Annotated in this window: 46 protein-coding genes and 1 tRNA gene (1 of these 47 running past the window's edge); 14 read left to right on the forward strand and 33 right to left on the reverse strand. The window is 72.3% G+C overall.

Annotated features, from left to right (window positions below; translation table 11 throughout):
• A partial coding sequence (locus FRCN3DRAFT_RS49290; RefSeq protein ID WP_232793963.1) for a SigE family RNA polymerase sigma factor occupies nt 1-688 on the reverse strand: 688 nt, incomplete at its 3' end.
• A 338-nt stretch (nt 689-1,026) separates the two neighbouring features.
• Here FRCN3DRAFT_RS49290 and FRCN3DRAFT_RS0207645 point away from each other — a divergent pair.
• Nucleotides 1,027-3,078, forward strand: coding sequence for an ATP-binding cassette domain-containing protein (locus FRCN3DRAFT_RS0207645; protein ID WP_007516523.1), 2,052 nt, complete (start codon nt 1,027-1,029; stop codon nt 3,076-3,078).
• 91 nt (nt 3,079-3,169) lie between these two features.
• Here the strand turns inward: FRCN3DRAFT_RS0207645 and FRCN3DRAFT_RS57060 are convergent, their stop codons facing one another.
• Nucleotides 3,170-3,295, reverse strand: coding sequence for a hypothetical protein (locus tag FRCN3DRAFT_RS57060; RefSeq protein WP_269799814.1), 126 nt, complete (start codon nt 3,293-3,295; stop codon nt 3,170-3,172).
• A gap of 286 nt (nt 3,296-3,581) precedes the next feature.
• On the opposite strand from FRCN3DRAFT_RS57060, the gene FRCN3DRAFT_RS0207655 reads away from it, so the two are divergent.
• The gene (locus FRCN3DRAFT_RS0207655) at nt 3,582-4,571 is read left to right on the forward strand and encodes an NAD(P)H-quinone oxidoreductase (protein ID WP_035924476.1); all 990 of its coding nucleotides are present in this window, start codon (nt 3,582-3,584) and stop codon (nt 4,569-4,571) included.
• A 156-nt stretch (nt 4,572-4,727) separates the two neighbouring features.
• Complete coding sequence (locus FRCN3DRAFT_RS0207660; protein WP_007516526.1) at nt 4,728-5,288, forward strand: bacterial proteasome activator family protein; 561 nt, start codon at nt 4,728-4,730, stop codon at nt 5,286-5,288.
• A gap of 14 nt (nt 5,289-5,302) precedes the next feature.
• Here the strand turns inward: FRCN3DRAFT_RS0207660 and FRCN3DRAFT_RS0207665 are convergent, their stop codons facing one another.
• The 4 genes from FRCN3DRAFT_RS0207665 to FRCN3DRAFT_RS57065 all read right to left on the reverse strand — a co-directional run bounded on the left by FRCN3DRAFT_RS0207665 (nt 5,303) and on the right by FRCN3DRAFT_RS57065 (nt 10,042).
• The gene (locus FRCN3DRAFT_RS0207665; protein WP_007516527.1) at nt 5,303-6,733 is read right to left on the reverse strand and encodes a TldD/PmbA family protein; all 1,431 of its coding nucleotides are present in this window, start codon (nt 6,731-6,733) and stop codon (nt 5,303-5,305) included.
• A gap of 139 nt (nt 6,734-6,872) precedes the next feature.
• Nucleotides 6,873-8,438: a TldD/PmbA family protein gene (locus tag FRCN3DRAFT_RS0207670; RefSeq protein ID WP_007516528.1), complete on the reverse strand. Its 1,566-nt coding sequence runs from the start codon at nt 8,436-8,438 to the stop codon at nt 6,873-6,875.
• Between the two features lie 392 nt (nt 8,439-8,830).
• Nucleotides 8,831-9,601 carry a hypothetical protein gene (locus tag FRCN3DRAFT_RS0207675; RefSeq protein ID WP_007516529.1) on the reverse strand — a complete coding sequence of 257 codons (771 nt, stop codon included), beginning with the start codon at nt 9,599-9,601 and terminating at the stop codon, nt 8,831-8,833.
• A 306-nt stretch (nt 9,602-9,907) separates the two neighbouring features.
• Nucleotides 9,908-10,042 carry a hypothetical protein gene (locus FRCN3DRAFT_RS57065; RefSeq protein WP_269799815.1) on the reverse strand — a complete coding sequence of 45 codons (135 nt, stop codon included), beginning with the start codon at nt 10,040-10,042 and terminating at the stop codon, nt 9,908-9,910.
• 169 nt (nt 10,043-10,211) lie between these two features.
• Here FRCN3DRAFT_RS57065 and FRCN3DRAFT_RS52780 point away from each other — a divergent pair, with 169 nt between their 5' ends.
• The 3 genes from FRCN3DRAFT_RS52780 to FRCN3DRAFT_RS43225 all read left to right on the forward strand — a co-directional run bounded on the left by FRCN3DRAFT_RS52780 (nt 10,212) and on the right by FRCN3DRAFT_RS43225 (nt 12,368).
• Nucleotides 10,212-10,574, forward strand: coding sequence for a hypothetical protein (locus tag FRCN3DRAFT_RS52780; protein ID WP_007516530.1), 363 nt, complete (start codon nt 10,212-10,214; stop codon nt 10,572-10,574).
• Nucleotides 10,575-11,116: 542 nt separating this feature from the next.
• Nucleotides 11,117-11,326, forward strand: coding sequence for a hypothetical protein (locus FRCN3DRAFT_RS0207690; RefSeq protein WP_007516531.1), 210 nt, complete (start codon nt 11,117-11,119; stop codon nt 11,324-11,326).
• A 70-nt stretch (nt 11,327-11,396) separates the two neighbouring features.
• Entirely contained in the window at nt 11,397-12,368 is a 972-nt protein-coding gene (locus tag FRCN3DRAFT_RS43225; RefSeq protein ID WP_007516532.1) for a Scr1 family TA system antitoxin-like transcriptional regulator, read from the forward strand.
• Between the two features lie 376 nt (nt 12,369-12,744).
• On the opposite strand, the gene FRCN3DRAFT_RS0207700 is transcribed toward FRCN3DRAFT_RS43225, so the two are convergent.
• Nucleotides 12,745-13,050 (reverse strand): hypothetical protein, encoded by a 306-nt coding sequence (locus tag FRCN3DRAFT_RS0207700; RefSeq protein ID WP_007516533.1) that lies wholly within the window; start codon nt 13,048-13,050, stop codon nt 12,745-12,747.
• A 1,526-nt stretch (nt 13,051-14,576) separates the two neighbouring features.
• On the opposite strand from FRCN3DRAFT_RS0207700, the gene FRCN3DRAFT_RS0207715 reads away from it, so the two are divergent.
• The gene (locus tag FRCN3DRAFT_RS0207715; protein WP_007516536.1) at nt 14,577-15,482 is read left to right on the forward strand and encodes a helix-turn-helix domain-containing protein; all 906 of its coding nucleotides are present in this window, start codon (nt 14,577-14,579) and stop codon (nt 15,480-15,482) included.
• Between the two features lie 74 nt (nt 15,483-15,556).
• Here FRCN3DRAFT_RS0207715 and FRCN3DRAFT_RS0207720 read toward each other — a convergent pair whose 3' ends face one another.
• Complete coding sequence (locus tag FRCN3DRAFT_RS0207720) at nt 15,557-16,345, reverse strand: HAD family hydrolase (protein WP_027140357.1); 789 nt, start codon at nt 16,343-16,345, stop codon at nt 15,557-15,559.
• A gap of 405 nt (nt 16,346-16,750) precedes the next feature.
• On the opposite strand from FRCN3DRAFT_RS0207720, the gene FRCN3DRAFT_RS0207725 reads away from it, so the two are divergent.
• A complete protein-coding gene (locus FRCN3DRAFT_RS0207725; RefSeq protein ID WP_007516540.1) occupies nt 16,751-17,014 on the forward strand; it encodes a phosphoribosyl-ATP diphosphatase in 264 nt (87 codons plus the stop codon).
• Between the two features lie 163 nt (nt 17,015-17,177).
• Nucleotides 17,178-18,023, forward strand: a complete 846-nt coding sequence (gene hisG, locus FRCN3DRAFT_RS0207730; RefSeq protein ID WP_007516542.1) for an ATP phosphoribosyltransferase — start codon at nt 17,178-17,180, stop codon at nt 18,021-18,023.
• Between the two features lie 150 nt (nt 18,024-18,173).
• Here hisG and folE read toward each other — a convergent pair whose 3' ends face one another.
• The 5 genes from folE to dacB all read right to left on the reverse strand — a co-directional run bounded on the left by folE (nt 18,174) and on the right by dacB (nt 26,181).
• Nucleotides 18,174-18,890 (reverse strand): GTP cyclohydrolase I FolE, encoded by a 717-nt coding sequence (gene folE / locus FRCN3DRAFT_RS0207735; RefSeq protein ID WP_007516544.1) that lies wholly within the window; start codon nt 18,888-18,890, stop codon nt 18,174-18,176.
• On the reverse strand, nt 18,887-21,115 hold the full coding sequence (gene ftsH, locus FRCN3DRAFT_RS0207740) for an ATP-dependent zinc metalloprotease FtsH (protein WP_007516546.1): 2,229 nt from the start codon (nt 21,113-21,115) through the stop codon (nt 18,887-18,889). Before ftsH ends, folE begins: the two co-directional genes overlap by 4 nt.
• A gap of 289 nt (nt 21,116-21,404) precedes the next feature.
• The gene (gene hpt, locus FRCN3DRAFT_RS0207745; protein ID WP_007516548.1) at nt 21,405-23,222 is read right to left on the reverse strand and encodes a hypoxanthine phosphoribosyltransferase; all 1,818 of its coding nucleotides are present in this window, start codon (nt 23,220-23,222) and stop codon (nt 21,405-21,407) included.
• 175 nt (nt 23,223-23,397) lie between these two features.
• Nucleotides 23,398-24,540, reverse strand: coding sequence for a zinc-dependent metalloprotease (locus FRCN3DRAFT_RS0207750; protein ID WP_007516550.1), 1,143 nt, complete (start codon nt 24,538-24,540; stop codon nt 23,398-23,400).
• 129 nt (nt 24,541-24,669) lie between these two features.
• Nucleotides 24,670-26,181, reverse strand: a complete 1,512-nt coding sequence (dacB, locus tag FRCN3DRAFT_RS0207755) for a D-alanyl-D-alanine carboxypeptidase/D-alanyl-D-alanine endopeptidase (protein ID WP_007516552.1) — start codon at nt 26,179-26,181, stop codon at nt 24,670-24,672.
• Between the two features lie 628 nt (nt 26,182-26,809).
• On the opposite strand from dacB, the gene FRCN3DRAFT_RS0207760 reads away from it, so the two are divergent.
• Nucleotides 26,810-27,355, forward strand: a complete 546-nt coding sequence (locus FRCN3DRAFT_RS0207760; protein WP_027140358.1) for an inorganic diphosphatase — start codon at nt 26,810-26,812, stop codon at nt 27,353-27,355.
• A 144-nt stretch (nt 27,356-27,499) separates the two neighbouring features.
• Here FRCN3DRAFT_RS0207760 and FRCN3DRAFT_RS0207765 read toward each other — a convergent pair whose 3' ends face one another.
• The 4 genes from FRCN3DRAFT_RS0207765 to FRCN3DRAFT_RS0207775 all read right to left on the reverse strand — a co-directional run bounded on the left by FRCN3DRAFT_RS0207765 (nt 27,500) and on the right by FRCN3DRAFT_RS0207775 (nt 30,290).
• Entirely contained in the window at nt 27,500-28,765 is a 1,266-nt protein-coding gene (locus tag FRCN3DRAFT_RS0207765) for an FAD-dependent monooxygenase (protein WP_007516556.1), read from the reverse strand.
• Nucleotides 28,766-28,856: 91 nt separating this feature from the next.
• Entirely contained in the window at nt 28,857-29,030 is a 174-nt protein-coding gene (locus tag FRCN3DRAFT_RS43230) for a lasso RiPP family leader peptide-containing protein (RefSeq protein ID WP_007516558.1), read from the reverse strand.
• 322 nt (nt 29,031-29,352) lie between these two features.
• Nucleotides 29,353-29,520 (reverse strand): keywimysin-related RiPP, encoded by a 168-nt coding sequence (locus tag FRCN3DRAFT_RS54895; RefSeq protein WP_007516560.1) that lies wholly within the window; start codon nt 29,518-29,520, stop codon nt 29,353-29,355.
• A 698-nt stretch (nt 29,521-30,218) separates the two neighbouring features.
• A tRNA-Thr gene (locus FRCN3DRAFT_RS0207775) sits at nt 30,219-30,290 on the reverse strand.
• Nucleotides 30,291-30,779: 489 nt separating this feature from the next.
• Between FRCN3DRAFT_RS0207775 and FRCN3DRAFT_RS0207780 the strand changes: the two genes are divergently transcribed.
• Complete coding sequence (locus FRCN3DRAFT_RS0207780; protein ID WP_007516561.1) at nt 30,780-31,505, forward strand: response regulator transcription factor; 726 nt, start codon at nt 30,780-30,782, stop codon at nt 31,503-31,505.
• 192 nt (nt 31,506-31,697) lie between these two features.
• Here the strand turns inward: FRCN3DRAFT_RS0207780 and FRCN3DRAFT_RS0207785 are convergent, their stop codons facing one another.
• The 7 genes from FRCN3DRAFT_RS0207785 to FRCN3DRAFT_RS0207815 form a co-directional block, all read right to left on the reverse strand.
• Complete coding sequence (locus FRCN3DRAFT_RS0207785) at nt 31,698-32,855, reverse strand: PSP1 domain-containing protein (protein WP_007516563.1); 1,158 nt, start codon at nt 32,853-32,855, stop codon at nt 31,698-31,700.
• A gap of 233 nt (nt 32,856-33,088) precedes the next feature.
• The gene (locus FRCN3DRAFT_RS0207790) at nt 33,089-34,375 is read right to left on the reverse strand and encodes a DNA polymerase III subunit delta' (RefSeq protein WP_007516564.1); all 1,287 of its coding nucleotides are present in this window, start codon (nt 34,373-34,375) and stop codon (nt 33,089-33,091) included.
• Entirely contained in the window at nt 34,372-36,705 is a 2,334-nt protein-coding gene (locus FRCN3DRAFT_RS0207795) for a bifunctional MFS transporter/dTMP kinase (protein ID WP_007516565.1), read from the reverse strand. Before FRCN3DRAFT_RS0207795 ends, FRCN3DRAFT_RS0207790 begins: the two co-directional genes overlap by 4 nt.
• Nucleotides 36,705-39,848, reverse strand: a complete 3,144-nt coding sequence (topA, locus tag FRCN3DRAFT_RS43235) for a type I DNA topoisomerase (RefSeq protein ID WP_007516566.1) — start codon at nt 39,846-39,848, stop codon at nt 36,705-36,707. The genes FRCN3DRAFT_RS0207795 and topA overlap by 1 nt, the downstream gene beginning before the upstream one ends.
• A 571-nt stretch (nt 39,849-40,419) precedes the next feature.
• Entirely contained in the window at nt 40,420-42,828 is a 2,409-nt protein-coding gene (locus tag FRCN3DRAFT_RS0207805) for a sodium-translocating pyrophosphatase (protein WP_007516567.1), read from the reverse strand.
• 479 nt (nt 42,829-43,307) lie between these two features.
• Nucleotides 43,308-43,871: an ATP-binding protein gene (locus tag FRCN3DRAFT_RS0207810; protein WP_007516569.1), complete on the reverse strand. Its 564-nt coding sequence runs from the start codon at nt 43,869-43,871 to the stop codon at nt 43,308-43,310.
• 311 nt (nt 43,872-44,182) lie between these two features.
• Nucleotides 44,183-44,524: an anti-sigma factor antagonist gene (locus tag FRCN3DRAFT_RS0207815; RefSeq protein ID WP_007516571.1), complete on the reverse strand. Its 342-nt coding sequence runs from the start codon at nt 44,522-44,524 to the stop codon at nt 44,183-44,185.
• A gap of 516 nt (nt 44,525-45,040) precedes the next feature.
• Between FRCN3DRAFT_RS0207815 and FRCN3DRAFT_RS43240 the strand changes: the two genes are divergently transcribed.
• Complete coding sequence (locus tag FRCN3DRAFT_RS43240) at nt 45,041-47,476, forward strand: DEAD/DEAH box helicase (RefSeq protein WP_007516572.1); 2,436 nt, start codon at nt 45,041-45,043, stop codon at nt 47,474-47,476.
• Nucleotides 47,477-47,618: 142 nt separating this feature from the next.
• Here the strand turns inward: FRCN3DRAFT_RS43240 and FRCN3DRAFT_RS49295 are convergent, their stop codons facing one another.
• The 6 genes from FRCN3DRAFT_RS49295 to FRCN3DRAFT_RS0207855 form a co-directional block, all read right to left on the reverse strand.
• Complete coding sequence (locus FRCN3DRAFT_RS49295) at nt 47,619-48,029, reverse strand: Rv3654c family TadE-like protein (protein WP_007516573.1); 411 nt, start codon at nt 48,027-48,029, stop codon at nt 47,619-47,621.
• Complete coding sequence (locus tag FRCN3DRAFT_RS0207830) at nt 48,026-48,541, reverse strand: TadE family type IV pilus minor pilin (protein ID WP_007516575.1); 516 nt, start codon at nt 48,539-48,541, stop codon at nt 48,026-48,028. The genes FRCN3DRAFT_RS49295 and FRCN3DRAFT_RS0207830 overlap by 4 nt, the downstream gene beginning before the upstream one ends.
• 18 nt (nt 48,542-48,559) lie before the next feature.
• Nucleotides 48,560-48,844 carry a DUF4244 domain-containing protein gene (locus tag FRCN3DRAFT_RS0207835; RefSeq protein WP_007516576.1) on the reverse strand — a complete coding sequence of 95 codons (285 nt, stop codon included), beginning with the start codon at nt 48,842-48,844 and terminating at the stop codon, nt 48,560-48,562.
• A 77-nt stretch (nt 48,845-48,921) separates the two neighbouring features.
• A complete protein-coding gene (locus tag FRCN3DRAFT_RS43250; RefSeq protein WP_035924485.1) occupies nt 48,922-50,487 on the reverse strand; it encodes a type II secretion system F family protein in 1,566 nt (521 codons plus the stop codon).
• Nucleotides 50,484-51,740, reverse strand: coding sequence for a TadA family conjugal transfer-associated ATPase (locus tag FRCN3DRAFT_RS0207845; protein WP_007512418.1), 1,257 nt, complete (start codon nt 51,738-51,740; stop codon nt 50,484-50,486). The genes FRCN3DRAFT_RS43250 and FRCN3DRAFT_RS0207845 overlap by 4 nt, the downstream gene beginning before the upstream one ends.
• A gap of 352 nt (nt 51,741-52,092) precedes the next feature.
• Nucleotides 52,093-53,016 (reverse strand): Fic family protein, encoded by a 924-nt coding sequence (locus FRCN3DRAFT_RS0207855; RefSeq protein ID WP_007512415.1) that lies wholly within the window; start codon nt 53,014-53,016, stop codon nt 52,093-52,095.
• A 275-nt stretch (nt 53,017-53,291) separates the two neighbouring features.
• Between FRCN3DRAFT_RS0207855 and FRCN3DRAFT_RS43255 the strand changes: the two genes are divergently transcribed.
• Both FRCN3DRAFT_RS43255 and FRCN3DRAFT_RS0207865 read left to right on the forward strand, forming a co-directional pair.
• Complete coding sequence (locus FRCN3DRAFT_RS43255) at nt 53,292-53,771, forward strand: phage holin family protein (protein WP_007512414.1); 480 nt, start codon at nt 53,292-53,294, stop codon at nt 53,769-53,771.
• 244 nt (nt 53,772-54,015) lie between these two features.
• On the forward strand, nt 54,016-54,939 hold the full coding sequence (locus FRCN3DRAFT_RS0207865; RefSeq protein WP_007512412.1) for an alpha/beta fold hydrolase: 924 nt from the start codon (nt 54,016-54,018) through the stop codon (nt 54,937-54,939).
• Nucleotides 54,940-54,957: 18 nt separating this feature from the next.
• Here FRCN3DRAFT_RS0207865 and FRCN3DRAFT_RS0207870 read toward each other — a convergent pair whose 3' ends face one another.
• The 3 genes in view from FRCN3DRAFT_RS0207870 to FRCN3DRAFT_RS0207880 are tightly spaced (at most 27 nt apart) and all read right to left on the reverse strand, a layout consistent with a single transcriptional unit that may run on beyond the window.
• Entirely contained in the window at nt 54,958-56,139 is a 1,182-nt protein-coding gene (locus tag FRCN3DRAFT_RS0207870; protein ID WP_083401731.1) for a MarP family serine protease, read from the reverse strand.
• 27 nt (nt 56,140-56,166) lie between these two features.
• A complete protein-coding gene (locus FRCN3DRAFT_RS0207875; protein WP_007512409.1) occupies nt 56,167-56,574 on the reverse strand; it encodes a cupredoxin domain-containing protein in 408 nt (135 codons plus the stop codon).
• Between the two features lie 2 nt (nt 56,575-56,576).
• Nucleotides 56,577-56,702, reverse strand: the 3' portion of a protein-coding gene (locus tag FRCN3DRAFT_RS0207880; RefSeq protein ID WP_007512407.1) for an NUDIX hydrolase. 789 nt of this gene lie beyond the right edge of the window; only the last 126 of its 915 coding nucleotides appear in the window; its start codon lies beyond the right edge, outside the window — the gene reads right to left on this strand; its stop codon occupies nt 56,577-56,579.

A 56,702-nucleotide genomic window follows, 5' to 3' on the forward strand; every position in this document is an offset into this window, starting at 1 on the left:
GGCGCTGGGGACGTCCACCGCCGTCGCTCGGCGCGCCCGCGCCGGAGCCGCCGGCGGTCAGCAGTCGCTCCAGCTCGCCCACGGCCTTGGAGGTCTGGCTCTTCACCGTGCCGACCGAGATGCCCAACCAGTCGGCCGTCTCCGCCTCGGACAGGTCGAGCCCGTAGCGCAGGACCACGCACTGGCGCTTGCGGTGCGGCAGCTGGTCGAGCGCCCACCGCAGGAGCATTGCCTGCGGCACGTCCGGCTCACTGGTCGTCGAGGTCCCCGGCTGCCTGCCCACCCTGGCGAGCAGGTTGCGCTGCCGGACGTGACGGCGGATCTGGCTGGCGGCGAGGTTCGCGACGCTGCGCCGAACGTAGGCCAGCGGGTTCTCCGCCGCCTGGACCCGGTCCCAGTGCATCCAGGCGGAGGTAAGCGCGTCGGCGGTGATGTCCTCCGCGTCCTCCTTGTTGCCGGTGAGCAGGAGCGCGAGCCTGGCGAGGTCCCGGTGGTGATTCTCGAAAAAGGCCTCGAAGGCGGCCCGGGCCGTCCGCTGGCTCTCGGGAGTCCGGAGATGCTCTGGAGTCGGGAGATGCTCAGAAGCCCGGGGGTTTCCCGGGATTCGCGAGTCATCGGCTTCGTGAGGGTCTTCGGTGTCGCTGAGGTCCTCGGTGTCGCGGAGGCTCTCGGTGTCGTCGAGATACACGGCACGCTCCCCACGGCTTGTCGGGCTGGCCGCACGGTACCCCGTCTTGGTCATCGCGCAGAAGTCCGGCAGAGCCACCTATCGGTCACCGACCCGGAAATTCATCAGATATGGGCGAAAATCTGGGCTACTGGAGCTTTACATGGCGGCCACGATCTGCAGGTGCCATGGCGTCGGCGTCGCGCGCCGGGCGAGCCCGGCCATATGATCATCGTGGTGTCGACGTGGTTCCGTCGTCGCCCGGGGTGGTCCCCTCGTGGCCTGGCCCGGGAACGGAGCCGGGGTCGGCCGGCAATACCCTGAGCCGGGTTGGCAATCGCCAGTTACGGGAGGGTTGTGTGAGCAGGCCGGTGATTTTTGGTCGTCCCGCCTCGGGCCTGGCCGCGCCACCGATCGTCCCGCCGGTCGACAATCCCTCGGGTTCAGGGACTTCGAGCCCGTCGGACGGGCGTGGCCAGCGGTTGTCGAGTGCCGTCACCCGGTGGCATGCCCGAGCGGTCGCACGGCTCACCGGGGCGCCCGCGGCCGTCCGCGCCGAGCAGTTCTTCGCCGACCAGGGCCGGGCGATCGCCGCGCTGCTCCTGCTGTCGGTGACCGGTTCGCTCGCGGTAGCCGGTGGGCCTTTCATAGTGCGGCGGCTCGTCGACGATGCGCTGCCCACCGGAAAGGTCGGCGACCTTGTGCCGCCGGTATTGATGCTCTGTGGTCTCTTGGTGTTCGAGTCGGCGGTGCTAGCGGCCCGGATGAAGTTGATCGCGCGGCTCGGCGGCCTGCTGACGGTGCGGATCAGGCAGGCGGTGAACTCCCACCTGCAGCGACTGCCCTTCTCGTTCTTCCCCCGCGCCCAGCAGGGCGAGGTGATGACCGTGTTGTCCACCGACGTCGTCGACGCGCAGAACGCCGTCTCGGCCACCACCCAGGCGGTGGTCTGCCGCGCCGCGGACATCGTCGTCGGCCTGGTCGTCATCTTCACGCTGGACTGGCGGCTGAGCCTCGCGGTGATGGTGTTCGCCCCGGCCACCCTCACGATCATCAGGGGCGGCCGGCGTCGGCTCGGCGCGCTGTCCAACCGCCGGCGCGAGCTCGACGGCACCCTGATGGCCCGGGTCGCCGACAGCGCGTCGGTCTCCGGGGCGCTGCACGTGCGCCTCTTCGACCGCGCCGGCTACGAGGAGGAGCGCTTCGACGCGTCGGCGGCCGAGGTGCTCGCGGCGACCCGGGAGGAGGCCCGGCTGACCTCGCGCGTCCGCTTCCTGGTGAACCTCGGGCTGGTCGCCACGATGATGGTGGTCGTCACGCTCGGAGCGGTGCTCGTCTCCGGTGGCCAGACGTCCCTGGGCACGGTCGCGGCGCTCGGCGGCGCGCTGCTGGTCTCGTTCGGGCCGCTGTCGACCGCCGTCAGCCTGCGTTCCGAGCTCGCCGGCGCCGGCGCGTCCTTCACGCGGATCTTCGCCCTGCTGGACACCCCCGCCGAGGTCCCGCCGGCCAGCCCGTACCCGCGGGCCACGGCCCAGCCTCGCGGGTCGATGACGCCGCCGGCCTCCGTGCCGGGCGCGCGGCCGTCCGCCGGGGTCTCGCTCGCGCTCGGCGGCGGCGTCGAACTCGCGCTGGACGACGTCTGGTTCTCCTACGACCTCGCCGACGCCAGTGGCCGCGCCGACTCGCCGCGCGCCGCCGCGGGAGCTGGCCTCGGCGCCGAGGCAGGTGAGCCGGAATGGAGCCTGCGGGGGGTCAGCCTGCGGGTGGCCCCCGGCACGACGGCGGCCGTGGTCGGCGCGAGCGGGGCCGGCAAGACGACGATCACCTACCTGGCCGCCGGCCTGTACCGGCCCCAGCGCGGCGCGGTGCGCCTCAGCGGCGTGCCGCTGGCCGAGCTGGCTCCCAGCGAGCTGCACCGCGTCGTCGGCGTCGTCCCGCAGGATCCACACCTGTTCCACGACACGATCGCGGCGAACCTGCGCTACGGCCGGCTGGACGCGACCGACGGCGAGCTGCGGGCCGCGCTGGAGGCGGCCTGCCTGGGCGCCCTGCTCGAGCGGCTGCCCGAAGGGCTGGCGACCCGGGTGGGCGCGCGCGGTTACCGGCTTTCCGGCGGGGAGCGCCAGCGGCTGGCGATCGCCCGGGTACTGCTGCAGTCCCCGGAGGTGCTGGTCCTCGACGAGGCGACGTCCGCGCTCGACAGCGTCTCGGAGCTCGCGGTGCGCGAGGCCCTCGACGCCCTGTCGGTCGGGCGGACCACGCTCGTCATCGCGCACCGGCTCTCGACCGTGCGCGACGCCGACCGGATCTACGTCCTCGACCACGGCCAGGTCGTCGAGGACGGCACCCATGACGCCCTGCTAGCCGACGACGGCGCCTACGCGCGCCTCTACCGCCCCGCCTCCGCATAGCCGCCCGCGGCCCGGTCGACCCTGGCGGTCGGCCGCGTGGCGGGCGCTCGGGTGGCGGGTGGTCGGCGCTCGGTGGTGGGCGGTAGAGCGGTTAGACCGGTTCGGGCTCGGGTGTCTCCGGCGCGGGCTCGGTGTACGGCGACGGCTCGTGCGGGGCGGGCGGCAGGCCATCCGGATCGTCGGGCAGCAGCGGACCGGGATCGTCCGGGATCGGCATGTTGGGGTCCAAGGGCGGCGGCGGACCGTCCGGCCGGGGCCGGACCGTCCGCGGATGGGAGACCCACGGGGCGTTCGACCGGCCTGGCCAAACGAGAAACCGTGTCTCCGCCTGCGCGCACATGAGATCCGCCTTACCCGTCGCGTCGGTGCTGAAACATCCCGTCTCACCAGGAACGACTGTCCTCCAAGCCCTGTCCCCGTTCCGCGAGGCGGCGCGTCTGGCCCGGATGACCTCACTGCCGGGGCGCTCGCCCACCCGGCGGCCTTGCCTCTACGGTGGCCAGGTGTACGCGGTCACGATGACAAGCCCAGGCGGCCCCGAGGTCCTCGAGTGGCGCGAGGTGGACGACCCGGCCGGCCCCGGGCCGGGCGAGGTCGCCATCGACGTGGTCGCCACCGCCGTCAACCGGGCTGACCTGCTGCAACGCCAGGGCTTCTACGCGCCGCCGCCGGGTGCGTCCGACATCCTGGGCCTCGAGTGCTCCGGCCGGGTCGCGGCCCTCGGACCCGGCGTCGAGGGCTGGGCGGTGGGCGACGAGGTGTGCGCGCTGCTCTCCGGCGGCGGGTACTCGACTCGGGTCGTCGTGCCCGCGGGCCAGGTGCTGCCGGTGCCCGCCGGCGTCGACCTGGTCACGGCGGGCGGGCTGCCCGAGGTCACCTCGACCGTCTACTCGACGGTGTTCCAGCGGGCGGCGCTCGCCGACGGTGAGACGTTCCTGGTCCACGGCGGCGCCTCCGGGATCGGCACGTTCGCCATCCAGGCGGTGCGGGCGCTGCGTCCGAAGGCGTTCATCGCGACCACCGCCGGCACGCCGGACAAGCTCGCGCGCTGCCGCGAGCTCGGCGCCGACCTCGCGATCTCCTACCGGGACGACGACTTCGTCGCCCGGGTGAAGGACGCCACCGGTGGGCGCGGTGCCGACGTCATCCTCGACAACATGGGCGCGAAGTACCTCGCCCGCAACGTCGACGCGCTCGCGCCCGACGGCCGGCTGGTGGTGATCGGCCTGCAGGGCGGTGTCAAGGCCGAGCTGAACCTGTCGGCGCTGCTGGTCAAGCGTGCCTCGGTGCACGCGATGTCGTTGCGGCACCGGCCGGCGGAGCAGAAGGCGGCGATCGTGGCCGGGGTCCGGGCGGAGGTCTGGCCGGCGTTCACGGCGGGTTCGATCCGCCCGGTCATCGACCGGGTGCTTCCGCTGCCCGAGGCGGCCGAGGCCCATCGGGTCGTCGACTCCCTCGGCCACGTCGGCAAGGTTCTGCTGCGAGTCCCCTGACGACCTCGCGGCGACCACAGCATGCAGGATGGTGGACATGACGGCTGCTTCCCCGCCGATTTTTGCTGGGGCAAAACTCGGGGGGGACCCCTCGCCTGACTTGAGGTGGAAGATCCATTTCGTTGTCTTGCCGCGACAGCATGCAGGATGGTGAACATGACGGATCAACCGGAACAGCGGGTGGTGATCGTGGGACCTGACGGGCGGCTGCAGGAGTCGCTGGAGGGTCTCGGAACCGGGGTCGGCCGCGGGCGCCAGGGGGGTGGCGACGGGGAGAACGTCGACGGCGCGTCCGTCCGCTCCGCGCTGTCCTCGATGGTCTCGCAGCCGGACAAGGTCATGCGGATCGGCACCATGATCAAGCAGCTGCTGGAGGAGGTGCGGTCCGCGCCGCTGGACGAGGCCAGCCGGTTGCGCCTGCGCGAGATCCACCGCAGCTCGATCCGCGAGCTCTCCGACGGGCTCGCGCCGGAGCTGAAGGAGGAGCTCGACCGGCTCACGCTGCCGTTCGAGGAGAACCACACGCCGAGCGACAGCGAACTGCGGATCGCGCAGGCCCAGCTGGTCGGCTGGCTCGAAGGGCTGTTCCACGGCCTGCAGACGGCGCTGTTCGCGCAGCAGATGGCCGCCCGCGCCCAGTTGGAGGAGATGCGCCGACGCGCCCTCCCCGGCGGCCAGCCCCGAGAGGAAGGCTTCGGCGGCGGCACCTATCTCTAGTCAGCTATCTCTAGTCAGCTCGCGGGACTGACCGAGCTCATGTGGAAGTCGGGTACGCGGATGGCCGGCATGCGGCTCAGCTTGAACCAGTCGGCCCATTCGCGGCCCAGAGTGCGGGTCGTGGCGCCGATCTCGGCGATCCGGCCGAGCAGGCTCACCGGGGACTCGTTGAACCGGAAGTTGTTCACGACCCCGGCGACCTCGCCGTTCTCGACGAGGTAGACGCCGTCCCTGGTCAGCCCGGTCAGGAGCAGGACCTCCGGATCCACCTCGCGGATGTACCACAGGCAGGTGAGCAGCAGTCCGCGTTTGGTCGAGGCGACCATCTCGTCCAGCGTGGCCGTGCCGCCGCCGTCCATCGTCAGGTTGTCGATGAACGGCGTGGCGGTGGTGCCGGCGGCGCGGGCGGAGGCGCGGGTGTGCACCAGCGTGGCGAGCTTGCCGTCCTCGAACCAGTCCGTCCGGCCGAGCGCGAGCCCGTTGTCGAACACGCTCGACGTCGCCGACGAGTGGCCGGAGGAGACGAACGGCGTGCAGGACAGCTCGGGATCGGCGGGGTCGCTGAACAACCGCAGGCCGGTCGGGCCGAAGGCCTCCCCAAGCCGGGTGCCTCCGCCAGCGCGGCTGAAGACCGTGCGTCCCTCGGCGGCATCCCGCCCCGCGGCCGACCAGTAGGCGTCGAGGATCAGATCCGAGACCGCCGACGGCGGCAGCAGCGTCTCGTACCTGCCCGCCGGGAGCTCCATCGAGCGGGCACACCAACCCAGGCGGCGGCGCAGCTCGGCATCCGTCGCGGCGACGTCGACATCGGCGAAGTCGTGCGTCGACTGGCCGTGCCACACCGAACCGCCGGGCTGCCCGTTCTTGGCGTTCCACTCGACGGAGCCGGTCGGCTGGCTGTGCCGCAGCCGCACCCCGGTCGACGTGCCGAGCCAGGTGGTCGTCACGTCGTGCTCGGCGAAGCCGTAAAGCGCTCGGCCCTCCGCCCTGGCCGCGCGCAGCGCCTCGCCGAGGTCGGCGGCGAACGTCGAGAGCACCGCCGTCGACGTATGGCGGGCGGGCTCGTCGAAGGCGTCGTCGCCCGGCCCGGCCGTCGCGGTTCCCTGCTGGCCTGGAGCGAGCAGGTCCGCGAAGTCCTCGGCCTCGTCGGAGTCCTTCGCCGCCGTCTCCGACGCCCGGACGAGCTCGGTGAGCTTGTCGACGGCGATGCCCCCGGCCGTGCCGGAGTCGACCGAACTCACCGAGCTCACCGAGCGCACCCCGAACGAGCGGCCGACGATGCTGATCACGGTGACCGAGCGGTCGCGGGCGGCCCCGTTCGTCGTCAGGGTGTTGTTCGCCCAGCGCAGGTTCACGGTGCTCGACTCGCTGGCGATGACCACACAGCCATCGGCCCGCGAGGCGGCGAGCGCCCGCTCCACGATCTCGTGGGACGCCTCGGTCACCAGAGTCCTCCCGTATACGTTCCCAGCGGGCTGCGAGCCCGGGTCAGTCCAGTGCCCGTCAGCGTCAGTCCAGCACCCGTCGAACCAGCACCCACCGAACGGCTGCCGGGGCGCTGAGGCGGCGGACTGGCGGGGCGGGTCACCGGCCCGCTTCGTGGCGGGTGTTGAGGATGTTGATGCCGCGGAACAGCGTCGACGGGGCGCCGTGGCTGACCGCGGCGACCTGGCCGGGCTGCCCTTTGCCGCAGTTGAACGCCCCGCCGAGCTGGTAGGTCTGCTCACCGCCAAGACCGTCGAGGGAGCCCCAGAAGTCGGTCGTCGTCGCCTGGTAGGCGACGTCGCGCAGCTGGCCGACGATGCGTCCCTTGCGGATCTCGTAGAAGCGCTGCCCGGTGAACTGGAAGTTGTAGCGCTGCATGTCGATCGACCAGCTCTTGTCGCCGACGACGTAGATCCCGCGGTTGACCCCGCTGATCAGCTCGGTGGTCGACGGCCCGCCGGGCGCGGCCGCCAGCGAGACGTTGGCCATCCGCTGGATGGGCACATGCCCCGGCGAGTCGGCGAACGCGCAGCCGTTGGACCGGGTGACACCGAGCCGGGCGGCGTTCGCCGCCGCCATCCGGCGGTCGAGCTGAAAACCGACGAGCGTGCCGCCGCGGACGATGTCCCAACGGCTGGTCGCCACGCCCTCGTCGTCGTAGCCGATGGTCGCGAGCGCGTGCGGGGCGGTCCGGTCGCCGGTGACGTTCATCAGCGGCGAGCCGTAACGCAGAGTACCCAGCTTGTCCAGGGTGGCGAACGAAGTGCCGGCGTAGGCGGCCTCGTAGCCGAGCGCCCGGTCGAGTTCGGTGGCATGCCCGACGGACTCGTGGATCGTGAGCCACAGGTTCGACGGGTCGATCACCAGGTCATAGCGCCCAGGCTCGACCGACGACGCCTTCGCCTTCTCCGCCAGCAGACCCGGGATCGTCTCGATCTCGGCGTCCCAGTCCCAGCAGCCGGCGGCCGATCCGGAGACCAGCCACTCCCAGCCCCGGCCCACCGGGGGAGCGATGGTGCGCATGGTCTCGAAGCCGCCGCCAGGGTCGACCCTGGTCGCCTCCAGCTGGCAGAGCACCCGCACCCGCTGCTGCGTCGTCGAGGTGCCGGCCAGGTCGGCGTAGTACTTGTTCTCCAGGACGGCGTTGAAATGGCCGTCGACGTGGTCGACGTCGGAGGAGCCGAGCAGCGTGCGGCACAGCCCGCCGATCCGGTCGACCTTCGCGCGCGCGTCGATGGCGAACGGGTTCACCGCGTAGGCGGACACCCAGGTGGCGTCGGCGTGTACCGGCTCGTCGGCGAGCTCGATCGGCTCGGAGTTCAGCGGCCGGGCGACCTTAGCGATCTCGACGGCCTCGCGGGCGACCCGGACGGCCTCGTCCACGGTCAGGTCGACGCCGGCGGCGAACCCCCAGGTCCCCTCGTGCACGACCCGGACGGCGAAGCCGACGGTCGCGCCGTCGTGGCTGCTCTCCAGGTTGCCGTCTCGGAACGACAGCGACCCGTCACGCAGCCGCTCGATGCGGATGTCGGCGTGGCTGGCGCCGAGATCACGGGCGGTCTGCAGGGCCGCGTCGGTGAGCGCCGCGCGTGGCAGGGCGAGGAACTCGGGGTCGACGTCGTGTGGCGGCGTCCCGGGCGCTCCCGGCGGGGCGGCTATCGGCATGCTCCCATCCTGGACCGTCCGCGCCGATACCGGTGAGTCGGGGACCTGCGGCACGGCGGCTCGCCACGCCTACTCGGACCGCTGACCCGCCGACCCGGAGACCCGCCGACCCGCCGACCTCGGCGGAGGCGCGGTCGCCCTGGCGCGGCCGCCCTGGACCGGCTCGTGGCGGTGTGGTCGACGGGAGGGGCCGGCCCGCGGCGGGCCCGCGGTGGTGCTGGGCGGCGCCAGCACCACCGCGGGCCACTCGGGCGTCGTTGCCCGGCACTCAACGCGGTCGGTGTCTTCCCTCGGCGCGTGCGGCACCCGCGCCGAGGGCGGCTCAGGACGTGATCAGGGGAAGTACCTTGGCCCGGCCATCCCCCCGGATGGCCGGACCAAAGCGGCCCTGTTCACGCCCGGTGGCTGGGCTGCCGGCACGACATCTCCTCGCCGCGCTGTTCCTTGCCGCGCTGCGGCGCGATGCCGCCCTGCCGTGCCGTCGCGTCGCGCGCAGGCGGCACGTCGCGCCGTGTCGCGAGGCTTGCGGATGCCGCGACGACGGAGCTGGGTCCGGGGTGGCGCTCGTGGTAAAGCCGCGCCTGCCGGTGAGCGGCGCGCCTGGACAGACGGCTCTCGACCAGCGGTGAGGGCCGTAGGTCTACCCGTACGGTGGCGCCTCGGCGCAGCTCATCGCGAACCGTCAGCCACCGGTCCTCGGCCAGTCGGACCGCGTCCGTGAGCTCCGCCAGGCGACCTTTCCCCTCCTCGTCCTCGACGCGCGCGCGACTCGCCGCGATCAGGGCCTCCATGACCCAGTCCGCCCGCGGGCCGAACGGGTCCAACCGCGCTGGCTGGCCCGGCCTGGCGACCGTGTGGGCGAGGAAGGCCCGGGCGACACAGGACAACCGGAAGTCGAGCTGCTCGCGGTTGCGTCCGGCGAGCGTCAGGAACATCGGCCCGAGTCGGCCAGAGGCGGGCTGGGGGGCGCTATAAGAGGCGCGATGGGGTTCGCCGGCGTCGGGATCGATGCGCTCGACCCGAGCGCGGGATCCGTCTCCGGCGCGGTCGGCATCGTCGGCCCGGTCCGATCGGTCCGGCCCGAGGAGCAGGTCGGGATACGGGGGCACCAGCCCCGGCATGGTGTTGGCCTGCGATTCCTGTCTGGACCACGTCCTTGGCATATTCGGCATCGCCTCCTTGAAGACGCCCCGCCGGTCAGGACAGGGTGGTCGATGACCGGCGGTGCCGCGGACTCAGAGTTCCACGGCGGTGGGGTGGACCGTCGTGGCGCCTGTTCCGCCGGGGTGCTTGCGGGACCTGCGGGGTCAGGGAGCGGACTGGCGCCGCGTCTGTCTCGGCTGTACCAGAATCGTGCGGCCTCGAGCGGTCCCCAAGCAAGACTTGTTGAGGAATATTTTAGGTGAACGGAAGAATTGTGCGTCACAGTCGAGAAGTAGGGGAATAGTCACCCAAAGTTACCAACCGGGTCACGCGGGCATCAGTGCCGGTACCTCGGTGGCCGCGACGAGCGCGGGGACCTCGACCGCCGCGCGCGCCGGAGGCCGGCGGGCTAAAAGCGGCGCCTCGACCTCTCGGCGCGCGGCCTGAGATCCGCCGATCACGCCTGATGGCACCTTGTTCCAGCAAAGTTACGGCGGTTTCGATACGCCCATGCTCCAATAGATTCACAATCACCGCGCCGACCCGGGTGGTAGGGGACCATCCGAGCCACGCGAGGCCGCAGTACGTCCAGCGGTGGCGCCGGGTCGTGCCCAGGAAAGGACGCGCGACATGCCCACCATCACGCTGGCGAGGAGTCACTGCGCCGCCGCGAACTGCCCCGGCGTCCACGTGCACGAGGACTCGGGCACCGGATACGTGGTGGGCGTCGTGGCCGATGTTCCCCCGCGAGGGGTCCAGGTCGGGCCGGGCGAGGCCGTCGTCGTGCTGCCCGCGGACGTGACCGCGACGGCCGCCGCCGCCCGCCTGCTTCCGGGCCTCTCCCCGTTCGTGTCCTGGCCCGGCGTACTGGTCGACCGGGAGTCTGGCATCGGGTACGTGGTGGGCCGGCGGGCGCCGACGCCGCCGGCGGGCGTGGCGGCGGGTCCGGGCGAGGCCGTCGTTGCCGTCTCCGACGTGCTCGCAAGGGTGTAGGCGGGTAGGTGCGGGTCGGCGCCGGCGCCGACCCGCGGAACGCCGCGTGCTCGGCGGTAGCTCGGTCGTGACCGGCCGGCTCGCGGAGAATTCCGGCCTGGGCCCGCATCGTCGACGAAGATCGACCGAATTCCCGGCCGCATGACAAGCTGACATGACCCGTTCGGATTACGCGGGAGCCGTGACGGGCCTGGTCGCCCACGTCACCAGTAGTCTCTTCACGCTAAGTTGTTGCTACGGAAAGTAGCGATATTCTTACCTTATGCGTTGAGTTCCTCTGCCGTATCGGGGCGAATCGGTCAATTCGCGAAGCCGGCTGAGTGTGGACTGGGGTGGCGGACGTGGCACCATCAGGGAATCGCGATGACGCCGGCTGCCAGCGAGACCCCGCAGGGTAGCCGGGCGTCGCGGCCGAAGCCTGTGACCCGGGCAACTATTCTTGGCTGCTTCCCAACCCCGTGGCATAAGTCAAGATCTGACAGAGATATTCTGGACTTGCGGCCCGGGCCTGAGTAGGGTCATGGGCTGCGGAGGAGTTGACGATGCAGCTCGTTCCCTTGGCGATCACCTGTAACGCGGGCGCCTGCCCGACGGTGTACGCCGACGCCGATGACGCCTCGGTGCTGTGGGTACAGGGATGGACGCCAGACCCCGCGTACGTGCGCGACCTGCCGACGGGAGAGGCGATGGTCAGGATTCCGCGGGACCTGCTCGTCGATGCCGCGAGCAGTTTGCCCCAGTCGCCGAAGTAGCGTCCAGCGGCCGTCGGAGGATCACGGGGGAGCAGCGTAGGCGACCTCGGCACCACCGGTAGGGGAGACGATGAGCGGCGAAAGAATCGACGCGGACGCCTTCGCGCCGGTTCCAGAAAACTTCCTCGATCTCTCGTCATCCTCTTCCGAATCCTCCGACGAGTCCCTGGGCGGCATCCTGGCCCGCCTACGCCACGACCAGGGCCTGACCGGCCACCAGCTCGCCGAGAAGGCCGGGATCAGCCAGGGACAGATCTCCAAGATTGAGAACTCCAAGACGCTGCCGTCGCCGGAGGACGTCCGACGTATCAGTACGGCGCTGCATGCGTCGCCCAAGGTGGTCGAGACCTTGGTAGACGAGGCAAAACAGCAGCAGCAGCTGGCCAGGACAAAGGGAACGCGCCGGCCGGCTCTTGGCCGAACTGGCACCATCAACCAGCAGGAAGTGCTCGACGAAGAGGGCAAGGCCCAGCACGTGCGCGACTTCCAGCCGGTCCTGCTGCCAGGCCTGCTCCAGACAAGCGAGTACACCCGCCGGGTTCTGAACGGGTACAACGAGCTGACCTACGGCGAGGACAGCAAGGGCTGGCCGGATACCGCGGCCGCCGTGACGCTACGAGCGCAGCGCCAGCAGCGCCTCTACGACACCACCAGGCATTTCGAGTTCGTCATCATGGAAGCGGTGTTCCACAACCGGTTCGCGGCCGTGGAATGGCCGGGGTTCATGGTCGGTCAGCTTCAGCGGATCAAAGCGGCCGCGGGGCTCCAGAACGTCTCGATCCGGATCCTGCCGCTCGACACCGTGCTCCGATACCCGCCGATCTCGGGCTTCACCATCATGGACGAATCCACGGTGGTCAACGAGACGACGGCCGGCACCGTCGATCGGGATCGCGGTCGCGTCAGCCTGTACATCCGGGTGTTCGAGCAGCTCATGGAGCTGGGCACCGACGATCTGGACCCCATCTTGAATCGCCATCTGAGCCGCTTCGCCACCGAGCTCGCCGAGCAGGCCGCCGAAGCAGTCCGAACCGGACCCTAGCGCCTGGCGCCGCCTCGGGCATGATCGCGATTTCGGCCCTCGGGTGGTCGTGGCTGCTGGTCGTTCCACGTTCACCAGAGGTCGCAACCGGCGATCGCGTCAATGGGCTTCCTCGGCAGTTACGGCACTGGCCCATTTCGGTCTCGCGGGTGGTTGCTGATCGGCGCGGAGGTGCCCCCGCCTGTGGCGGCCCCCGGTAACAGGACCGCCACAGGCCCGCTGGCACCGTTGCCGCGGCTGGCATGGTCGCCATGACCCGCTGGTCGGCTCCCACTGGCGTGGGTAATCAGGGGCGGACCTAACCCGGTCGATGCGCCCAACGAGGCGCCTCGGCCGGGCCACCCCCCGAGGGTGGCCCGGGCCGAGGCTGTCTGGGTCACCCGTGGCGGGTGAGCTGTCGATCGTCAGTTCGTGGCCGCGCGGCGCGGTAGAGGAATGCCCCCGAGTGACGACCCGCGCTGGTGCGCTGCGCCGGCAAGATGCGCCGGCGGGCGAGTTCAGGGACGAATACGGGTCCGTCGGGCCGCATGTCGGCCCGGGCGGTCTCCTCGCGGCTCAGCTCGACGCAAACTGCCTCCCAGCGGTCTTCCGCTTGGCGAACCGCGGTGACGAGCGCGCGCTTCGAGCCGATCTCGTCCTGGTCGAGGAAAAGACGGATTGCGTCAAAGAGTGCGTCGGCCATCCAGCAGGCGCGTTCCGATCGGATGTCCAGTCGGGCCGCTCGATGCGATCGAGTATCCGTGTACCGAGTGAACTCGCGAACTAGCCAGGACAACCGGACCTGGAGTTGCTGACAGTTGGTGCCAGTGGCGGTCAGATAGCAGCTTGTCAACATGGACACGCGATCACGTCCAGTCGGGCGCCTTTGCCCGCAAACCCAGACCTGGTATGGCGAGCGTCGAACGACCCCCGATACCCTGGCCAGGTACTACTAAGGAATCCGTGGTAAGAGCCCCCTGCGCGCGACATATTCCGACGCACCTCCTGCCTGACGGGCTGTCGACCGGTAGGTCGAACAGGTCCTGATCAGAAGGTAGACGACTGCCGGCGTCACCACAAGGCCTATGGATGAATATAGTCCATGATCTTAATGTGTATCGGGCCGGTGTGAATACTTGTGTCTTCCCAGAGGTCATCACCGGTTCGCCGGCCGCCCGGTCCCCGGACGTCTTGGCTGGTCGTCGGCGGCTGGGCCGCGCCCACGACACACCTGACGGTGATCGCGGCCCGGACGTCGGCCCCGGCCTCAGGACCTGGCTGCGTGGCGCTCGCCCTAGTCGACCCCGTCGAGGGCCGCGTCGGCCGCCGCCCGGAACAACTCGCTGGGAATCTCGACCAGCACCTCACCAGTCGAGGTGCGGACGTCGAGCGCGCTGGCGTCCAACAGAACACCCTGGACCACGATTGTGCCGCTGTCAGTGGCGTAGACCTGGGGACACGAGCCGCTGGGGCAGCTCGCCGTCAAAGGAGTCAGTCGCATCGAGGCTGGCCTCTCTGTGCGGGTCCCGCGCTCTCGCAGATGTCGTCGGCGCGAGGGCGCGGCCGGTGGAGGATCCTCCTGCCGGCCGACGGAACCTTCTCTCTTGATTGGAACATGTCGACGCCGGCTCCGGCGCAAGTTTGGTGGGCCAACGAGCGCCAGTCGGCCAGCGGTGCTGGGCCACCGCCAAGCGGGAGTTGCCATGACATGGGGCGCCGAGCGTGCCTCAGGCTGCCCGAAGGTGATTTCTAGTGCGCGGCGGGACGTTCCAGCGTTCCGCCGCGCCGATCGGCGGCGTGCCGACGAGGGGCACTGAGTGGCGGATCGCGGCGGCCGGCCTAGTATTCCCCCCTGGGGGGCGCCCAATCCTGCCCTCGCAAGATTCCTAGTATCGACTCTTTCATAGTCCGTCGGCGGGTATATGATGTTGAAGCCGCGGAGGGAGTAGGGGCAATGGAGCTCGTTCCGCTCGCGCAAACCAGTTGTGGGTCGTCCACCTGTCCCGGGGTGTTCGAGGCGCCCGACGGCTCGGTCGTGGTCCAGGGGTACGTCGTGCCGGCGCCGCGCACTGCCGACGAGGTGCCGGACGGTGAGGCTAGAGTGCAGATTCCACGTGACCTCCTGATCCGGGCGGCGCGCAGCCTGCCAGACTGGGATGGGCGTTAGTTGGCCTGACCGAGCGGGTTCCGGCCCGGGGTGATGGTCTCGCGTTCGAGCGGAGGTCAGTCGTGACGGACGAGGTGGGGTTCGGTCCGTCGCTGAGTGCCGAGCCAAGCTCCTCGTCCGCACCGCTGGCCGAGGAGCTTGGCCGTGCGCTCCATGGGCTTCGCCGGCGCAAGGGAATGACCGGCGAAGCCCTCGGGCAGGCCGTCGGAGTCAGTCAGGCCAAGATCTCCAAGATCGAACGGGGCGTGCTGAAGCCCAGCCTGCTCGATGTCGAGAAGATCGTCCTGGCTCTTGACGGCTCCAAGGACGAGCTGCATGAGTTCGTCGCGCTGGCGACACAGGTCCAGACCGCCGGTGCCAGGCCGCGAGGACCGCGCCGCGGACCGGCGAACCAGCACGACTACGCCGAGGCCGAGGGGCGCGCCCAGCTGATCCGGAACTTCGAGCCCATCGCGATTCCCGGGCTGATGCAGATCAGCGAGTACACGCGCCGGGTGATCAATGCCTTTCACGCCGTCGACATCGGTGAGGACCAGTCGAAGTGGGCCGACACCGCGGCGATGGTCACCCTGCGCGCGCAGCGCCAGGAACGTCTCTACGACCGCGCCAAGACGTTCGAGTTCATCATCATGGAGAGCGTGCTCAGTAACCGTTTTGTCACGCCTGGATACATGCTGGCGCAGGTGGACCGGATCGAGCAGGTGGCCAAACTGCCCAACGTGACCGTGCGGGTGGTACCCGCCACGGCGCAGCTCGGCATCCCCCCGATCCACGGTTTCCATCTGTTCGACGATGACATGGTGATTACCGAGTCACTCGACGCCACGGTCTCTCAGGACCGCCGCAGCGTCGACTTTTACACCCACTTCTTCGAAAGCTACCGTGAGATCGCCGATGCCGATCTCACTGACGTGCTGGAGCGGCATAAGCACATGTACGCCGCGCTTGCGCTTCCCAGGCTGGACTGACCTTCGGCGTGCGCCGGTCCGGCCTGCGCTGTCGAGCGGCTTCGCCTGCTGTACCCGCGCTCACGTCCTGGCGGTCAGGCGAAAAGGCGTTCCAGGACGAGGGCTACGCCGTCGTTGTCGTTGGAGGCGGTGATTTCGTCGGCGGCGGCCAGGACGTCGGGGTGGGCGTTGGCGACGGCGACGGCGTGGCCAGCCCAGGCGAGCATGGGCAGGTCGTTGAGCATGTCGCCGAAGGCGACGACGTCGTCGGCGGTCACGCCGCGTTTGGCGGCCACCTGGGCGAGCGCGACGGCCTTGGAGACACCTGCCCCGGCGATCTCGACCAGCGTCTCGGTCGACCGGGTGACCATGGCCTCCCCGCCGGCCAAGGCCACGATCTTCTCGTAGACATCGGCGAGCGACTCACCGCCGCGCCGCACCAGCAGCTTGGCTGGCGGCAGCGTGACCAGCAGGTCGGTCACATCGGCGACGAGCTCGTCCGGATCCGGCCACATCGTCAAGAAGAGTGGCTCGCGGCCGAACTTGATCCCGCTCTCGACGGCGAATGCAGCCTCCGGCACGATCTCGCGGATCGCCAGCGCCAGTCGGAGGGCGGCGTCCGGATCCAGCCCACTCTGGTTGATCATGATGTTGGTGTCGAGGTCGTAGACGAGTGCCCCGTTCGCGCAGACGGCGATGCCGGCGACGGAGGTCTTGGCGACGACGTCCGCCATGACCCGGATTGGCCGTCCGGTGACGAACACGACCGATCCGCCGTGCTCGCGGACCCGGCGCAGCGCACGGCGGGTGCGCTCCGACACCGTGCCGTCCGATCGGATCAGTGTTCCATCCAGATCAGTGGCAACTATCGCGGGAGGGGACACAGCGACTCAGTCAACCAGCGTGCGGCGGTCCATACCATGGTCACGACGCTCATACCGGCGTCAGATCCCTGTCAACCGGGAGGAAGTACCCGTTCCCGCGGGCACCTGTGGTCCAGCCGGGTGAATCGCCGTGCTCTCCGGCCGCTGCCGCCGCCCCTGCCGCCGCTGCTGGTCGCGGGCGGCCCTCTCGGCGCCGGCGCGCCGTTCCGCGCCGGTCGTCGCACCACGCCGGTCGCCCGGGGTTACCGGTGAAGATCGTGCCGCGGCGAGTCGGGAGCGTCAGCCGGGTAACATGCGGTTCATGAGGTCTGTCGGTGCCCGGAGCGCCCAGGGTTCCCGTCGGATCGGCGGGGGTCTGGCGCGAGGCCGGCGGGTGCGTGCCGTCGCTCTGGAGGACTGCCGGCTGTGAAGAGCTTCGACGAGCTGTACGGCGAGCTCTCCGGGAAGTGGGAGCAGAAGGCGCCGGGGTCCGGGTCCGTGGCCGCCCTCGAGGCGGGTGTGCACCACATCGGCAAGAAACTGGTCGAGGAAGCCGCGGAAAGCTGGATGGCGGCGGAGCATGAGAGCCGTGAGCGAGCCGCCGAGGAGCTCTCCCAGCTGGTCTACTGGATTCAGCTCATGATGATCTCGCGGGGTCTGACCCCGGCGGACGTCTACTCCCATCTGTAGCCCGCGCCTCGGGGCTCGCGTGCCCTTGGAGTGGCGCGGGCGTTGACCGGTGCGCGGGACGATGTCGCGCGCCTCGAAGAGCCCCTGTGAGCCCCCGACCCGCTGTGAGCCCGATCCGCCGTGAGTTCCGGACCCCGCCACGGCCAGCCTCGATGGAATGATCATGCTGCGTATCGCGGTACCGAACAAGGGCGCGCTCTCCGCCGCCTCCAGCCAACTGCTCTGCGACGCCGGCTACCTGGCGAAGCGCGAGGGCGCCGAGCTTGTCGTCGCCGACCTTGAGAACGACATCGAGTTCTTCTTCCTGCGGCCGCGCGATATCGCGGTCTACGTCGGCTCCGGGCGGCTAGATGTCGGTATTACCGGCCGTGACCTGCTGCAGGACAGCGGCGTCGCCGCGCTGGAGCTGGTCGCGCTCGACTTCGGGCACTCGTCGTTCCACTACGCGGCGCCGAAGGGCGCCATCACCGACGTGGCCCAGCTGGACGGCGCCAGGATCGCGACCTCGTTCCCTGAGCTCGTCCGCACCGACTTCGCGGCCCGCGGCCTGCGGGCCGAGGTCGTCACCCTCGACGGCGCCGTCGAGACGGCCGTGCGGCTGGGTGTCGCCGATGCCATCGCGGACGTCGTCGAGACCGGCCGCACGCTGCGCGCCGCGGGCCTCGAGCTGATCGGTGAGTCGGTGATGCAGTCGCAGGCCATCATGATTGCCAAGCAGGGCACGGAACTGTCGCCGTCGCACGAGAAGCTGCTGCGTCGCGTGCAGGGTGTCCTGGTCGCCCGCCAGTACGTGATGATGGACTACGACGCGCCGGTGGTGGTGCTCGAGAAGGCCTGCGAGATCACGCCGGGCTACGAGTCGCCGACGATCTCGCCGCTGCAGCGCGAGGGCTGGGTCGCGGTGCGGGCGATGGTGCCGAAGGACGAGGTCAACCGCACGATGGATGACCTTTGGGAGCTGGGTGCCCGCGGCATCCTCGTCTCCGCCATCCAGGCCTGCCGCCTGTAGCGACGCTCGGAGCGGCTTGCCCGCTTGCCGGCGACGGCGAGCTGGACCTCGCCGGCGAGCCGGCAGGCCGAGGCGCCGGACGGCCGAAAACGGCGGCGGGGCCCGGGGCAAGCGCCCCGGGCCCCGCCGCCGTCGGTCGGGTAGCCGCCGCTAGCGGTGGCTGAGGATGAGAGACATGCCCTCGCTACGGGTCGCCGGGCTCAGGAACTGGCCCCGGACCGCGGACGTCACCGTGCTGGCGCCCGGCTTGCGCACGCCACGCATCGACATGCACAGGTGCTCCGCCTCGACGACCACCATCACGCCGCGTGGCTTGAGCACGTCGACCAGAGCGTCGGCGATCTGCGACGTCAGCCGCTCCTGCACCTGCGGCCGGCGGGCGTACAGATCGACGAGCCGGGCAAGCTTGGACAACCCGGTGATCTGACCGTTCTCGTTGGGAATGTAGGCGACGTGCGCCTTGCCCGAGAAGACGACGAGGTGGTGCTCGCACAGCGACGAAAAGTCGATGTCGCGCACCAGCACCATCTCGTCGTGGCCCTCGTCGAAGACCGTGGTCAGGACGTCGACCGGGTCCCGGCCCAGGCCCTCGACCGCCTCCGCGTAGGCCCGGGCGACCCGGTCCGGCGTCTTGCGCAGCCCTTCACGGTCCGGGTCCTCCCCGATGCCGATCAGCAGCTCACGCACGGCCGCGGCGACCCTGTCGTGGTCGAACGGGCGTAGCCGACCGTTGCCGGGCCGGAAGGCCGCGACCGCGGCGCCGGAACCTGACCCGGATCTAGTCTCTGATCCGCTCACCCCGCCCGCCAGCCCAGCGGGTGCGTCGAGGTGGGTGGGCCGGACTACCTGGTCGGTCTCGGACGTCAACGGCGTTTCCCTTCGTCGTCGTTCGGCCACACCGGCGGCGCCCACGGGTTGGAGATCCGCGGAGCATCCGGCGGGGGTGTGCCCGGCGGCCCGGCCGGGCCGGTGGACCCGCCCATCGGCCCGGTGCCCGGACCGGAGCCAGAGTCGTGGTGACCCTGGCCCGGGTCGGTCACCGAGCCCGCCGGCTTGGTCAGGCCACCAGAGCCGTTCCCGTTGCCGCCGCCGTTCACATCGTGGCCACCGGCCGTGCGGGCACCGCCGTTGTCGCGTGGCCGGCTGCCGGTGTGGCCGTTGCCCCCGCCATGGACGAGGTCGGCCACATCCGTGGTGCCGAGGCCCAGCTCAGCGGGGGTCTGCACGGGTGGACGGTCCGACGGTACCCGCCTGCCGACTCCTGTGTAGTAGCCGCGGGTCGGTCGCTTCTGGACGGTGGCGAACGTCTCCAGGACGTCGTCCTTGCTGAGGGTCTCGGTGTCCATCAGCCGCAGCACGAGCGCGTCCAGCTCGTCGCGGTAGGTGGTGAGCACCTCCCACGCCTCGTCGTGCGCGGCTTCGATGAGCTTGCGCACCTCGCTGTCGATCTCGCCGGCGACGGCCTCCGAGTAGTCGCGCTGATGGCCGACCTCGCGGCCGAGGAACACCTCGCCCGAATCGCCACCGAACTTCAGCGCGCCGAGCTTGTCACTCATGCCGTACTGGGTGACCATCGCGCGGGCGATCTGGGTCGCCTTCTCGATGTCGTCGCTCGCGCCGGTGGTCGGCTCGCGGAAGACGAGCTCCTCCGCCGTCCGGCCGCCGAGCAGCACGGCCAGCTTGTCCAGCATCTCCGAACGGGTGGACAGGTACTTGTCCTCCAGCGGGAGCTGCATGGTGTAGCCGAGAGCCCGACCGCGCGGCAGAATCGTGATCTTGTGGACCGGGTCGGAGTTCGGCAGCGCGTGCGCCACCAGCGCATGCCCACCCTCGTGGTAGGCGATGCGCTTCTTCTCCCGGTCGCTCATCGCCCGGGTCTTGCGCTCCGGGCCGGCGAGCACGCGGTCGATGGACTCCTCGAGCAGCGCCGAGGAGATCACCTTCTGGTCGCCGCGGGCGGCGAGCAGCGCCGCCTCGTTGAGCACGTTCGCCAGGTCCGCGCCGGTGAAGCCGGGGGTGCGCCGGGCGATGACGAGCAGGTCGACGTCCGCGCCGATCGGCTTGCCCTTGGCGTGCACCTTGAGGATCGCCTCGCGGCCCAGCAGGTCCGGCCGGTCGACGACGATCTGGCGGTCGAAGCGGCCCGGACGCAGCAGCGCCGGGTCGAGGATGTCGGGCCGGTTCGTCGCGGCGATCAGGATGACGCCGCCCTTGACGTCGAAGCCGTCCATCTCGACGAGCAGCTGGTTGAGGGTCTGCTCCCGCTCGTCGTGGCCGCCGCCGAGGCCGGCGCCACGGTGGCGGCCGACCGCGTCGATCTCGTCGACGAAGATGATCGCGGGCGCGTTGGCCTTGGCCTGCTCGAACAGGTCACGGACCCGGCTCGCGCCGACACCGACGAACATCTCGACGAAGTCGGAACCCGAGATCGAGTAGAACGGCACTCCCGCCTCGCCTGCGACGGCGCGGGCCAGCAAGGTCTTACCGGTACCCGGTGGGCCGTACAGGAGCACGCCCTTGGGGATCTTTGCGCCGATCGCCTGGAACTTCCCGGGGTTCTCCAGGAACTCCTTGATCTCCTGGAGCTCCTCGAGGGCCTCGTCGGCACCGGCGACGTCGGCGAACGTGGTCTTCGGCGTGTCCTTGCTGACCAGCTTGGCCTTGGACTTGCCGAAGTTCATGACGCGGTTGCCGCCGCCCTGCATCTGGTTCATCAGGAACAGGAACAGCGCGACCACGAGGACCAGCGGCAACAGGTTGAGTAGCAGTGAGACCAGGACGTTGCTGCGCTCGACCTTGACCTCGTAGGGGACGTTCTTGCCATTCAGCTGGTTGGCGAGAACGACGGCCTGGTCGGTGACGTAGCTCGACTCGTACTTCTTGTTGTCCTTGGTCGTGATCTGGATGATCTGCTTGGAGTCCTGGATCGTGGCCTTCTCGACCTGTCCAGCCGTGATCTTGGTCTGGATGGAGTGCAGGTCCGCCTTGGAGTACTCCTTGGGACCCGACAGAACGTTCGTCGTCAGGAAGATCACAAGGAGGACCAGGAGAGCCAGGACCACCCAGCCACGGAAGATTCTTCTTGGAGTCATCTGCCTGGAGCGCGGGACACGCGCACTCCGCCCTCCTGACGTGTGTTCTGCCCTCGATCGGGATTCCCTTGTGCCGAGGGTACCGCCGGCACGTGCCTGTCACCCGTGCGTACAAGTGAGCAACGGTCCGCCGCGTCACCGTGTTCCGGTCGCGCGGCGGACGCTCGGTGCCCGAAGCCGCGCGCCGGTCTCGGACGCCGCGCGCCAGAAGCACTGGTGCCGAGGCTGATACGCACGGTCAAAGGCGGTCGGGTTCACTCCACGGCGCGGAGCGGATCATGGGCCGTGGTCAGACGCGCGGACCGCGGGCGATGGCCTCCGGCGTGAGGGTTCCCACGAACGGCAGGGTGCGGTAGTGCTCGCCATAGTCGAGGCCATAACCGACCACGAACGCACTCGGGATGTCGAAACCGACATAGCGGACATCGATGTCGACCGTGATGGCTTCCGGCTTGCGAAAGAGCGCGAGCACCTCGAGCGACGCCGGGTTCCGCGACCGCAGGTTCTTCAGCAGCCAGGACAGCGTCAACCCCGAGTCGATGATGTCCTCGACGACGAGCACATCCCGACCCTCGATCGAACGGTCGAGGTCCTTGAGGATGCGGACCACGCCGCTTGACGACGTCGCCGAGCCATAGGACGACACGGCCATGAATTCCATGGTCACCGGAGTGCGCAGCGCCCGCGAAAGGTCGGCCATCACCATCACGGCACCCTTGAGCACCCCGACGAGCAGCAGCTCTCGGCCGGCATAGTCGGCGTCGACCCGGGCAGCGAGCGCGCGAATGCGCTGCGCGATCTCGTCGGCGCTGACGAGCACCTCGCCGATGTCGCCGGCGAGCGCGGGCGCGACGCCCGGCATGGTCGTCCACGTCGCCTGGGTCGGCTGGGCCGGCGCCGTCTCCTCGTCCAGGTGGGCGTTGTCGAAGTCGGGCATACTCACGTCAGCGTGGCTCACCTGCGGGCCCTCCTCGGCGTCTGGCCGACCGGCGACGCGCCGGCGCGGCGATGACCGCGGGTCCGCCTCCATGGGGCCGGCGCCTCGCGAGTCCCCATCCGCCGCCCCGCGGCGCCCGGACCCGGTCTTACCAGGTCCGACCATGGCGATCCTGTCACCTCGGCGGCGGGCGGTGACGCCCGACGGGAGTGGTACGGGCTGCTGACCGCGCCAACGGGTGACCAGCTCCTCCATCGCCCAGACGTGCTCGGCGCGCAACGCCGACGCGGACGCCCCGAGCGTCAGCGCCGCCCGGCGCAGCACCCGGGTACGCAGCGCGCTCGGCAGGGCGCCGAGCGTGCCGACGTCGAGATCGAGACTGGCCGGGAGAGCGGCGCTCGGGAGCACGTCCGCGGTGCCGGTCGCGGTGTCGGTGACCTGGTCGTAGGCGTCGTCGGTGAGGGCGTCCAGTGCCTCCGCGTCGGCGCGCAGCAGGTCGGCGCTGCGGGCCAGCGCCTCGGCGATGCCCGGCCCCAGCTGCTCCTCCAACGCCGGCAGCAGGCTGTGCCGGACCCGGGCGCGCGCGAACGCCTCGTCGGCGTTCGTCGGGTCGTCCCATGGCTCGAGGCCCTCGCCGCGGCAGGCCGTGCTGGTCTGCTCCCTGCGCAGGCGCAGCAGCGGTCGCCGCACCAGGCCATCCCGGGGGCTCATCGCCCCGAGCGTCCGGGCGCCCGAGCCGCGGGCGAGCCGCAGCAGCACGGTCTCCGCCTGGTCGTCGAGGGTGTGGCCCAGCAGCAACGCGGCGGCGCCCAGCCGGTCGGCGGCGGCCAGCAGCGCCGCCCACCGGGCGTCGCGCGCCGCGCCCTCCGAGCGGGCCGAGGGCGCGACCAGCACCTCCACCGGGTCGAGGCGTAACCCTCTGCCCTGCCCCGCGACCATCTCGGCGCGGGCGGCCGACGCCGGATCCCAGCCATGGTCGACGGTGAGCAGGCCCGCCCGCAGCGCCCGCCGGGGGGCGACGAACGCCGTCGCGGCCGCGAGCGCCAACGAGTCGGGCCCGCCCGAACACGCGACCAGCACGAGCGCGCCCGGCGGCAGGTCCGCGACTCCGTGCCGCACCGCCAGCCGCACCGCCGCCACCGCGGGCGCGGGTGACCCCGGTGGGTACATCCGCCGTTCCGAGGTGGTTACCACTGCCCCCATCGCTCACGTCTGGCGTTGACTACTCCGACCCCTCCGAGCCGACCGCTCCGAGCCAGGTGTCCGACCGCCCCGACCCGCGCGAGACCTGGCCCGCGCGAGACCTGGGCCCAGGGCTTCCTCGACCGAGGCCCGGCTCCAGGGGCTACGCGGAGATGGACGGCCGGCTGCCGAGCACACGCGCCATCCAGGCACCCGGGTCGGCGATCTCGGCCTGGGTGGGCAGCGTGGCGGGTGACTGCCAGACGAGGTTGAACCCGTCGACGCCGGCCTCGGCGACCACCGCGCGCACGAAGGCGCCGCCCTGCCGGTACTGGCGCAGCTTCATGTCCAGGCCGAGCAGCCGGCGGATGAACCGGTCCAGCGGCGACCCGCCGGAGCGGCGGGTGTCGAACTTCGACCGGATGTCGGAAACGGTCGGCACCACCTTGGGCCCGACGGCGTCCATCACCTGGTCGGCATGTCCCTCGAGCAGGGTCATCAGCGCCTGCAGCCGGTCGAGCACGGCGCGCTGAGCCGGGGTCTGCAGCGCCTCGACGACGCTCGGGGCGTCCTGGCCACGGTCGCGCACGGCGCCGCGCAGCGCCGCGACGGCCGAGCGCATCCGGTCGGCGAGCGCGTCCGGATCGAGGTCGGTCGCCTCGATGAACGCGCCGATCTCGGACTCGAGGTGGGCCCGCAGCCACGGCACCGCGGTGAACTGGCTGCGGTGCGTCTGCTCGTGCAGACACACCCACAGCCGGAAGTCGCGGGGGACGACGGAGAGCTGCCGCTCGGCGTGCGCGATGTTCGGCGCGACCAGGCTGAGCCGGCCCACCGGGCCGGTGCCGTCGGTCGCGACGGCGCCGTCGTGAGCCGCGGCGACGGTGGGCGTCGGCCCGTATTCCTCGGGCGGCAGGAACACCTCGTACTGGCCCAGAACCTTGCCCGCGAGGTAGGCGAGCGCCGAGCCGAGCTGTACGCCGGTCACCCGGCGGCCGACCGCGGTCGACAGCGACCCGCGGTCGGCGTCGGTGATGCGATCGAGGAGAGGCGTCGTGATCATTCGTAGGCCGGCGACGTTGGACCGGGCCCACTCGGGCCGGTCGACGACGGCGATGGGCGTGACCGCGGCGGCGGGCGGCCGCAGATGTGTGTAGTCCTCGACGTACCGCTCAGCCTCGACGGCGAGCCTGCGTAGCTCGGTCACGACCTCGTCGGCTTCCGCCCGCGTCAGCTGTGGGCCCGGGCGGACGAGCTTGCGCGCTGTCGCCACCGCCAGGTCCCAGTCGACGGGCTGCCTGTCCACCGGCTGCGCATCCACCAGGCCAGGGTACCCGGTGAGCGCTATCCGATCATGCCTGCTGACCCGTTCTCCACCAACGGGTACCGGCTGGGTGGCTGGGCGATCCGGCCGTCGCCGCTATCCGGCCGACGACTAGCCGGACGGGCCGGACGTTCCCGCGGTCTGGGCGGCCGGTGGCTGGCCGGCGGCCGCGGCGGGCAATCCGCCGGTGCCGGTCGGCGCGCAGCAGGACGCGAGCGCCGCCGCGGCCCGGTCGAGGGCCGCCTTGGCCGCGGGGGACTCCTGGACGGGCGCGAAGAAGCCGAAGAGGAGGAGCCGGCCGTCCCGGTCGACGAGCTCCCCGGCCAGGCTGGTGACGATCCGGAGGCTGCCGGTCTTGGCCCGGACGTCGCCGGCGGCCGCGGCCGTGTCCGCGCCACCGTATCGGTCTCCGAGCGTCCCGGAGAATCCCGCCACCGGCAGGCCGGTGAGCAGGGTGCGCAGCTCGGGGTGGTTCGGCAGCGTGGCGGTCCGCAGGATCTCGACCACCGTGCGCGGCATGATCAGGTTGTCGACGGACAGCCCGCTTACGTCGGCCAGCGTCATCCCGGCGGTGTCGACGCCCAGGCTGGTCAGCACCTGCCTGACGGCGGTCGTCGCGCCCGTGAAGGTCGCAGGCTGACCGTGGGCGTGGGCGACGAGCCGGCCGAGGCATTCGGCCAGGTCGTTGTCCGAGTCGGTCAGCATCCGCTCCACCAGCATCGGTATGGGCGGGCTGTCCGCCGTGGCGACCGTCCTGGCCGCCGGGTCGGCGGTCCCGGTGCCGGTCGAGCCGACCGCCACGCCGGCGCCTCGCAGCGCGTTGGCGAACGCGGCCGCGGCGGCCGCGTCCGGGGTCGGGCTGCGGGACCCGGTCGAACCGGGCTGGGAACGGCCCGCGTCGACCTCCAGCGCGGAGACCGGCGTGACGTTGCCTTCGGTGACGTATGTGTCGTTCCAGCCGGATGCCGTCCTCGGCCCGGAGAACAGGCTGCCGTCCCCGATCACCCGGTCCACCGACGCGATCCCGGCGGCGTGCACTCGTGCCGCGAGGTCCGACAGGCGGGCGCTGGCGCTCGCGGGATAGCCGGCGGGGCCGGTCGCGGCGGTCAGCGTCGGGTCGCCGGCGCCGACGAGCCAGAGCGTCCCGCCGGCCTGGGGCGCGCCGCTCGCCGTCCCGGTGCCCGCCGTCCCGGCGGCGCCCGTGCCGGTGGCCGCGGTGCCGGTGGCCGCGCCGGCGGGCGGAAGGTAGACGACCCGCGTGGTCAGCCGGGTGTCCGGAGTGAAGGTTCGCAGGGCGGCGGTGGCGACGGCGGTCTTCAACGTCGACGCCGGCGCGGTCGGTACGGTGGACCTGACGTCGAACAGCACCTTGCCGGACAGCGCGTCGACGACGATCCCCGCGGGGTTGCCCAGCGCAGGGTCGCCCAGCGGGCCGGCAAGCCGAGCGGCCAGTGTGGCCTGGTCGGGCAGTGGGCTGTCCGTCCGCGGGCCGGCCAAGGCCGGTGCGGTGACGCGCGGTACCGTCGGTGTCGGTGCCTCGACCGGCGCGGGCGAGACGGACAGGGACCCGGCGAGCAACGCGCCGGCCAGCGCCGTCAGGCCGCCGGCCCGAGCACCGTTCATGGGGCGAGCTTAAGGCGCTGGCGGCGAGGCGTGTTCCCTGGACGTGGCCAGTTTCCCGGGGTTCGCGATATTGCTCCGGGGGACTACTCCCAGGCCCCGGATGTCGGGTTTTGCCTGACGGGGGCTGATAGCCGGGCAGGACGTCGTGGATCGGTGGAGGGCGCGGTAGACCGCCAGGGCAGGGTGTAGCTGGAGAGAGTTTTCGGTACTCGGCCCACGTGGGTGACCGCGTTGGTCGATGCGTTCGGGGGAGTGGTCAGGTAGCGGCGTCAGGGCCGGCGTTGACGATCGGGTGTCGGCGGGGTCATCTCGACGACCGGCGCGAGCTGGCGAGGGCTCGCCGGGTGGGATAGCCCACATTGCCTGAGCTGCGGCCTGTGGGAAGTCCGCCGACACTGGACGAGGACGCGGTTCACGAACCCGGAGCGACCGGCGACGCGTCCTGGCGGGCGGATCGCCCTGAACCAGACCGGATCGCCCTGAACCTAGACCGGATCGGATGCCAGGCCGGCGCCGGGATCGATCCGGGTGAGATGCCGGTACCGGCCGCGAGGCCTGGACCGGGACGATGGAGACGAGCCGGCCCACCAGGGCCGAGCGACCAAAGCAGAAGGAGACAGGGAGCGGCGTGGACCTCGAGTTCGACGTGACCATCGAGATCCCCAAGGGGCAGCGCAACAAGTACGAGATGGATCACCACACGGGGCGGATCCGGCTCGACCGGATGCTGTTCACCTCCACCCACTACCCGTCCGACTACGGGTTCATCGAGGGCACGCTTGGCCGCGACGGCGACCCGCTGGACGCGCTGGTGCTGCTCGAGGAGCCCACCTTCCCGGGCTGCCTGGTGCGCTGCCGGACGATCGGCATGTTCCAGATGACCGACGAGAAGGGCCCGGACGACAAGGTCCTGTGCGTGCCGGTGGCGGACATCCGCCAGGAGCACCTGCGTGACATCCGTCACCTGCCGGAGTTCGACCGGCTGGAGATCCAGCACTTCTTCGAGGTCTACAAGGACCTTGAGCCCGGAAAGTCGGTCGAGGGCGCGAGCTGGGTCGGCCGTGCGGACGCCGAGCGCGAGATCCTCGCCTCGATCGAGCGGCTGAAGGACGACGAGGCCGAGCACGCGGAGCCGGTCGTCAGCGAGGCCAAGGACGAGGCCAAGTCCGCCTGACTCGGCGCCACCTCGTATCGCGAGGCCCCGGCTGGTTCTTCTTCGAACCACCGGGGCCTTCACCTTTCCGCCGCCCTCCTGCCTGCCACCGCCTCTGCGCCGGCCGCGGCTCCGTGAGCGTTACCGGGTGACCGCGTTGCCGCGTTACCGGGTGACCAGTGTGCGGCGCTTGTCGTGCAGCCAGCGCGTGCCGCGGCCGGCGTGCTGGTCGAGCGCTCGCACCGCCGGGAGCTGGGCCGCCCGCAGTATCTGGTAGCGCAGAGATGTCTCGTCACCCTGGCGGGTGGCCATCTTGAACGCGAACGCCACCGGGTCCGGTGCCTCGCCGGTGGACGGGCGCTCGCCGTCCATGGGCTGGGTGGCGGTGCTCAGCCGGTCGAGCTGACCGTCCACGCCCTCGAACCACGACATGCTGATGCGAGCCCGCTCCTGCATGGGCCCGAGCGCCGCGTGGCCGGACTGGTCGAAGTCCCGCAGCGCCGCGGGGACGTCCGCGTGCTTGTGCAGGAAACGGTCGAGCATGATGGCATCCATGATCGCGAGTGCGGTGCCCGAACCCAGGGTGAAATGGGTGGTGTGGGCGGCGTCGCCCAGCAGCACGATGTTCTCGTGGCACCAGGAGCGATTGGCGACGTGGGTGAACTGCTGCCAGCGTGCCGGCCGGCCATGGCAGTCGCTGAGCAGCCGGTGACCGCCGAGAGGCCCGTCGAAGATCCTTTCCAGGAGTCGGCAGCCGTCCGCATCGCTTAGCCGGTCGAGACCCAGGTCGGTCCACGTCTGGGGGGCACACTCGACGATGCAGGTACTGATGTCGGCGGCCGACGGATAGGCGTGGAACCAGACCCAGCCGGGTTCCGTGCGCTCGAACGCGAACATGAAGTTCTCGAACCGCCGGTCCGTGCCGAGCCAGATGTACTGGTTGGCGCCGACCTCGATCCGAGTGCCGAACGCGTCCGGGCCGGCGAGCCGCCGTACCTGGCTGTTCGCGCCGTCTGCCGCCACCACCAGGTCGGCTTCCGCCGCAATTGCGTTCAGGTCGTCCTGGTCGGCCACATACTGGTGGTATCGCACGTCGACGCCCAACTCGGCCGCCCGGCGCGCGAGCAGGTCGAGCAGGGTCGCGCGTTGGATGCTGTAGCCGTAACCCGGGAGGTAGGCCGGCTGCGGGCCGCCGACGCTGACGCGCTGGCCTTGCCACATGGTCGACGCCGCCCGCAGCTCGCGCGCGCTGACCGGATCGGACCGGAACAGGACATCCAGCAGCGGCTCCCAGTAGACGACGCCCCAGCCGTGGGTCGCCCCTGGCCGGTCGCGTTCGAGGACGGTGATGTCGTGGTGGGAATCCCGCAGCTTTGCGCGGATCGCGAAGTAGAGCCCCGCCGGACCGCCGCCGACGCAGACGATCTTCATAGGAAAGAACCTCGCAGATAGAGGTGGCGGTGGCCGACAGGCCACCGCCAGAGGGATGCGTCAGGGTGACGCGGTGCCAGATGGGTTGGTGTCAGCACCAACCGCCCCAGCCGCCGCCGTGGCCCCAGCCGCCGCCCCAGCCCCAGCCCCAGCCGTGGCCCCAGCCCCAGCCGCCGAAGCCGAAGCCGAAGAGGCCAAAGCCGTGGGTGCGCTCGCGGAAGGACCCCACGTCCTGAAGGGCTGGCGCCCGATATGTTGCCTTCATGGCGGTTCCTCCGTCTGTGGTGATGTCGCCTTTCGGCGGCCGGCCGGGTAGAACCCCGTCGGTGGTGACCATCGGTTCCGATCGATCAATCTCGCCACCTGTAACCGACCACTAACAGCCTGCCACTTAGCGGTTCACTCCAGGTTCACTACGCTGCGTTCAGCTGGGGCCGGCAGGCCGGGTGAATCTCCTCGGACGGCAATGCCGATGGGGCGCGGCTCTGGGTGAAGACCGCGGAGATACGCGGAGATAGAGGTGGCGGTGGCCGACAGGCCACCGCCACGGGTTGCGTCGGGACGACGCGGTCGGCGGGATGGGTGGGTTACCAGCCCCAGCCCCAGCCGCCGCCGCCCCAGCCCCAGCCGCCGCCGCCCCAGCCCCAGCCCCAGCCCCAACCCCAGCCCCAGCCGCCGAAGCTCCACACTCCGTGGGTGCGCTCGCGGAAGGATCCGGCGTCGTGGAGAGCCGGTGCGCGGTACGTAGTCTTCATGGCCGTTCCTCCGTCTGGTGTGATGGCACCTTTCGGTGTTAGCCAGCCCAGCGGCGAACCAGCCGGCGTTCAAACCACCGGCTTGATCTTCCTCATATCACTTCCTGTGGCCGGCCACTATCAGCCTGCCACCGATCGGTTCATCCTCGGTTCAGCACGCTGGGCATGGTCCGTCCAGCACTCGCTTTCCGGCGGCCGATCCCCCTCGCGACCGTGTCCGGCCGGGAAATGAAATCGCCGGTCCAGATGTCGTCGCGGACCGCGCGGTCACCGAGGAAATGGCCGACTGGCCGGTGCCGACGGCGAGGCTGATGACCTCCGGCCCCGCCTCGATGACCCGGGACGTGACGCGCACGGCCGGGACCCGACGTCCTGCCGCGCAGCCGTATGCGCGCGGCGTACGAGGTACGTATGCGACCTCTCACCCAAGAGCCGGTCCGGATCCTGGCGGCCGAAGCGGCGGCGTGGCGCGGGGGAGCCGAACCCGGTACGGGTAAGGAGGAAGAGGCAAGAAGGAGGTAAAGGCAAGAAGGTGTGGCGCGATGCCGGTGTCTTGACGCCGAGCCCGGTCCAGCCTGCCGCGCCCAGGGTTTCAAGGGGCGGAGCCCCTTGGCGCGGGGTCCGGGGCTCGGCCCCGGAGCAACATGACGGCCCAGGGCGAAGCTGCCCAAAGGCAGCGAGCAGACAACCTCGGCGCGAGCCGAAGGCGGGGATTGAACCCGCGACCTATCGCTTACGAGGCGATTGCTCTGCCACTGAGCTACTTCGGCGTGGTCCAGCGAAGGCTGGCGCGGGTCCGAGTATGCCAGATGGGATGACGTAGCCGACGTGTGCGACCCGGCCGAGTTTCTGTGATCTTGTGGCTGGCGGACGGCGCTGCTGGTTGGGGTCTCGGGCAGGCCCACCGCTGTCGGTCCGAGGTCGCCCTGAGGCCGTGCGGAGGTCGTACGGAGCTCGTACTGACGTCGCGCCAACGATCCCAATCTTGATCGGTCGGATCCGGTGCGACGAAGGGAGTGGCGCGTCGTTCGGGTGGCGCTGACACGGTCCGGGTGATCGCGGCGAGTCGTTTGTGATGTTGGATGTCCGGATCGTGTGGTGACGGGTTGATGTGCGCCTCGGGATGGGGTAGGGACTCCGTTACGGAAAGCTTTGGCTTGGTCACGTGTATGTGTCGGTGCGGTGTCGCAGGTCGACCGAAATCCGTGAAATGCGACCCCGCTCGCAGTGGCACCGGAGAGGTTGCGTAGGGTTTCGCCATGACCGGGGAAGCAGCTGCGACCACGACGCGAGGGGCATCGCTGCTCGTCGCGGAGGATGACGAAGCCTCGCGCGTCGCACTCGCGCGCAGTCTTGAGCGATTCGGATACCGCGTGCTGGAGGCGGCCGATGGCGAGACCGCGCTCCGCTTGTTCCAGACGACGGAGATCGACCTGGTTGTGCTTGACGTGGCAATGCCACGGATGGACGGCTTCGCCGTACTGAGCCGCCTGCGGCAGACGAGCGAAGTGCCGGTGATCATGCTCACCGGCAGGGCCGAGGAGGTCGACCGGGTGGTCGGCCTCGAGCTTGGGGCCGACGACTACGTCGTCAAGCCCTACTCACTGCGCGAGCTGGTGGCCAGGGTTCGCGCCCGACTACGCCGCCGGCCGGTGGAAGCGCCGCCTCAGCGTACTGGCGACGGCAACGAGCCGCTGATCTACGGCGACGTGTCGATCGACCTGCGTGCCCGCGAGGTCGCGGTCGCCGGCGAACGGATCGATCTGACCGCCCGCGAGTACGAGCTGCTCGCCTTCCTGGCCCGGCATCCGCGCCGGGTGTTCAGCCGGGAGGAACTGCTCGAACAGGTCTGGGGCACCCGGTTCCAGGACCCCGCGACCGTGACGGAGCACGTCCGGCGGGTCCGGACCAAGGTCGAGGGCCGGCCGCCGCAGCGCCGGCTCGTCACCACCCTGCGCGGCATGGGCTACCGCTTCGACCCGTGATCTGACCTCGTGACCAGGTGGAGCCCCCCATGCTTTGGCGTGGGGGGCTCCACCTGGTCAGAGCTGGATCGCCTGGTCAGAGCTGGATCGCCTGGTCAGAGCTGGATCGCCTGGTCAGAGCTGGATCGCCTGGTCAGAGCTGGATCGCCTGGTCAGAGCTGGATCGCCTGGTCAGAGCCGGATTGCCCCGCGTCAGTCCGAGTCGGACTGGCGAGAGCGGGCACGTCGGCGGATCCGGCGGTGCCCGCCGTCGTTGGCCGGTGACTCAGGACTCCCCCCGTCCGGCCGCGAACCGGCAGCGGACCCGGCCGCGTCCCGGGTAACGGCGTCCGGGGCCGCCGCGCTCCGGTACGTTCCGGGGACATCGTCGACGCCAGGAGCACCGGGGATCGACTCCTCCTGCTGATCCGGGGGGTCACCCTGCGCGCCGCTGCCGCTGCCGCTGCCGTCGGCGCCGGCGCCGACGCTTCCGCTCCCGCCTCCATCTCCATCCGCGGGTGCACTGCCCGAACCGCATCCGGAGCTCGCGGCGGCCGGATATACGGACTCGTGGGCCTTGCGGGAGGCGCAGACGTCGGCGCGGTCGCAGGCCCGTCGACCGCCGGCGTCGAGCGCCACCACCACCTGCTGGCGGGGTACGTCGTGGCTGATCACCCTGCCGGGGCCATCGGGCGTGCGCGCCCGGGCGCCCACGGCGGGGACCGCGGCGGCGAACTCCTCGTACAGCGGATGCTCGTAGCGCAGGCAGCACATCAGCCGGCCACAGGCTCCGCTGATCTTCAACGGGTTGAGCGCCAGGTTCTGGTCCTTGGCCATCCGGATGCTCACCGGCTCGAAGTCGGTCAGAAAGGTGGAGCAGCACAGCTCCCGGCCACAGGAGCCGATGCCGCCCTGCAGCTTCGCGCTGTCCCTGGCCGACAGCTGCCGCAGGAGAACCCGAGTGTCCAGCGTCCGGTTCAGCTCGCGGACGAGGGAACGGAAGTCCACCCGTCCGTCGGCGGTGAAGTAGATCGTGAAGGTGTCGGCCGCGCCGACGTGGTCCACCCCGACGATCTTCATCGGTAGGCCGTGCTCCCGGACCAGCCGCTTGGCCGCCACCCTTGCCTGGGCACGCCGCCGCCGGGACGCCTGGTCTCGCTCGACGTCGTCGTCGTCCGCGAACCCGACGAGGACCGGCAGGTGGCCGATGTCCTCGGTCACCCACTGCGGCGCCCACATGCAGGTCGCGACCTCGGGGCCGTCGTCGGTGGGGACGAGCACCCGGTCACCGACGCGCGGTGTCAGCTGTCCCGGGTCGGCGTAGTAAAGCTTCCCGCGGGGCGAGAAGGCCACCGCGCACATCATCGACATGCGTGCCCGCCGTCCTGTCGTCTCCGCCGCGAAGTGTCACGGCGTGGCCCGAATGTGGCGGAAGTCGCCGTTCGCCCTGAGCGTACGTCCGCGTGCCCGCGGAGGCACCCTGTTCGTCGCGGTACGGAAACCCCCTGTGCGCCATTCGGTTCCCCGCCGGTTGCGGCGTTCCCGCCGCCGGGTCGGCCCGGGATCGGCCTCGACCGGCGCGCTCGGGACGCCGCCGCCCGAGGCTAGGCGTCGCGGAGGCCGAGGGCGAGCGACTCGACGGCGAGCTGCGCGACGAGGCCGGGGTTGGCGGCAAGCGCGTCTCTCGTCGCCAGGACCGCCTCCAGCCGGCGCAGGGTGCGCTCCGGGGTCGCCGCCGCGGCGAGCCGACCGATCTCGGCGGCGGCGTCCGGGTTCACCGGGTCGACGGTCGCGCCGAGCTGGCGGGCGAGCACGTCACGGTAGAGGCCCGCGAGGTCGAGCAGCGCCCGGTCGAGCGAGTCGAGCACCGTGCGCCGGCCGCGGCTCTTCTGCGACTTCTCCAGGTCCTTGAGCGCCCCGGCGGCGCCGCGGACCATCATCGTCCTGGCCTTCGGCGCGGCTTTCGGCGCTGACTTCGTCGGTCGTTTCGAGCGCCCGGTGGCGCCGGACGAGGTCGCCCCGACGCCGAGCGCCGTGCGCAGTGCCTCCGCCTCCACCTCGTCCCGCTCGCTGTTCGCCGCGTCGGCGTCCGCGTTCGCCGCGGCGACGAGGTCGGCGGCCGCGGCCAGGCACTCGGCCGCGCGGCCGAGCCGGCCGGGCAGTGCCAGCACCTGGGCGCGCCGCGCCCTGGCCTGATCGTCGACGGCGAGCAGCCGTGCCCGGCCGAGATGGCCCTGCGCGGCCCGGGCGGCTACCTGCGCGGCGCGCTCGTCGACGCCGTCGCGCAGCAGCGCGGTGACGAGGTCGTCCACGGAGGGCAGCCGCAACGCCACCACCCGGCAGCGAGACCGGATCGTGGGCATCACGTCGTCCACCGACGGCGCGCACAGCAGGAACACCGACCGGTCGGCCGGCTCCTCCAGCGCCTTGAGCAGGGCGTTCGCGGCGGAGTCCGTGAGCCGGTCGGCCTCCTCGATGAGCAGGATCCGGTAGCGGCCGCTGGTCGGAGCACTCGCCGCGTCCCGGACCAGCGCCCGCACGTCGTGCACGCCGAGCGAGAGCCCCTCGGCGCGTACCGTGCGCAGGTCGGCGGCGGTGTCGGTGAGGACGGTGTGGCAGCCGACGCACTCGCCGCAGCCGGGCAGGCCAGGCGGTTCATCGGGCGCTGGCGCCGCCGTGGCGCGCTCGCAGCTCAGCGCGGCGGCGAAGGTTCTGGCGACGTCGACGCGGCCGGCGCCGGAGGGGCCGGTGAACAGCCAGGAGTGGGTCATCCCCGCCCTGGCGGCGGCGATGGCACCGTCCGGGCCGCCGATGAGCGCGGCCGCGCTGGCGGCCGTGACGAGGGTGTCAACGACGGCGTCCTGCCCGGTGAGCGTTTCCCAGACGCTCACGCCGAGCCCTCCGGGAACCGCGCGGAGCCCAGGGTCGCGACGTCCATGGCGGGGCCGGCCGGCTCGCCGGCGACGCCCTCGCCGGCGACGCCGTGCGTCGCACCACCGAGGCGGCGGGTGACCGCCTGGCGGATCCGGGCGCGCAGCTCGTCCGCCGGCGCGGCGCGGTCGAGCACCAGGTAGCGATGCGGCTCCTCGTCCGCGAGCCGCAGGAAGGCCGCGCGGACCTCCTCGTCGAACGTCAGGACGGGCGCGCCCGCTCCAGGCAGCTCGGTGTCCGACTCGGTGTCCAGCAGGACCGTGACGTCGGGAAGCAGCGACATGGTCGCCCACTGGGCCAGCACGGTCAGCTCGTCCAGCCCGGCGCAGCTCGCGGCGCTCTGGTGCGCGACCGTCGAGTCGACGTAGTGGTCGGTGAGCACCACGGCGCCGCGCGCGAGCGCCGGCTCGATCACCCTGGCGACGTGCTCGGCCCTGACCGCGGCCGCGAGCAGGGCCTCGGTGCGGGGGTGCAGCGCGGCCGATGGGTCCGCCTGCAGCTGGCGCAGCGCGCCCTCCAGCGGAGCGGCGATCACCGCGTCCGAGGCGACCAACACCTCGCGGCCCGCCTCGGTGAGCCAGGAGCGCAGCGCCTCGAGCTGCTCGGCCCTCGCGGTGGCGTCCGCTCCCTCGATCGCGACCAGCAGACCGGCGTGCCGCGGCCGGCGGCTCTGCCTACGGCCGCGCAGCGCGTTCCACAGCTCCGGGAGGACGGGCACCCCGGAGTGGTCGTCCATCTGCCGGTAGGCGAACAGGCCGACGACGATGGCGAGGACACCGCCACCGAGCAGTACGAAGGTCACGCCGTCGGCCCGGACGTTGACGTCGCCCCACAGGTGCACGCTGTGCGAGCCGATCAGGCCGACCAGCGCCGGCGCGACGGCCAGCACCAGCAGCAGGTCGATCCGGACCAGCGACTGCACGAGCGCGAAGGTGCGTCCGCGCAGCTCGTCGGCCACCTCGGCCTGCAACAGGGTGTTGCCGGTCACCCACGCCACCCCGGCGAACATGCCCACCAGCACGACGAGAATGCACGCCAGCACCAGGTTCGGGATGATCGCGACGAACACCAGCGTGATGCCAGCGCCGGTGACGCAGACCCCGAACAGGCGGGTGCGGCTGTAGTCGCCGAGCAGCCTCGGCCCCGCCGCCATCCCGGTGGCGAGGCCGATGAACACCGCCGCGAACAGGACGCCGTAGGCCGCGTCCCCGCCGCCGAGGATCTGGACGTAGAGCTTGCCCAGCGCGATGACGCAGCCGGCGCCGGCGAATCCGCCCAGGATGCCGATGATCAGGCCCCGCACCAGCCGGTCGTTGCCGACGAACTTCCAGCCCTCGGTGATGGAGGCGAAGAAGCCCGGCTCCGGGGCGTGCTGCGGGCGTTCCGCCTTGCCGATCGACTTCAGCCCCCAGATCACCACCGCCGACAGCAGGAAGGTCACGGCGTTGAAGTAGAGCGCGATGTCGACCGACGAGTCCCGGAAGTACGGGTGCCCCGGCGCCAGGCTGCGTGACAGCGTCGCCAGCAGGGCGAAGATCGCCGCCGCCACCGGCGCGCTGCCGTAGGTGGTGAGCAGGCTGAGCGTGTTCGCCGCGGCCAGTCGCTCCTTCGGCACCAGATGCGGAACGCTCGCCTCCTTGGCCGGCGCCCACAGCAGGGTCACGCACTCGATCAGGAACGACGCGATCAGCAGCCAGGTCAGCGTGCCGACGATCGGGATCGACAGGAACAGGACGAAGCGCAGCAGATCGGTGACCACCATGGTCAGCCGGCGGTCGAGCTTGTCGGCGACCGCCCCGGCCAGCGGGCCGAAGATCAGTGCGGGCGCCAGCCGGATGATCAGTAGGGAGCCGAGCGCGTACGCCTGCCCGGAGAAGCCCTTCTGCAGCTGCGTGACCATCGCTGTGGTCGCGAGCAGGCCCATCCAGTCGCCGAGGCTGGACAGCCCCAGCTGGATCCACAGCCGGCGGAACTCCGGGAGGCGCAGGACCGCCCGCACGTCGCCTTCGTCCGAGCTCGCGGGCGCGCGCCGCTCCGGCGGCTCCGGGACGCTCGTGACCGGATGCTGGCCGACCGTCTTGACGGCCCAGCCGGCACGTAGCGGACGGCGCCCCGCTAACCCGCCGCTCGCGTTGTCGACAGACCCGGCGGGCGCGCCGCCCGCCATGGCCGTGTCGTCCGTGAACGGCGCGTCCAGGCCGCCGGTCTCGCCGCCACGGGTGTCGCCTGACTCGGGCGGCTGGCGCGCCGCGGCCTGATTGTCCTTCTCGTCCCCGTGGTCGGGGACCATCAGCCAGCCTCGCTCGCGCCCGGGGTTCCTGCCGGATCGATGGAGCTTGCGGAGTCGATCTGGGAGGTCCGGGATTTGGTCGACCGTCTGGTGGTCGTACGCGTGCCGGTGCCCGCCTTAGTTGTCGACGACGCCTTGGCCTTCGGAGTGGCCTTCGTGCTCGACTTCGCCTTGGCCGTGCCCGCCGCCGGTTTGGCGGCGGACTTGGCGCCTGTTCCGGTGCCCGATCGGCTGGCCGCGCGGCGGGGGGTGGCCGGGCCGCGGGCGCGCCGGTCCGCGAGCAGCTCGGCGGCACGCTCGATCGTCAGGGTCGTGATCTCATCGCCCTTGCGCAGGCTCGCGTTGGTCTCGCCGTCGGTCACGTACGGGCCGAACCGGCCCTCCTTGAGCACCATCGGCTTGCCGGTCGCCGGGTCGGCGCCGAGCTCGCGCAGCGGCGGGATCTCGGCCGCGCTGCGCCGTCCGCGCGTCTTCGGCTGCGCCAGCAGCGCGAGCGCCTGCTCCAGGGTCACCGTGAACAGCTGCTCCTCGGACTCGAGGGAGCGGCTCTGCGTCCCCTTCTTCACGTAGGGGCCGTAGCGGCCGTTCTGGGCGGTGATCTCCTCGCCGTCCTCGCCCGCGCCGAGCACCCTGGGCAGGGTGAGCAGCCGGCGGGCGTCGTCGATCGTGATCGTCTCCAGCGACATGGTCGACAGCAGGCTCGCGGTCCGCGGCGGGTCGGTGTCGGTGGTCACGTAGGGGCCGTAGCGGCCCGCCTTCGCGGTGATGGTCGCCCCGGTCTCGGGGTCGGCGCCGAGGACCCGGTCGCCCGACGGCGCCTCCAGCAGCTCGAGCGCCTTCGGGATCGTCAGCTCGTCGGGCGGCAGGTCCTCCGGCACGCTGGCGCGCCGCTCGCCGTACTGGACGTACGGCCCATAGCGGCCGACCCGGACCACCATGGCCACGCCGTCCTCGGTCTCGCCGAGCGGGATCGAGTTGACCTCGCGCGCGTCGATCTCGCCGAGCCGCTCGCTGACCAGGTGCTTGAGCCCCGCGTCGGCGGCGACCTTGCCGTTGCTCCCGGCGGCGACCTTGCCGTTACTCGCGGCGGCCACCTTGCCGTTGCTCGCGCCGGCCGCCGTGCCGACGCCTGCGCCGTCGACGACCGGCGTGCCGTTGCCCCCGCCGGTCGCGGTGGGGGTGCCGTCGCCGAAGTAGAAGCGGGTCAGCCAGTCCGTCGAGGCCGCCGTGCCGGCGGCGATGTCGTCGAGGTCGTCCTCCATCGACGCGGTGAACCGGTAGTCGACCAGCCGGCCGAAATGGTCCTCCAGCAGTCCCACGACCGCGAACGCGATGAAGCTCGGCACCAGCGCGGTGCCCTTCTTCCACACGTAGCCGCGGTCCTGGATCGTGCCGATGATCGACGCGTAGGTGGACGGCCGGCCGATGCCCAGCTCCTCCAGCGTCTTGACCAGGCTCGCCTCGGTGAACCGGGGCGGCGGGCTGGTGGAGTGGCCGCGGGGGGTCAGCTGCCGGGTCGCCAACTGGTCGCCCTGGCGGACGTCCGGCAGGCGGGTCTCGCGGTCCTCCAGCTCGGCGTCCGGGTCGTCGGCGCCCTCGACGTAGGCACGCAGGAAGCCGGGGAAGGTGATGACCTTGCCGCTGGCGACGAACTCGGCGTCCTCACCCGCGCTGGACGTGCCGCCGATGCGGATGGTGGCGCTGGTCCCGCGGGCGTCGGCCATCTGGCTCGCGACGGTGCGCCGCCAGATCAGCTCGTAGAGGCGGAAGCCGTCGGCGTCGAGCTCGGCGCGCACCTCGCCGGGGGTGCGGAAGGTGTCGCCGGAGGGGCGGATCGCCTCGTGTGCCTCCTGGGCGTTCTTGACCTTCTTCGTGTAGATCCGGGGCTTGTCCGGGACGTACTCCGGGCCGTAGAGCTGGCGAGCCTGCTCACGGGCGGCGGTCAGCGCCGTCTCGGACAGGTTCGTCGAGTCGGTTCGCATGTAGGTGATGAAGCCGTTCTCGTACAGCTTCTGCGCGATCTGCATGGTGCGCTGGCTGGAGAACCGCAGCTTGCGGCCCGCCTCCTGCTGCAGCGTGGAGGTCATGAACGGCGCGTACGGCGAGCGCCGGTACGGCTTGGTCTCCACCGAGCGGACGGCGAAGACGGTGGCGGCCAGCCGCTCGGCGAGGCCGGTCGCGCCCGCCTCGTCGAGGCGGACCACGTCGGCCGACGTGAGCGCGCCGGTGGCGGAGAAGTCGCGGCCGGTGGCGAGGCGGCGGCCGTCGAGCGCCACCAGCGTCGCGGGCAGCAGCGTCGGGTCGGGCGCCTTGCCGTCGTGGCCGACGGTGGCCGCGAACCGGCCCTCGATGTTCCAGTACTCCGCGGATCGGAAGCGCATCCTCGCCCGCTCCCGCTCGACCAGGATGCGCGTCGCGACGCTCTGCACCCGGCCCGCGGACAGGCGCGGCATGACCTTCTTCCACAGCACGGGGGAGACCTCGTAGCCGTAGAGCCGGTCGAGGATGCGCCGGGTCTCCTGGGCGTTGACGAGGTTCTCGTCGATCTCGCGCGGGCTGTCGACGGCCCGGCGGATCGCCTGCGGGGTGATCTCGTGGAAGACCATCCGCTTGACCGGCACGGTCGGCTTGAGCGTCTGCAGCAGGTGCCAGGCGATCGCCTCGCCCTCGCGGTCCTCGTCCGTCGCGAGGTAGAGCTCGCTCGCGTCCTTGACCAGTTCCTTGAGCTTGCTGACCTGCTGGCGCTTGTCCGGGGTGACGATGTAGAGCGGCTCGAAGCCGTTGTCGACGTCCACCCCGAGCCGGGCCCACGGCTTGCCCTTGTGCGCCGCCGGCACGTCCGCGGCGCTGCGCGGCAGGTCGCGGATGTGGCCGATGCTCGACTCGACCTGCCAGCCGGGCCCGAGGTAGCCGGCGATCGTCTTCGCCTTCGCCGGCGACTCGACGATCACCAGCCGGGTGCCCGCGCCACTGGCGGTGGGCCGCCGTCGCCCGGCGCCGCCACGAGCGGTACCGGACGACGTCCCGGCCTCGTCGACCTGCTCGGCCGCGTCCAGGACGTCCTCGTCGACGCCCGGCGGCTCGGCTAGCGGGGTGGACGACCGGGACGGGGTCCGGGCCGTCGTCTTCGCGCGCGGTGGCACTGGTCTCCTCGGTACTGCTGTTCTCGTGTCGTTGTCGACGGTCTCATGGCTGGCGGCGTCGCTGGCTGGCGGCGGCGCCGAGGCTGGCGCGTGCGTGGCCGGCTGGCCCCGGCCACCGCGGCGGCCGGGCCGCCGTCGGGCCGGGCGACCGGCGGGGCGCTCGTGCGCGCCCACACCGGGCTCCACCCCACCCCAACCGGTGAGCCGTCACCGCAACCGGTGCACGTGTCGTGCTGCACGGTACGCCGCGCCGCCCCGGCCGGCTTCTCGCCGCCCGTCCAAGGAGGCCGGCTGGAGGCTCGATCGTGGCACGCGGGTGCGCCCGGGACACGCCCCCGGCCTCCCGAGCGGACCCCACCTTCCCTATCACCTGAACCGCCGTCACGGTAAGGGCTCACGGTGCCGGTGCGCCATCCCCCGAGCGCGTCACGTGACCGACCTCCCCCCGGCCAGGGGGTGCCCCCACGGCGGGTCCTCTAACGACAGTGACCGCCCACCGCCGGCAACACCGGCGGTGGGCGGTCGGAATCCTGTCTGGATCAGCGCCACCCGGGGTGGGAGAACGGCTGACTCAGACGTTCACCTGGTCGACGGTGGACTGGTCCGGTGACACGTCCGTGCCCGGGTTCGCGCCCGTGACCGTGACGTTGGACGAGCCCCCCACCGCCGGAACGCCGGGGGAGGATGGTGCCGCGTCCAGTGCCGAGCCCCACCGCTTGGAGATCACGATCACCGCGGCGATCACGGCCACCGCCACGATCGCGATGAGGATCCGCAGCCACGTGTTCTTGTCCTCGCCGACCGAGAACTTCACCACGGTCGGCGCGATCAGCAGGCTGACCAGGTTCATCACCTTGATCAGCGGGTTGATCGCCGGGCCGGCGGTGTCCTTGAACGGGTCACCGACGGTGTCGCCGATGACCGTCGCCGCGTGGACCTCGGAGCCCTTCCCACCGTGCGCGCCGTCCTCGACCAGCTTCTTCGCGTTGTCCCAGGCACCGCCCGAGTTGGCGAGGAAGACGGCCATCAGCACGCCACCGGCGATCGCACCGGCCAGGAACGAGCCCAAGGGCGGGTAGCCAAGGCCGAATCCGACCGCGATCGGAGCCATCACGGCGAGGGTTCCCGGCGTGATGAGCTCGCGCAGCGAGTCGCGGGTGCAGATGTCGACCACCGCGCCGTAGTTCGGCTTCTCCGTGCCGTCCATGATCCCCGGGTGGTCGCGGAACTGGGCGCGCACCTCCCAGACGACCCGCCCGGCGGCCCGGCCGACCGCGTTGATCGCGAGCCCGGAGAACAGGAACACGACCGCGGCCCCCAGGATCAGGCCGACCAGGGCGTCCGGATAGGCCACGTTGAGCCCACCGACGACGCCGCGGCCTGGATCGGGGCTGACCCCGGCCTTGCCGAGCGCCTCGACGACCGTGTCGGTGAACGACCCGAACAGCGCGGTCGCGGCGAACACCGCCGTCGCGATCGCGATGCCCTTGGTGATGGCCTTGGTGGTGTTGCCGATCGCGTCGAGCGAGGTCAGGATCGCAGCGCCCTCCTCGGTCACCTCGCCGGACATCTCCGCGATGCCCTGGGCGTTGTCGCTCACCGGCCCGAAGGTGTCCATCGACACGATCACGCCGACGGTGGTGAGCAGCCCGGTACCGGCCAGCGCGACGGCGAACAGCGCGACGGTGACACTGCCCGAGCCGAGCAGATAGGCGCCGAACACCGCCGCCCCGATCAGCACCGCCGAGTAGACCGCGGACTCGAGGCCCACGCCGATGCCGGCGAGGATGTTGGTCGCCGGGCCGGTGGTGGAGGCTTCGACGACGCTCCGGACCGGCTTGCGGGCCGTCTCGGTGAAGTAGCCGGTGAGCAGCTGGATCGCCGCGGCGAGCACGATGCCGATCAGCACCGCGCTGATGGCGATCACCCGCGGGTTGCCATCCTGGGTGCTGCCTTCCATGCCGGGGAAGTCGGCGAAGCTGCTCGGCAGGTAGAGGAGCGCGACGATGACGACGCCGATCGCGGAGATCACCGCCGAGATGAAGAACCCGCGGTTGATCGCCGCCATCCCGTTGCGGTCCTTGGCGCGGGGCGTGACGGCGAAGATGCCGATGACGGCGGTGATGACGCCGACAGCCGGGATCAACAGTGGGAACACCAGCCCGTGCGCGCCGAACACCCCGACGCCGAGGATCAGCGCGGCCACCAGGGTGACCGCGTACGACTCGAACAGGTCGGCGGCCATGCCGGCGCAGTCGCCGACGTTGTCGCCGACGTTGTCGGCGATGGTCGCCGCGTTGCGCGGGTCGTCCTCGGGGATGCCCTTCTCCACCTTGCCGACCAGGTCGGCACCGACGTCGGCGGCCTTGGTGAAGATGCCGCCGCCGACCCGCATGAACATCGCGAGCAGCGCGGCGCCGAACCCGAAGCCCTCCAGTACCTGCGGCGCCGTGTCCTGGAAGGCGAGCACCACGACGGCGGCGCCGAGCAGGCCGAGCCCGACGGTGAACATCCCGACGACGCCGCCGGTGCGGAACGCCAGCCGAAGCGCGGCCTTCTCGCCACGTTCGTTGGCCGCCGCGGCTGTCCTGGTGTTGGCCCTGGTCGCCAGCGACATGCCGACGAAGCCGACGAGCGCGGAGAAGATCGCGCCGATGACGAAGAACACCGAGCGGCCGACGCGGGCACCGGTGTCGTCCGCCGGCAGCGCCAGCAGGACGAACGGGATGACGACGACGAACCCGGCCAGAGTCTTGAACTGGCGGCGCAGATAGGCGGCGGCGCCTTCCTGTACCGCTTTGCCGACCTCGATCATCTTGGGTCCGCCCTGGCTGGCCGCGAGTACCTCGCGGACCAGATAAGCGGCCACGAGCAGGGCCAACGCTGCGATGAACGCCACACCGGCGACCAATCCCAGCTGCCCGCCAGTAAGGTCGATCCCAGCGGTCGCGGGTGAGTCCGCGGTTTGGGTCGGGGACATGGCTCCTCCCGGTCTGCACTGTTTGTCCCCTGGACAGCCGGGCATTCGCACGCCGTCGTAGCTAGACGATGCGCGCAGGCCCGACGGTCACAGCAAGCGTCGCATCGGACGACGCCGCGGGTGGCTGGTCGGGGATGTCGTGGGTTCGCGGGTCAAACCGTGGCTGGCGGCGCGCAGGTGACGGCGCCCGGTGGCGTGGCGTCCTTTGCTCGGGGAGTACCACGTCTGCCGGCCGACTCGGTGCCTGCGTTGCCGTCTCGCGGAAGGTCCCTGCCCCACCTCCACCGCACTCCACCGGGAGCAATAACTCCGGTCACGGACGGCCAGCTAGACCGTCTGTGAGATGCGGCGGAGTCTATCCACACGTCTGCGGCGTGCGCTCGTTTTTGCGGCCGACCGCCCCCTGCGGGTCCGTAGGGCACGTGTCGCGAGCGACGTTCCCTCCGGGGTCCCGCGGGGCCGGCCGGCGAGTCTCGCCGTCAGAAGGCGGGGTTGCCCGCCGCCGCCAGGCCGCCCTCCAGGTCGCCCCCGATGAAGGCGGCGGTGTCCCAGGTCATCGTCACCACGGTGCCGACGCCGTCCGGGCGGCTGCGGATCTCGACGTCGTCGACCAGCCCCTCGATCAGCGCCAGGCCGATGCCCGGAGGCAGAGCCGAACCGGTCGCCCCGGGCTCCTGGTCGCCGGGAAGGGCCGCCAGCGCGTCGCCGAGGGGCCGGGCGCCCAGGCCCAGGTCGAGCAGTGCCGGCGCGCCGAGCAGACCGCCGTCCGGGCCGGGCGTCGCGTCGTCGGCGGGCTCCCCCGAATCGACGACCGTGACGGTGAAGGCACCGTCGGCGCTCATCATCCGAACCTCGACCAGGTCCTCGGGCGCCCGCCGCCGGTTCACGTTCACCGCGCGCAGGCAGGCCTCACCGACCGCGAGCCTGATCTCGTCCAGCGCCCCGGACGGCACCCCGGCCCGCCGCGCGACCGCCATGGCGATCATGCGGGCGGTGCGGACATGCCCCGGCAGGGCGGCGAAGCGCAACTCGACGGTGGACATGCGGCCTCCGGGGTTTCTGTCCTGTTGGTAAGCATCGTCCCTGGGGAGGTCCCGGCTCCCGACCAGCCTGGCCCGACCATCTCGTCGCCGAGCGGCCGTGCCTGGTCGGCGCCGGTACCGGGCGAGGGTGGCGCGCGAGCGCCTCGAGCAGCTGCCGGGACCGGGCCGGCCGGTGTGGCCGGTCGGTCCCGCCTCGTCAGGCGATGCTCGGTCCCAGGTCCCAGGGTGGCCGGGGCGGTGCCCCGGCGCGACGTCCTTCAGGCCACCCGCGACCCCGTCGTGGGGACGGCGAGCCGGGTGGCCAGGGCGCCTCAGTCGCTGGCGGAGAGCGCTTCCTCGACGGAGGCATGGATCGGGAAGACCTTGGTCAGGCCCGTGATCCGGAAGATCTTGAGGATGCGCTCCTGCGTGCAGACGAGGCGCAGCGAGCCGTCGTGCGCCCGAACCCGCTTGAGGCCGCCGACGAGGACACCGAGGCCGGTGGAGTCGAGGAACTCGACGCCCTCCATGTCGACGACCAGGTGGTAAGAGCCGGCTGAAACGAGGTCGATGAGCTGCTCACGCAGCTTCGGCGCGGTGTAGACGTCGATCTCGCCGCCCACGACGACGACCGTGTGGTCGCCTTCCTGGCGGGTCGTGAGGGACAGGTCCACGGATCCTCCTGCGTGCTACGTCGACTAGTCGGTCGGGCGCGTGGGTCGTTCAGGTCTGATGGACCCGACTGCAGGCGCCACTACCCCGCGGCGTGGAGGGTCAATCCGACCGCTGCATCACACAGCCGGACGGATAGCTCCACGGGCTGGCATGACCCCACACCACCACGGCCCGACGCGTCGGAATAACCCGGCGCGCCGGACCTGACGCGAACCGACGCCACCGGGAATCTACGCCGGATCTTCTGTTTCCGTCTGCCACTCTCGGTGACCGGCCGGTGAGGCCCGGCCGGAAGGCACCGATGTGGCCTTCCGCCCTGTTCGGCGCAGGTCCACGCTCCGCTGGTCCGAGAGCCGCGCGTGCCCCCGCTCGCACCCGGGCGAACAACCAGGACAGTGCGGCATAGCGCGGCCTGCCTACTCTTGAGAACGCCTGGAGCACCCGAGAACGAGGTGAGCCGGATTGGCCACGTCTTGACCACGTCCGCTGACAAGCGCGGGAGGCAGGAGTCCGAGGTGGGCAGCGACCGCGGGTCCGAGATCCTGTCCCGGCTGCGGGCCGACCGTCGGCGGGACCGATGCGTGACCCATGTCGAGCGAGTTCCCGCGCGGGCGGGGACGGCCGTGGACTGGCCGGAGTGGGCGGACCCGCTGCTGCTGGGGCGGCTGCGCTCCGCGGGCGTCACGGCGCCGTGGAGCCACCAGGTCGCGGCGGCGGGGGCGGCGTTCGCGGGCCGAAGCGTCGTGCTCGCGACCGGGACGGCATCCGGCAAGTCGCTCGGCTACCTGCTGCCGGTGCTCACCACGCTGCTCGGCGACCCGTCGGCGCGGGCGCTCTACCTGGCTCCCACCAAGGCGCTGGCCCACGACCAGCTTCGCGCGGTGCGCTCCCTGGCGCTGACGGCCGTCCGCGCGGCCAGCTATGACGGCGACACGCCGACCGGCGAGCGGGAGTGGGTGCGCGCGCACGCCACCTTCGTCCTGACCAACCCCGACATGCTGCACCGGGGGATCCTGCCGGGCCACCGCCGGTTCGGACCCTTCCTGCGCGGTCTGCGCTATGTCGTCATCGACGAGTGCCATGGCTACCGCGGGGTGTTCGGCGCGCACGTCGCGCAGGTGCTGCGCCGGCTGAGGCGGGTCTGCGCCCGGTACGGGTCGAACCCGGTGTTCGTGCTCGCGTCGGCCACCGTCGCCGACCCGGGCGTCGCCGCGTCCCGGCTGACGGGCCTCGACGTCGACGTCGTCGATGAGGACGGCTCCCCGCGCGGGGCGACCGACTTCGTCCTCTACGAGCCGCCGCTGTTCCTCACCGGCGGGCGCCCGCCAGCCGCCGCCGTGGACGGCCGGATGGCCATGGTGGCTGAAGGCGCCGAAGGTGGCGAGTTCGCCGATGGTGTCGAGGTCGCCGAAGGTGGCGGGGACGCCGAAGGTGGCGGGGACCTGGGTGCCGGTGAGAACGGAGCGCCGGTGCGGCGCTCGGCCACCGCCGAGTCGGCGGACCTGCTCGCGGACCTGGTGGCTGACGGCGTGCGCACGCTGGTCTTCGTCCGCTCGCGGCGTGCCGCCGAGGTGGTGGCGAACTCGGCCCGCCGGGCTCTGGGCCTGGTAGCGCCCGAGCTTGGCGAGCGGGTCGCGGCCTACCGGGCCGGCTACCTCGCCGAGGAGCGGCGGGAGCTGGAGGCCCGGCTGCGTTCCGGCGACCTGCTCGGCGTCGCCGCGACCTCGGCGCTCGAGCTCGGTGTCGACATCAGCGGCCTGGACGCCACCGTGATCGCGGGCTATCCGGGGACGCTGGCCTCGCTGCGGCAGCAGGCCGGCCGCGCCGGCCGGTCGGGGCAGGGCGCGCTCGCGGTGCTGGTCGCCAGGGACGACCCGCTGGACACCTACCTGGTGCATCACCCCGAGGCGGTGTTCGGCCGGCCCGTCGAGGCGACGGTGTTCGACCCCGACAACCCATACGTGCTCGGCCCGCAGCTGGAGTGCGCCGCCGCCGAGCTCCCCGTCACCGACAGCGATCTCGAGCTGTTCGGGCCCGCCGCGCGGCCGGTGCTCGACGACCTGGTCCGGCGCGGCCGGCTGCGCCGGCGGCCGGCCGGCTGGTACTGGACCCAGCGGGGCCGGCCCGACGTCGACATCCGGGGTGTCGGCGGCCCGCCGGTGCGGATCGTCGAGGCCGACACGGGGCGGCTGCTCGGCACCGTCGACGCGGCGACCTCGCACTCGACCGTGCATTCCGGCGCCGTCTATCTGCACCAGGGCGTGAGCTTCGTCGTCGAGGAGCTCGACCTGGAGGAGTCGGTCGCCTTCGCGGCCCAGGCCGCGCCGGACTGGACGACGACGGCCCGCGACCACACCGACATCCGGATCGTCGAGCAGACCAGGGCACGGGTCGTCGACCGTGACCTGGCCGTGTATTTCGGCACGGTCGAGGTGACCAGCCAGGTGGTCGGCTACCAGCGGCGGCTCATCACCACCGGCGAGGTGCTCGGAGACGTCCCGCTCGACCTGCCGCCCCGCCACCTGCGTACCCGGGGGGTCTGGTACGTGGTCTCGGACGGGTTGTTGGCGGATGCCGGCGTCAAGCGGGCCGACGTGCCGGGCGCGGTGCACGCCGCCGAGCACGCCGCGATCGGGCTGCTGCCGCTGTTCGCCACCTGTGACCGCTGGGACATCGGCGGTGTGTCGACCGCGCTGCATCCGGACACCGAGCAGACGACGGTGTTCGTCTACGACGGCCACCCTGGCGGCGCCGGCTTCGCGGAGCGCGGCTATGGGCGTTTCGGCACCTGGCTGACGGCGACCCGTGATGCCGTGTCCGCCTGCGAGTGCCCGGCCGGGTGCCCGTCGTGCGTGCAGTCACCGAAGTGCGGCAACGGCAACGAGCCACTCGACAAGGCCGCCGCTGTCCGCCTCCTCACCACGATCCTGGGCAGGCTGGACGGGCCATGACCCGCCGGGCCGGCGGGCGCTCACCGGGCTGGCGGGCGGTGCCCAGGGCCGCCGCCGGCCGGCCTTCCAGGGTGGCGGCGAGGCCGGCCATGATCCCGGTGGGTTCGGCGAGGCCGTCGGTGGACGGCCGGCCCGGGTTCGATCATCCGCCGGCTCCCGTCTCTGCCCGGCTGGTCACTCCGATCCAGGGACCGGCACGCGAGGTGGCGGCGAGCGGCCCGAGCAGCCGCAAGGCCGGCGGCGGGTGTACCCGCGTGACGACCTCGACCGCGTCGCCGGTGGTTCGACAGGCGACGAGCTCGGCGCCGTTGCGCGCGGCGAAGACCCGTGCCCGGCCGCAGGCGGTGGCCGGGTCACCGGTGCGGTCCGACGCGGCGGCGAGCGCCGCGAGGTCCGCGCCGGTGGCCGCCTGGCGCCGGGCGAGCGAAACCGCGCTGATTGCCAGCAGGATCCCGGCCGACATCGCGAGAACCATCAGCCAGCCCAGCAGCAGCACCGTCGCCGACCCGCGATCGTCGCCGTGTCGTGCCGGCCACCTGGCTGCCGGGCTCATCCGGGAGCCGCCTCGCCTGGCCCGCCGGGTTCGACCTGCCCGCCGGCCGTTGCGGGTTCCACGGGGGCCACGGCGCTGGCCGTGACGTGGGCCGGTGGCAGCAGGGAACCCGTCGCGGCCAGCCGGGCCTGAACCGTCACCGTGACCTCGTCGGCCTGCCGGGAGATCGTGACCGTGGCGCCCGGCGGGGCGGCCAGGCGTGCCCACGCCGCGGCCCGGCCGTCGTCGTCCCCACGCGCGGCGGCCCGTGCCCCGATCCTGGCCGCCTCCTGGGCCCGGGCCTGCGCCCCGGCGGCCGCGAGCAGCCAGAGCGCGAGGAGGACGACGGCGCTGAGAGTCGGCAGCCCAAGTGCCAGCTCAGCGGTCGCCTGGCCGCTGTCGGACTGAGGCGCGTGCCCCTTGGCGGGCCGGGTCGCGTGCCCGCTGTCGTGTGGACGGCGCGGCCGTGTGCGCCTGGCGGGTGCCAGCCTCGGTCCGGCGGCCTTCGGCTGGCGGAGGTGGATCCGCGTCATCAGTTGCCTCCGAAGCGGTCAGAAGGGCAGCGTGAGCGCGCGCCGGACCACCGACATGATCATCTCCTGGGTGGCCGAGCTGCTGACGACGGCGTAGAGCACGCCCGCGAACGCGACCGCGGCGACGGTGCCCACGGCGTACTCGGCGGTCGACATGCCCGCGTCGCGGCCCGCGGCGTTCCGGCGCGCCAGGCCCCCGGACCGGGGGCGTGGGTCGTCCAGGCGGTGGGCGAGCCCGTGGGCCAGCAGCGCGCAGCCACAGAGCAACGCGGGCAGTAGGAACAGCGCTGACAGCGGGGGCATGGGCTGACACCTCCGTGGGTGGGATGCGGGGGGCTGTGATGCGGGGATATCGCCAACGTGTCCATAGGAGCGCCCCATCAGTTCGGGAGCGCGCCGGGCAGCGAGCCGAGGATGGTCGGGACCACGCCCAGGAGCAGGAACGCGGGCAGGAAGCACAACCCGAGCGGCGCTGCCGTGAGGACGCCTGCCCGCCGCGCGGCGCCGATCGCCTCGTCGTGGGACTGGGCCCGGGTGCGAGCGGCGATCCTCGTGAGCGCGTCAGCGAGCCGGGCCCCGCTGCTCTCGACCCGCCCGAACGCCAGGGCCGCCGCCACCAGCGGGCGCGCGGGACTCGCGCGCTGACCCGCGCCGGCACGCCGCCGCAGCGCGTCGAGCGGGCCGCTCGGCGCCGTGCCAGCCGCCACCAGCCGGGCCGTCGCCCGTGTCGCCGTCGCTCCCAGGCGCAGCCCGCGGGCGGCTGCCCTGAGCTCTACGCCGAGCGGGCCTGAGACTCCGGCGGCCGTGGCCTCCAGCGCCGCTGGCACGGTCGCGCCCGCGGCGAGGCAGGCGGCGACGAGGTCGAGCGCGAACGGGAGGTCCGCGAGCAGCCGGGCCCGCCGCGCCCGGTCGGGGTCGACGGGCAGCGCCGCGCCGACCAGCAACGCCGCCGCGCCCACCGCGGCCACCATCCCGGGCCCGCGCTGGCCGTGAGCGAGGAGTGCCGCGGCGGCGGCCCCGGCCACGGCCGCCAACCCGGCACCCACCGCCGTCCGCCCGGGTCGAGACCCGGACTGGCCGGACTGCCCGGCCCGCGCCCGGAGCCCGGGCTCGTCCAGGCGCGCGTCCCAGGATGCCGCCGGCTCGGCGCCGCGGGCCACCCGGTCGCCGATCCAGCGAAGCCAGCGCAGGCCAAGCAGATCGAGGGCGACCCCGGCGGTGAGGCAGGCCGAGCCCGCTGACGTGGCGAGCAGCACGTGGGCCGGCCGGGCGCCGAGCAGGGCGGCGAACAGGATGCCGACGACCGGCAGGCCCGCCACCAACCGCCCGGACGAGCGCGGCCCCGCCAGCGCGGCGGCGAGCTCGCCGGCCTGCCGGGCATCCGCCCGCGCCGCCGTGGCCAGCGTCATCGCGACCGGCGCCAACCGGGCCCCGCCGGTCCGGCAGACCCACAGGGCCGCGCCGAGCTGGCGTAGCACGGGTGTCCGGCAGCCGGCGAGCAGTCCGGTCGGATCCTCACCGGCCTCCAGCCCGGCTGAGAGCGACGCCAGCTCGTCAGCGCCCACGGCGCGGCCGTCCACGAGGGTGGCGGCGTCGCTCGCCCCGGCCAGGGCTTCAGGCAGGTCGCGGCCGAGATCGTCGGGTGCCCGCCGCCCCGCGGCGGCCATGGCCGCTCTGAGGGCGGTGTCCGGGTCGGCGCCCGCGTCGAGCTCGGCCGCGAACGCGGCCAACAGGTCCTCCGCGACCGCCCTCGCCGCCGTCAGCCGCCGCTGGGCCGCCGCCCGCCGCCCGGCGCGGATGCCGGTGGCGGCGGCCACCCCGACCAACGCGGCGAGGAGCGCGCCGGCGCGCCCCGCGACCGCGCCGGCTCCGATCACCGCCGCGACGACGGCCGCCCCCCTGATCGGTGGGGCGGCCGCCCGCGCCGTCCGCGTCGCGGCGGTCATGGCCTGGACCCGAACGGTGGCGGGAGACCGACACCGCGATCACGCAGCAGGTCGCGCAGCCAGGGCATGCCGTCCGCCGGGAGCATGCGGCCGCCCGGCGCCTCGGGCGGCGCGGGCGGCGTCGCGACCAGCGCCGGACGGACCCGCACCAGCCCGTCGGAGTCCTGGCGCAGTACGCCCACGGCGGCGACGACGCGCCGGCCGGCGTCATCCCGGCGCAGGTGGACGGTGACCTGCACGGCCGCCGCCAGCAGGCTGTGCAGGGCGGGCCGGGTCAGGCCCGCGAGCGCGCCCAGCGCCTCCATCCTGGCCGGCAGCGCGCCGGGCGCATTCCCGTGAATGGTCGTCAGGCCGCCTTCGTGCCCGGTGTTGAAGGCCACCAGCAGGTCCAGCACCTCAGGTCCCCTGACCTCCCCGACGACCAGCCGGTCGGGCCGCATCCGCAGCGCCTGCCGGACGAGGTCGCGCTGGGTGATGGCGCCCGCGCCCTCGATGTTGGGCGGCCGGCCCTGCAGCCGGACGAGGTTGTCGCGTTCCAGCGTCAGCTCGGCGGTGTCCTCCACGACCACGACGCGTTCGGCCGCGCTCACGCGGCCGAGGAGCGCGGCGAGAAGGGTCGTCTTGCCGCTGCCCGTTCCACCGGTGACGGCGATCGCCAGCCGGGCGTCGACGAGCGCGCGCAGCACGTCGACGAGCGCGTCGCCGTCGCGGCCCGCGCCACCGCCACCGCCACCGTCGACGTCACCCGTGACGAACTCGGCGAGGCCGATCGGCACCTGTCGCGGCCGGCGCAGCGACAGGCAGGTGCCACCGGCCGCCACCGGCGTGAGCACCGCGTGCAGCCGGGTGCCGTCGGGTAGCCGCGCGTCCGCGTAGGGCGCCGCCGCGTCCAGCCGCCGCCCGCCGCTGGCCGCGAGCCGGGTCGCGAGCCGGCGCACCGTGTCGTCGTCGGCGAACCAGACGGCGGCACGTTCCAGCCCCTCGCCGCGATCGACCCACACCTCAGCAGGCCCGTTCACCAGTACGTCGGTCACCGCCGGGTCGGCGAGCAGCTCGTCCAGCGGGCCTGCGCCGAACAGCTCGGCGGTGATCACCCGCCGGGTCACCTCCCGGTGGGTCTCGGGCAGCGGCCCGGCGACCTCGGCGAGCGCCCGGGCCACGTCCGCCTGGGTGGGCGGATGGGCCCCGTCCACCAGCCGGTCGCGCACGCCGGCGATCGTCGCCGCCGGCACGCCGTGGGCGGGCGCCGTCATCGGGCCAGCTCCCCGGCTGCCGGCGCTGGTGACTCGGCCAGGCCTGCCGGCCATGGGCCCGAGACCGACCGGGAGGCGGCCGTGGGCATGGCCGCGCCGGCTGGCTGGGTGGTGCCACCCGGCTGGGCGGCGACGATGGGTGCGAGGCGGACGATCGGTGGGCCGGTGGCCATGGCGCCCTGGTCCCTTCGGAGCGGACGGTTCGGTCGCACCACCGTGCCCCGTCGGACCGCCTGTGGATGACCGTCATCCACAGGCCAGCCGGCGCGGTACGAAAGAGGGTTCGGGCGGGGGGCTTGGCCCTCCCGCCAGGACGAGGGGCTCCCGCCAGGACGAGGGGCGCCAGGGCCGCTCAGGACCTGCTGATGGCCTCACAGACGGCGAGGGAGTCGCGGGCACCGAGCTCGACGGCGCGGGCGCAGTGCAGCAGCCAGGCGCGCACGCCGTCCGCGCCGCCGTGCGCGTAGCCCGCGGCGGCGGCCCGGTAGGTGACGTCGGGCGAGGCGATGCCGGCGGCTCCTTCGCCGAGCGCGACCTCCAGATGGCCCACGTCGCTCGCGGTCACCGCCTTGGGGTCCAGGCCCCGCCCGATGAGGACCAGCCGGGCGGCCGCGCGCGCGATCATCCCGTCCAGGCTGCCGAAGGGGCGCAGCGCGAGCAGCTCGCCGTGGACGATCGCGCTGACCACGATCGCCGGCGCCACCGTTCGCCCGACCAGCAGGCCGACCAGCCCGTCCAGCCGGGCGGACACCTCCGCCGGGCTCGGAGCCGGACCGAGCCCGAGGGGGTCGGCGGTGGCCGCGGCGGCGCGCGGGCGGCCAAGCTCGCCGTCCGCGACGATGCCCCGGCCGAGCAGGGTGTGCATCCGGGCGAGCGCCTGGCGCGGGGCCCGCTCCCAGGCCGCGCTGAGGCCGCCGAGCTCGGCGTACAGCCGGACCGCCCCGAGAGTCACCGCGAGGTCGTCGTCCGCGGGACCTGACGGCTGGCCGGCCGCCGCGGGGGTGCCACCGCCGTGCCCGTCCTCGCCGGCGGTGAGACGGTCCCGCAGGGTCTCCATCGCGACGTCGCGGCCCTCCAGCGCGGCGCTGGCCCGGGCGGAGCGCAGCGAAGCCTCGGCCGTGACCTCCGCGCTGCGCCGGCGCAGCACCCGGTGGCGCAGCAGCGCGTCGACGGCCGAGCGGGCGGCCGTCACCGCCTCGTCCACGCCGGGAAGCGCCGCGACCCTGGCGAACGGGTCAGCCTCGATACGGGCCTGCGGGCTGGGCGCTGTCGACACGCAGCCGACGCTACCCGCCCGGATGGGTGGCCGCGTTCTCCACGGCCGCCGGGCCCACGAGTGGCGGTAATCCGGGCCACACGCCCATCCACTCGTCGCTATGGCCCGCGTGGGCGTGCCGTGGGCGTCAGACTGGAAGCAGGGGACCGGGGAAGCGGAGCCGGGCGAGGGCGCGGGTCGGCTCGGGTGTGAGCCGGCCCGGCGGGCGTGAGTCGGCCGGCGGTGAATCGGCCGGCCTGTGCCCTCCCGACGGCCGGGGGATGGGAGGGACTGCGGTGACGCTCGGGAACGGGGATCGGCGCGCGGGGAAGGAAGCCTCACTGGGCGAGCTGGTCGCGATCGCGACCAGGGACATGTCACTGCTCGTCCGTCAGGAGATCGACCTCGCGAAGGCGGAACTGGCCCGGCAGGCGGCGTCGGCCGCCGTCGGCGCCGGGCTGATCGGTGCCGCCGCCGGGCTGGGGCTCGGCGCCCTGATCGCACTGACGATCTTCCTTGGTGAGCTGTTCACCTGGGCCGGCCTCGAGCGTTTCTGGTCCTTCCTGATCACGGCGGTGCTGCTGTTGGCGCTCGCCGGGATGCTCGCGCTGGTCGGCGCGATGCGGCTGCGCAAGCTGCGGCCGCCGCAACGGGCGATCTCGTCCGTCCGTGAGGACGTCGCCGTGCTGCGGCACTCGATCGGCTCCGGCGCGGCGGGTCGCGGGGCTGGCACCGCACCGGCCGGCACCGCGCAGGCTGGCACCGACCGCCGCTGAGGGACGGCCGCCGAGGGCCGCCGCCGAACGCCTCGGTCCGGGACCGGGTGGGGAGGGCGTCGGCCCTCGTGGGCGCCGTGGGCCCGGCGTAGGGCATGCTCGGTGTCGTAGCTGTTGGTGGGCGGGCGCCGTCTTGCTCCCGGCTGGCCCGTGGGCGGCGTCTTGGGGCTGAGCCCGCGAGCGCTGGTGTCGCCGGTGGGCTGCCAGACGTACGGGCGGGTGCCGAACCTACGGGGGCCGATCGGTGGCGAAGGTGGTCGCGTCTGAGCCCGCCAGCGTGCTGATCGAGGGGCCGTGGCGGCATCGAGACGTCTCCGCGAACGGCACCCGGCTGCACGTCGCCGAGCTGGGCCAAGGCCCGCTGGTGCTGCTGTTGCACGGATTCCCGCAGTTCTGGTGGGCGTGGCGCCACCAGCTCGTGGCGCTGGCCGCCGCCGGCTACCGGGTGGCGGCGCCCGACCTGCGCGGCTACGGGGCGAGCGACAAGCCACCGCGCGGATATGACGCCTTCACGCTGGCGGACGACGTCGCCGGGCTGATCCGCGCGCTCGGTGAGCGCGACGCCGTGCTGGTCGGGCAGGACTGGGGCGGGCTCGCGTGCTGGACCGCCGCGACCCTGTGGCCACGCCAGGTCCGCCGGATCGCGGTTCTCGGAATGCCGCACCCGCTGCGGGTCCGCCACCAGTACGCGGTGAGCCCCCGAGCACAGGGCCTGGCCGGGTCGCATCTGTTCACCTTCCAGCTGCCGTGGCTGCCCGAGCGCCAGCTGGTCGCCGGTGAGGCGGCCCAGGTCGGCGAGCTGCTGCGCGCCTGGAGCGGTCCGGGGTTCCCCGGCGACGAGGAGGAAGAGCGCTACCGCGCGGCGATGCGGATTCCCGGCGTGGCGCACAGCTCGCTGGAGTACCACCGCTGGGTGTTCCGTTCGCTGTTCCGGCCCGATGGCGCGCGGTTCGCGCAGGCGCTGCGGCGCGGGGTCACCTGCCCCGTACTGCAGCTGCACGGCGACGCCGACTCGTTCCTGTTGCCCGACACCGCCCAGGGCTCCAGCCGCTACGTCAGCGGGCCCTACACCTGGCAGCTGCTTCCCGGCGCCGGCCACTTCCTGCCCGAGGAGGCCCCCACGCTGGTCAGCGACCTCCTCCTACGCTGGCTCGCCACCCCGACCTGACAGCCCCGCGCCGCGGTCTCAGCGGCAGCCCTGGGTGCTGACCGGGGCGGTGGCGACCTCGCCCGCCTGGGCCGCGCCGCTCACCTCGGCCGCCGTCAGCACGTACCCGGTGTCGTTGTCGTCGGTCGCGGCGGCGAAGACCACGCCGAAGACGGCGCCGTTCGGCGAGAGCAGCGGGCCGCCCGAGTTGCCGGGCAGCACCGTGCCGCGCACCGCGTAGATGTCGCGTACCACGGTGCCGTGGGAGTAGATGTCGGGCGCCTTCGCCTTCTGCCGGTTGCGGATCCGGGCGGGCTCCGTCCGGTACGGGCCGTCCTCCGGGAAGCCCGCGATGACGGCGTCGTCGTCGGCGTGGCCCGGGGGTGAGGTCTGCAGCGGCAGCGGCGGCCGGTTGAGGTCGGGGACGTAGAGCACTGCCACGTCGCGCTCCGGGTCGAAGACCACCACCCGCGCCGACAGCAGGCGGCCGCCGACCTCCACGCCCGGCTCCCGGACCCCGGCGACCACGTGCGCGTTGGTCATCACGTGCTGCGGCGCGTACACGAACCCGGTGCCCTCGACCTGCCGTGAGCAGGACGGCGCGATGCCCCGCACCTTCAGCACGCTGGCGGCGGCCGCCGTGACCCCGGCGGCGTTCACCACCGCGGCGTCGGGCGGGTCGGCGGCGACGATCGACTCGTTGCCGAGGCCGGAGAACACCGCGGGGAAGCCGTTGCCGTCCGCGAGCTGGCGCAGGCTGGAGAACGTCTCCCGGACACCCGTGGGCATGCCGTCGTCGACCGTCGTCAGCACGGTGGAACCGCGGACCTCGCGGGCGGCGGTGGTGAACGGGGATCGTTCCAGCGCGGTCGCCATCAGCCACGCGACCAGCAGCACGGACAGCCCCGACAGCACGGCGCCGGCCAGCGAGTCGACGGTCTCGCCGGGCCGCCAGGTGAGCCGGCTGCGCAGGGCGACGCCGGTGGCCGTCCCGACCACCTGGCCGAGGCAGGCGAGAGTCAGGACGGTGACCAGGGCGATGACCGCGCCGTGCTCGCGCTGGCCGATCAGCCTGGCGATGGGGTAGGCGATCTGGGCGCCGAGGATCCCGCCGCCGATGAAGCCGACGAACGACAGCGCGCCGACCACGAAGCCCTGCCGGTAGCCGGATACGGCGAACGCCAGCACCAGGAGCAGCAGGACGATGTCCAGGATGTTCAACACAGGAGGCGGTCTTCTCGGTCGGCGTCAGCCGACGTGCAGTGTGGCGGACATGTTCGGGTGCAGCGTGCAGATCACCGGGTAGTCGCCCGGCGTGGTGACGGAGAAGGTCACCGACCGTGACATTCCGGCGCCGACGATGTCGGTGCGCGCCGCTGGGATCTTGGGGATCACGAAGTTGTGGGACGCGGAGCCGTCCGCCACGGAGAAGTCGACGCGGATCTTCCCGGGCCGGGCGTTCAACGTGGCCGCCGAGAACCGCAGGTCGGCCAGGCCGATGAGATGGAAGACCTGGACCCCGTCCGTGACCGTCGGGGTCAGGACCGCGGTGGGCTTCGGCGCGTCCGGGTGCTCGGCCGTGCAGCCGGCGCCGGCCGCGGCCAGCGCCAGGGCCCCGATCACCGTCACGGTCAGGCGGCGGCCCGCCGTCGACATCCTCAAGCCGCCGAGCCCTTCGTCGGGCCGGCACCGGTTCCGGTGCCAGCGGTGTTGTCGGGGGCGCCCAGGCCGTCGGGCTCGACGCCGTCGACGCCGTCCACGGTGTCCGTGTCGTCCGTCGTGAG

Source organism: Pseudofrankia saprophytica, from assembly GCF_000235425.2.
Taxonomy (GTDB): Bacteria; Actinomycetota; Actinomycetes; order Frankiales; family Frankiaceae; genus Pseudofrankia; species Pseudofrankia saprophytica.

Bases quoted from the DNA above. Each gene is read 5' to 3' on its own strand.
- FRCN3DRAFT_RS0207875 (WP_007512409.1), bottom strand. From the start codon at position 56,574: ATGTCGACGGCGGGCCGCCGCCTGACCGTGACGGTGATCGGGGCCCTG.
- FRCN3DRAFT_RS0207785 (WP_007516563.1), bottom strand. From the start codon at position 32,855: ATGTCGATGATGTGCGCGGTGGCCTTCTCGCCCCGCGGGAAGCTTTAC.
- FRCN3DRAFT_RS0207660 (WP_007516526.1), top strand. From the start codon at position 4,728: ATGACGGATCAACCGGAACAGCGGGTGGTGATCGTGGGACCTGACGGG.
- dacB (WP_007516552.1), bottom strand. From the start codon at position 26,181: ATGAACGGTGCTCGGGCCGGCGGCCTGACGGCGCTGGCCGGCGCGTTG.
- FRCN3DRAFT_RS0207690 (WP_007516531.1), top strand. From the start codon at position 11,117: ATGCAGCTCGTTCCCTTGGCGATCACCTGTAACGCGGGCGCCTGCCCG.
- FRCN3DRAFT_RS0207835 (WP_007516576.1), bottom strand. From the start codon at position 48,844: ATGCCCCCGCTGTCAGCGCTGTTCCTACTGCCCGCGTTGCTCTGTGGC.
- ftsH (WP_007516546.1), bottom strand. From the start codon at position 21,115: ATGACTCCAAGAAGAATCTTCCGTGGCTGGGTGGTCCTGGCTCTCCTG.
- FRCN3DRAFT_RS0207795 (WP_007516565.1), bottom strand. From the start codon at position 36,705: ATGGTCCCCGACCACGGGGACGAGAAGGACAATCAGGCCGCGGCGCGC.
- FRCN3DRAFT_RS0207830 (WP_007516575.1), bottom strand. From the start codon at position 48,541: ATGACGCGGATCCACCTCCGCCAGCCGAAGGCCGCCGGACCGAGGCTG.
- FRCN3DRAFT_RS0207670 (WP_007516528.1), bottom strand. From the start codon at position 8,438: ATGCCGATAGCCGCCCCGCCGGGAGCGCCCGGGACGCCGCCACACGAC.
- FRCN3DRAFT_RS43225 (WP_007516532.1), top strand. From the start codon at position 11,397: ATGAGCGGCGAAAGAATCGACGCGGACGCCTTCGCGCCGGTTCCAGAA.
- hpt (WP_007516548.1), bottom strand. From the start codon at position 23,222: ATGTACCCACCGGGGTCACCCGCGCCCGCGGTGGCGGCGGTGCGGCTG.
- FRCN3DRAFT_RS49295 (WP_007516573.1), bottom strand. From the start codon at position 48,029: ATGAGCCCGGCAGCCAGGTGGCCGGCACGACACGGCGACGATCGCGGG.
- FRCN3DRAFT_RS0207805 (WP_007516567.1), bottom strand. From the start codon at position 42,828: ATGTCCCCGACCCAAACCGCGGACTCACCCGCGACCGCTGGGATCGAC.
- FRCN3DRAFT_RS57060 (WP_269799814.1), bottom strand. From the start codon at position 3,295: ATGCCGATCCCGGACGATCCCGGTCCGCTGCTGCCCGACGATCCGGAT.
- FRCN3DRAFT_RS0207765 (WP_007516556.1), bottom strand. From the start codon at position 28,765: ATGAAGATCGTCTGCGTCGGCGGCGGTCCGGCGGGGCTCTACTTCGCG.
- FRCN3DRAFT_RS0207845 (WP_007512418.1), bottom strand. From the start codon at position 51,740: ATGACGGCGCCCGCCCACGGCGTGCCGGCGGCGACGATCGCCGGCGTG.
- FRCN3DRAFT_RS0207780 (WP_007516561.1), top strand. From the start codon at position 30,780: ATGACCGGGGAAGCAGCTGCGACCACGACGCGAGGGGCATCGCTGCTC.
- FRCN3DRAFT_RS43250 (WP_035924485.1), bottom strand. From the start codon at position 50,487: ATGACCGCCGCGACGCGGACGGCGCGGGCGGCCGCCCCACCGATCAGG.
- FRCN3DRAFT_RS54895 (WP_007516560.1), bottom strand. From the start codon at position 29,520: ATGAAGACTACGTACCGCGCACCGGCTCTCCACGACGCCGGATCCTTC.
- hisG (WP_007516542.1), top strand. From the start codon at position 17,178: ATGCTGCGTATCGCGGTACCGAACAAGGGCGCGCTCTCCGCCGCCTCC.
- FRCN3DRAFT_RS43230 (WP_007516558.1), bottom strand. From the start codon at position 29,030: ATGAAGGCAACATATCGGGCGCCAGCCCTTCAGGACGTGGGGTCCTTC.
- FRCN3DRAFT_RS0207700 (WP_007516533.1), bottom strand. From the start codon at position 13,050: ATGGCCGACGCACTCTTTGACGCAATCCGTCTTTTCCTCGACCAGGAC.
- FRCN3DRAFT_RS0207810 (WP_007516569.1), bottom strand. From the start codon at position 43,871: ATGTCCACCGTCGAGTTGCGCTTCGCCGCCCTGCCGGGGCATGTCCGC.
- FRCN3DRAFT_RS0207675 (WP_007516529.1), bottom strand. From the start codon at position 9,601: ATGCCAAGGACGTGGTCCAGACAGGAATCGCAGGCCAACACCATGCCG.
- FRCN3DRAFT_RS52780 (WP_007516530.1), top strand. From the start codon at position 10,212: ATGCCCACCATCACGCTGGCGAGGAGTCACTGCGCCGCCGCGAACTGC.